Origin of the sequence: Pedobacter caeni (assembly GCF_900129215.1) — a bacterium.
GTDB lineage: Bacteria > Bacteroidota > Bacteroidia > Sphingobacteriales > Sphingobacteriaceae > Pedobacter > Pedobacter caeni.
The window spans coordinates 115,344-173,014 of record NZ_FQUQ01000005.1 but is presented as its reverse complement, the minus strand read 5'-3'; the positions used below and the strand labels follow the sequence as shown (position 1 = coordinate 173,014).

The 57,671-nt window shown below is 41.2% G+C and carries 56 protein-coding genes and 1 tRNA gene (2 of these 57 cut by a window edge); 34 read left to right on the top strand and 23 right to left on the bottom strand.

The genetic code is table 11. The annotated features are described in order from the left end of the window. The 6 genes from BUC20_RS33780 to BUC20_RS24640 form a co-directional block, all read right to left on the bottom strand. On the bottom strand, positions 1 to 37 hold the start of the coding sequence (locus BUC20_RS33780) for a lmo0937 family membrane protein (RefSeq protein WP_143166907.1). 125 nt of this gene lie to the left of the window's left edge; 37 of the gene's 162 nt are visible here — the first part of the coding sequence; its start codon is at positions 35 to 37; its stop codon lies beyond the left edge, outside the window. A gap of 201 nt (positions 38 to 238) precedes the next feature. Next, entirely contained in the window at positions 239 to 460 is a 222-nt protein-coding gene (locus BUC20_RS24660) for a DUF2795 domain-containing protein (RefSeq protein ID WP_008240955.1), read from the bottom strand. Between the two features lie 86 nt (positions 461 to 546). Then, positions 547 to 1,095 carry a cob(I)yrinic acid a,c-diamide adenosyltransferase gene (locus BUC20_RS24655; RefSeq protein WP_073234409.1) on the bottom strand — a complete coding sequence of 183 codons (549 nt, stop codon included), beginning with the start codon at positions 1,093 to 1,095 and terminating at the stop codon, positions 547 to 549. Between the two features lie 9 nt (positions 1,096 to 1,104). Beyond that, on the bottom strand, positions 1,105 to 1,863 hold the full coding sequence (locus BUC20_RS24650) for an ABC transporter ATP-binding protein (protein WP_073234406.1): 759 nt from the start codon (positions 1,861 to 1,863) through the stop codon (positions 1,105 to 1,107). Positions 1,864 to 1,926: 63 nt separating this feature from the next. Continuing rightward, complete coding sequence (gene gatC, locus BUC20_RS24645; protein WP_073234403.1) at positions 1,927 to 2,217, bottom strand: Asp-tRNA(Asn)/Glu-tRNA(Gln) amidotransferase subunit GatC; 291 nt, start codon at positions 2,215 to 2,217, stop codon at positions 1,927 to 1,929. Next, positions 2,214 to 2,948, bottom strand: a complete 735-nt coding sequence (locus BUC20_RS24640) for a lysophospholipid acyltransferase family protein (RefSeq protein ID WP_073234400.1) — start codon at positions 2,946 to 2,948, stop codon at positions 2,214 to 2,216. The genes gatC and BUC20_RS24640 overlap by 4 nt, the downstream gene beginning before the upstream one ends. 140 nt (positions 2,949 to 3,088) lie before the next feature. Here BUC20_RS24640 and trpS point away from each other — a divergent pair, with 140 nt between their 5' ends. The 10 genes from trpS (at position 3,089) to BUC20_RS24590 (ending at position 17,916) form a co-directional block, all read left to right on the top strand. Further along, on the top strand, positions 3,089 to 4,087 hold the full coding sequence (gene trpS, locus BUC20_RS24635) for a tryptophan--tRNA ligase (RefSeq protein ID WP_073234397.1): 999 nt from the start codon (positions 3,089 to 3,091) through the stop codon (positions 4,085 to 4,087). 51 nt (positions 4,088 to 4,138) lie between these two features. Next, positions 4,139 to 4,753, top strand: coding sequence for a deoxynucleoside kinase (locus tag BUC20_RS24630; protein WP_073234394.1), 615 nt, complete (start codon positions 4,139 to 4,141; stop codon positions 4,751 to 4,753). Between the two features lies 1 nt (position 4,754). Further along, positions 4,755 to 5,492 carry a 3-deoxy-manno-octulosonate cytidylyltransferase gene (kdsB, locus tag BUC20_RS24625; RefSeq protein WP_073234391.1) on the top strand — a complete coding sequence of 246 codons (738 nt, stop codon included), beginning with the start codon at positions 4,755 to 4,757 and terminating at the stop codon, positions 5,490 to 5,492. Between the two features lie 12 nt (positions 5,493 to 5,504). Then, a complete protein-coding gene (locus tag BUC20_RS24620) occupies positions 5,505 to 6,050 on the top strand; it encodes a hypothetical protein (protein ID WP_073234388.1) in 546 nt (181 codons plus the stop codon). A 336-nt stretch (positions 6,051 to 6,386) separates the two neighbouring features. Beyond that, a complete protein-coding gene (locus tag BUC20_RS24615) occupies positions 6,387 to 9,167 on the top strand; it encodes an outer membrane beta-barrel protein (RefSeq protein WP_073234385.1) in 2,781 nt (926 codons plus the stop codon). A 2-nt stretch (positions 9,168 to 9,169) separates the two neighbouring features. Then, positions 9,170 to 9,934, top strand: a complete 765-nt coding sequence (locus tag BUC20_RS24610) for a GLPGLI family protein (protein ID WP_234994594.1) — start codon at positions 9,170 to 9,172, stop codon at positions 9,932 to 9,934. A 156-nt stretch (positions 9,935 to 10,090) separates the two neighbouring features. Then, entirely contained in the window at positions 10,091 to 11,707 is a 1,617-nt protein-coding gene (locus tag BUC20_RS24605; protein ID WP_073234382.1) for a CTP synthase, read from the top strand. 20 nt (positions 11,708 to 11,727) lie between these two features. Then, positions 11,728 to 13,533, top strand: coding sequence for a membrane protein insertase YidC (gene yidC, locus BUC20_RS24600; RefSeq protein WP_073234379.1), 1,806 nt, complete (start codon positions 11,728 to 11,730; stop codon positions 13,531 to 13,533). Between the two features lie 131 nt (positions 13,534 to 13,664). Then, positions 13,665 to 16,505 carry a S9 family peptidase gene (locus BUC20_RS24595; protein WP_234994593.1) on the top strand — a complete coding sequence of 947 codons (2,841 nt, stop codon included), beginning with the start codon at positions 13,665 to 13,667 and terminating at the stop codon, positions 16,503 to 16,505. Positions 16,506 to 16,644: 139 nt separating this feature from the next. Further along, positions 16,645 to 17,916, top strand: coding sequence for a nucleoside recognition domain-containing protein (locus BUC20_RS24590; protein WP_073234376.1), 1,272 nt, complete (start codon positions 16,645 to 16,647; stop codon positions 17,914 to 17,916). A 74-nt stretch (positions 17,917 to 17,990) separates the two neighbouring features. Here BUC20_RS24590 and BUC20_RS24585 read toward each other — a convergent pair whose 3' ends face one another. From BUC20_RS24585 to BUC20_RS24575, 3 genes are all read right to left on the bottom strand, one after another. After that, a complete protein-coding gene (locus BUC20_RS24585; protein WP_073234373.1) occupies positions 17,991 to 19,424 on the bottom strand; it encodes a SusD/RagB family nutrient-binding outer membrane lipoprotein in 1,434 nt (477 codons plus the stop codon). A gap of 11 nt (positions 19,425 to 19,435) precedes the next feature. Beyond that, positions 19,436 to 22,660 (bottom strand): SusC/RagA family TonB-linked outer membrane protein, encoded by a 3,225-nt coding sequence (locus BUC20_RS24580; RefSeq protein ID WP_073234370.1) that lies wholly within the window; start codon positions 22,658 to 22,660, stop codon positions 19,436 to 19,438. 136 nt (positions 22,661 to 22,796) lie between these two features. Continuing rightward, positions 22,797 to 23,033, bottom strand: coding sequence for a hypothetical protein (locus tag BUC20_RS24575; RefSeq protein WP_073234367.1), 237 nt, complete (start codon positions 23,031 to 23,033; stop codon positions 22,797 to 22,799). Positions 23,034 to 23,208: 175 nt separating this feature from the next. Between BUC20_RS24575 and BUC20_RS24570 the strand changes: the two genes are divergently transcribed. The 6 genes from BUC20_RS24570 (at position 23,209) to BUC20_RS24545 (ending at position 27,266) form a co-directional block, all read left to right on the top strand. Next, entirely contained in the window at positions 23,209 to 23,613 is a 405-nt protein-coding gene (locus BUC20_RS24570) for an OsmC family protein (RefSeq protein WP_073234362.1), read from the top strand. 510 nt (positions 23,614 to 24,123) lie between these two features. After that, a complete protein-coding gene (locus tag BUC20_RS24565; RefSeq protein ID WP_073234359.1) occupies positions 24,124 to 24,645 on the top strand; it encodes a hypothetical protein in 522 nt (173 codons plus the stop codon). Between the two features lie 296 nt (positions 24,646 to 24,941). Beyond that, the gene (locus BUC20_RS24560; protein ID WP_234994592.1) at positions 24,942 to 25,286 is read left to right on the top strand and encodes an OsmC family protein; all 345 of its coding nucleotides are present in this window, start codon (positions 24,942 to 24,944) and stop codon (positions 25,284 to 25,286) included. 294 nt (positions 25,287 to 25,580) lie between these two features. Next, on the top strand, positions 25,581 to 26,012 hold the full coding sequence (locus BUC20_RS24555; RefSeq protein WP_073234353.1) for a hypothetical protein: 432 nt from the start codon (positions 25,581 to 25,583) through the stop codon (positions 26,010 to 26,012). A 121-nt stretch (positions 26,013 to 26,133) separates the two neighbouring features. Next, entirely contained in the window at positions 26,134 to 26,625 is a 492-nt protein-coding gene (locus BUC20_RS24550) for a hypothetical protein (protein ID WP_159441158.1), read from the top strand. 116 nt (positions 26,626 to 26,741) lie between these two features. Then, entirely contained in the window at positions 26,742 to 27,266 is a 525-nt protein-coding gene (locus BUC20_RS24545; RefSeq protein ID WP_073234347.1) for a hypothetical protein, read from the top strand. On the opposite strand, the gene BUC20_RS24540 is transcribed toward BUC20_RS24545, so the two are convergent. Both BUC20_RS24540 and BUC20_RS34465 read right to left on the bottom strand, forming a co-directional pair. Continuing rightward, positions 27,222 to 27,545 carry a hypothetical protein gene (locus tag BUC20_RS24540; RefSeq protein WP_073234345.1) on the bottom strand — a complete coding sequence of 108 codons (324 nt, stop codon included), beginning with the start codon at positions 27,543 to 27,545 and terminating at the stop codon, positions 27,222 to 27,224. The two genes, BUC20_RS24545 and BUC20_RS24540, sit on opposite strands and share 45 nt — an antisense overlap. A 186-nt stretch (positions 27,546 to 27,731) precedes the next feature. Continuing rightward, a complete protein-coding gene (locus BUC20_RS34465; RefSeq protein ID WP_394334168.1) occupies positions 27,732 to 27,848 on the bottom strand; it encodes a DUF6965 family protein in 117 nt (38 codons plus the stop codon). Positions 27,849 to 27,944: 96 nt separating this feature from the next. Here BUC20_RS34465 and BUC20_RS24535 point away from each other — a divergent pair, with 96 nt between their 5' ends. Both BUC20_RS24535 and BUC20_RS24530 read left to right on the top strand, forming a co-directional pair. Next, positions 27,945 to 28,250 carry a hypothetical protein gene (locus BUC20_RS24535; protein ID WP_073234342.1) on the top strand — a complete coding sequence of 102 codons (306 nt, stop codon included), beginning with the start codon at positions 27,945 to 27,947 and terminating at the stop codon, positions 28,248 to 28,250. A gap of 9 nt (positions 28,251 to 28,259) precedes the next feature. Further along, the gene (locus BUC20_RS24530; protein ID WP_143166906.1) at positions 28,260 to 29,111 is read left to right on the top strand and encodes a hypothetical protein; all 852 of its coding nucleotides are present in this window, start codon (positions 28,260 to 28,262) and stop codon (positions 29,109 to 29,111) included. A 320-nt stretch (positions 29,112 to 29,431) separates the two neighbouring features. On the opposite strand, the gene BUC20_RS33975 is transcribed toward BUC20_RS24530, so the two are convergent. Together BUC20_RS33975 and BUC20_RS24520 are read right to left on the bottom strand one after the other, a co-directional pair. Continuing rightward, positions 29,432 to 29,659, bottom strand: a complete 228-nt coding sequence (locus tag BUC20_RS33975; RefSeq protein WP_159441157.1) for a hypothetical protein — start codon at positions 29,657 to 29,659, stop codon at positions 29,432 to 29,434. A gap of 897 nt (positions 29,660 to 30,556) precedes the next feature. After that, positions 30,557 to 30,630, bottom strand: a tRNA-Arg gene (locus tag BUC20_RS24520). A gap of 178 nt (positions 30,631 to 30,808) precedes the next feature. Between BUC20_RS24520 and BUC20_RS24515 the strand changes: the two genes are divergently transcribed. Then, positions 30,809 to 31,279 (top strand): YciI family protein, encoded by a 471-nt coding sequence (locus tag BUC20_RS24515; RefSeq protein ID WP_073234333.1) that lies wholly within the window; start codon positions 30,809 to 30,811, stop codon positions 31,277 to 31,279. Here BUC20_RS24515 and BUC20_RS24510 read toward each other — a convergent pair. Further along, positions 31,276 to 32,646 carry an exonuclease domain-containing protein gene (locus tag BUC20_RS24510; protein ID WP_073234329.1) on the bottom strand — a complete coding sequence of 457 codons (1,371 nt, stop codon included), beginning with the start codon at positions 32,644 to 32,646 and terminating at the stop codon, positions 31,276 to 31,278. The genes BUC20_RS24515 and BUC20_RS24510 overlap by 4 nt on opposite strands. A 353-nt stretch (positions 32,647 to 32,999) precedes the next feature. Here BUC20_RS24510 and BUC20_RS24505 point away from each other — a divergent pair, with 353 nt between their 5' ends. Then, complete coding sequence (locus tag BUC20_RS24505; RefSeq protein WP_073234326.1) at positions 33,000 to 33,275, top strand: hypothetical protein; 276 nt, start codon at positions 33,000 to 33,002, stop codon at positions 33,273 to 33,275. A 62-nt stretch (positions 33,276 to 33,337) separates the two neighbouring features. Here BUC20_RS24505 and BUC20_RS24500 read toward each other — a convergent pair whose 3' ends face one another. Further along, the gene (locus BUC20_RS24500; RefSeq protein ID WP_200801010.1) at positions 33,338 to 34,444 is read right to left on the bottom strand and encodes an aldo/keto reductase; all 1,107 of its coding nucleotides are present in this window, start codon (positions 34,442 to 34,444) and stop codon (positions 33,338 to 33,340) included. Between the two features lie 103 nt (positions 34,445 to 34,547). Here BUC20_RS24500 and BUC20_RS24495 point away from each other — a divergent pair, with 103 nt between their 5' ends. Continuing rightward, positions 34,548 to 35,483: a helix-turn-helix domain-containing protein gene (locus BUC20_RS24495; RefSeq protein ID WP_234994591.1), complete on the top strand. Its 936-nt coding sequence runs from the start codon at positions 34,548 to 34,550 to the stop codon at positions 35,481 to 35,483. A gap of 60 nt (positions 35,484 to 35,543) precedes the next feature. Here the strand turns inward: BUC20_RS24495 and BUC20_RS24490 are convergent, their stop codons facing one another. After that, positions 35,544 to 36,104 (bottom strand): GNAT family N-acetyltransferase, encoded by a 561-nt coding sequence (locus BUC20_RS24490; protein WP_073234323.1) that lies wholly within the window; start codon positions 36,102 to 36,104, stop codon positions 35,544 to 35,546. A gap of 340 nt (positions 36,105 to 36,444) precedes the next feature. On the opposite strand from BUC20_RS24490, the gene BUC20_RS24485 reads away from it, so the two are divergent. The 3 genes from BUC20_RS24485 to BUC20_RS24475 all read left to right on the top strand — a co-directional run bounded on the left by BUC20_RS24485 (position 36,445) and on the right by BUC20_RS24475 (position 42,607). Beyond that, positions 36,445 to 37,944: an acyl-CoA dehydrogenase family protein gene (locus tag BUC20_RS24485; protein ID WP_073234320.1), complete on the top strand. Its 1,500-nt coding sequence runs from the start codon at positions 36,445 to 36,447 to the stop codon at positions 37,942 to 37,944. Positions 37,945 to 38,095: 151 nt separating this feature from the next. Continuing rightward, on the top strand, positions 38,096 to 42,064 hold the full coding sequence (locus BUC20_RS24480) for a Pls/PosA family non-ribosomal peptide synthetase (protein ID WP_073234317.1): 3,969 nt from the start codon (positions 38,096 to 38,098) through the stop codon (positions 42,062 to 42,064). 36 nt (positions 42,065 to 42,100) lie between these two features. Then, positions 42,101 to 42,607 (top strand): hypothetical protein, encoded by a 507-nt coding sequence (locus tag BUC20_RS24475; RefSeq protein ID WP_073234314.1) that lies wholly within the window; start codon positions 42,101 to 42,103, stop codon positions 42,605 to 42,607. A 29-nt stretch (positions 42,608 to 42,636) separates the two neighbouring features. On the opposite strand, the gene BUC20_RS24470 is transcribed toward BUC20_RS24475, so the two are convergent. Next, positions 42,637 to 43,638 (bottom strand): quinone oxidoreductase family protein, encoded by a 1,002-nt coding sequence (locus tag BUC20_RS24470; RefSeq protein WP_073234312.1) that lies wholly within the window; start codon positions 43,636 to 43,638, stop codon positions 42,637 to 42,639. A gap of 108 nt (positions 43,639 to 43,746) precedes the next feature. Here BUC20_RS24470 and BUC20_RS24465 point away from each other — a divergent pair, with 108 nt between their 5' ends. Continuing rightward, complete coding sequence (locus BUC20_RS24465; protein WP_073234309.1) at positions 43,747 to 44,085, top strand: winged helix-turn-helix transcriptional regulator; 339 nt, start codon at positions 43,747 to 43,749, stop codon at positions 44,083 to 44,085. Positions 44,086 to 44,089: 4 nt separating this feature from the next. On the opposite strand, the gene BUC20_RS24460 is transcribed toward BUC20_RS24465, so the two are convergent. The 5 genes from BUC20_RS24460 to BUC20_RS24440 form a co-directional block, all read right to left on the bottom strand. Then, entirely contained in the window at positions 44,090 to 46,504 is a 2,415-nt protein-coding gene (locus BUC20_RS24460; protein ID WP_073234306.1) for a response regulator, read from the bottom strand. 150 nt (positions 46,505 to 46,654) lie between these two features. Further along, the gene (gene dinB, locus BUC20_RS24455) at positions 46,655 to 47,704 is read right to left on the bottom strand and encodes a DNA polymerase IV (protein ID WP_234994590.1); all 1,050 of its coding nucleotides are present in this window, start codon (positions 47,702 to 47,704) and stop codon (positions 46,655 to 46,657) included. A gap of 145 nt (positions 47,705 to 47,849) precedes the next feature. Beyond that, the gene (locus BUC20_RS24450; RefSeq protein WP_069380607.1) at positions 47,850 to 48,026 is read right to left on the bottom strand and encodes a histone H1; all 177 of its coding nucleotides are present in this window, start codon (positions 48,024 to 48,026) and stop codon (positions 47,850 to 47,852) included. A 248-nt stretch (positions 48,027 to 48,274) separates the two neighbouring features. Then, complete coding sequence (locus tag BUC20_RS24445) at positions 48,275 to 49,138, bottom strand: sigma-70 family RNA polymerase sigma factor (RefSeq protein ID WP_073234300.1); 864 nt, start codon at positions 49,136 to 49,138, stop codon at positions 48,275 to 48,277. 389 nt (positions 49,139 to 49,527) lie between these two features. Continuing rightward, complete coding sequence (locus BUC20_RS24440; RefSeq protein WP_073234298.1) at positions 49,528 to 50,610, bottom strand: Gfo/Idh/MocA family protein; 1,083 nt, start codon at positions 50,608 to 50,610, stop codon at positions 49,528 to 49,530. A 146-nt stretch (positions 50,611 to 50,756) separates the two neighbouring features. Between BUC20_RS24440 and BUC20_RS24435 the strand changes: the two genes are divergently transcribed. Genes BUC20_RS24435 through BUC20_RS24425 form a run of 3 tightly spaced genes read left to right on the top strand, consistent with a single transcriptional unit; the run spans position 50,757 to position 52,682 of the window. Beyond that, positions 50,757 to 51,668 carry a DnaJ C-terminal domain-containing protein gene (locus BUC20_RS24435; protein ID WP_073234295.1) on the top strand — a complete coding sequence of 304 codons (912 nt, stop codon included), beginning with the start codon at positions 50,757 to 50,759 and terminating at the stop codon, positions 51,666 to 51,668. A 12-nt stretch (positions 51,669 to 51,680) separates the two neighbouring features. Continuing rightward, positions 51,681 to 51,968, top strand: coding sequence for a chaperone modulator CbpM (locus BUC20_RS24430; RefSeq protein WP_073234292.1), 288 nt, complete (start codon positions 51,681 to 51,683; stop codon positions 51,966 to 51,968). Positions 51,969 to 52,010: 42 nt separating this feature from the next. Continuing rightward, positions 52,011 to 52,682 (top strand): SOS response-associated peptidase, encoded by a 672-nt coding sequence (locus BUC20_RS24425; protein ID WP_073234289.1) that lies wholly within the window; start codon positions 52,011 to 52,013, stop codon positions 52,680 to 52,682. Between the two features lie 26 nt (positions 52,683 to 52,708). On the opposite strand, the gene BUC20_RS24420 is transcribed toward BUC20_RS24425, so the two are convergent. Further along, positions 52,709 to 52,939, bottom strand: a complete 231-nt coding sequence (locus tag BUC20_RS24420) for a hypothetical protein (RefSeq protein WP_143166905.1) — start codon at positions 52,937 to 52,939, stop codon at positions 52,709 to 52,711. A gap of 180 nt (positions 52,940 to 53,119) precedes the next feature. Here BUC20_RS24420 and BUC20_RS24415 point away from each other — a divergent pair, with 180 nt between their 5' ends. The 6 genes from BUC20_RS24415 to arsB all read left to right on the top strand — a co-directional run. Then, the gene (locus BUC20_RS24415) at positions 53,120 to 54,511 is read left to right on the top strand and encodes a DNA/RNA non-specific endonuclease (protein WP_234994589.1); all 1,392 of its coding nucleotides are present in this window, start codon (positions 53,120 to 53,122) and stop codon (positions 54,509 to 54,511) included. A gap of 93 nt (positions 54,512 to 54,604) precedes the next feature. Then, positions 54,605 to 56,149: a SulP family inorganic anion transporter gene (locus BUC20_RS24410; protein WP_073234279.1), complete on the top strand. Its 1,545-nt coding sequence runs from the start codon at positions 54,605 to 54,607 to the stop codon at positions 56,147 to 56,149. 88 nt (positions 56,150 to 56,237) lie between these two features. Further along, entirely contained in the window at positions 56,238 to 56,567 is a 330-nt protein-coding gene (locus BUC20_RS24405) for an ArsR/SmtB family transcription factor (RefSeq protein WP_073234276.1), read from the top strand. Between the two features lie 37 nt (positions 56,568 to 56,604). After that, positions 56,605 to 57,174: a DUF6428 family protein gene (locus BUC20_RS24400; RefSeq protein WP_073234273.1), complete on the top strand. Its 570-nt coding sequence runs from the start codon at positions 56,605 to 56,607 to the stop codon at positions 57,172 to 57,174. A gap of 15 nt (positions 57,175 to 57,189) precedes the next feature. Next, positions 57,190 to 57,606: an arsenate reductase ArsC gene (locus tag BUC20_RS24395; protein ID WP_073234270.1), complete on the top strand. Its 417-nt coding sequence runs from the start codon at positions 57,190 to 57,192 to the stop codon at positions 57,604 to 57,606. A 4-nt stretch (positions 57,607 to 57,610) separates the two neighbouring features. Next, positions 57,611 to 57,671 carry the beginning of an ACR3 family arsenite efflux transporter gene (gene arsB, locus BUC20_RS24390; RefSeq protein WP_073234268.1) on the top strand. It continues 1,037 nt past the right edge of the window, so the window shows 61 of its 1,098 coding nt (coding positions 1-61); its start codon is at positions 57,611 to 57,613; the stop codon falls past the right edge of the window.

The following is a 57,671-nucleotide window of genomic DNA, read 5'->3' as shown; positions in this document are numbered from 1 at the left end:
CCAATACTACTGCTACTAAATAAAGTAAATTTCCCATAACGTTTAATTTTTAGATATGTTTTTTAGATAAACTCATGAGGACTGTTAAAGAATCTCATGACATTACATAAACAATCTCTGTTCCAAAAAGTTCTCTGAAAAATAATTGTACAGAAAATGTTCAGCCAAAACAGGTCAAAAAAAGAAAGGCCCTGTTGTTCACAGGGCCTCTTAAAGCATTACTTAGAAATGCTAAAGATTAGTATTCGTCTTCGTTGAAGAAGAAGTCATCTTTAGTAGGATAATCCGGCCAAATCTCTTCAATGGTTTCATAAGGTTCCCCATCATCTTCCAAAGCTTGTAAATTTTCGATCACCTCTACAGGTGCGCCTGATCTTATACCGTAATCAATTAATTCGTCTTTTGTTGCAGGCCATGGAGCGTCTTCCAAATGCGATGCGAGTTCTAATGTCCAATACATATTTCTTATACTATTAAGTTATTCTAATTCGTTTCGCAAAAGTATATTAAAAAACATGAGCAAAACAAACTTTTTTTTCAACCTTTTTAGAGGCGTGGAATCCAGATGTTTTCATCTGTTTTCGCATCTAAATTCAGTTTTCGTGCCAAAACAAATAAATAATCGCTTAAACGGTTTAAATAAATAGTCATTTTTTCGTCAACAAAGCTTTCTGAGGCCAAATGTACCGTTAAACGCTCTGCACGGCGACAAATACAGCGTGCCACATGGCAAAAAGAAACGACTGTAGTTCCACCCGGCAGGACAAAATGTTTCAGTTCCGGCAATATTTCGTTCATATCGTCCATCTCCTGTTCCAACAGATTTATGTCACTTTCGTGCAAATCCGGGATTTTCATCCTTGATTTTTCCGGGTCGGCAGCCAGAGAAGCGCCCACGGTAAACAGCCGGTCCTGGATTTCTTTCAGTATTTTCTGGTGATGAGCGTCTATATCCTGACACATGATCAGCCCGATATAAGAGTTCAGTTCATCCACCGTCCCATAGCATTCTATGCGCAAATGGAATTTCGGTACACGGGTACCTCCAATCAGTGAGGTCAAACCCTTATCGCCCGTCTTGGTATATATCTTCATGAAAGAATATTAGCTTATTTTTTCAAAATCATCGCCTTTCGCTTCCAGCTTGGTCAGTCGTGGCGATACGGTTTTGATGTCTGTATTGAGGTAATCTTTTTCGATCAGCCCGTCACGCATCCGTACAATTCGGTGTGCATGTTGTGCAATGTCCTCTTCGTGCGTCACCAGGATAATCGTATTTCCTTTGCTGTGGATCTCTTCCAGCAAACCCATAATTTCTATAGAGGTTTTTGTATCCAGGTTACCTGTAGGCTCATCGGCAAGAATGATCGAAGGATTGTTGATCAATGCCCTGGCTACCGCTACCCGCTGACGCTGACCACCGGAAAGCTCATTTGGTTTATGTGTTACCCTGTTGCCCAGACCTACATTTTCCAATGCTTTCTGTGCCCTGGCGTCTCTTTCCTTTTTATTTGCTCCGGCATAGATCAGCGGAAGTGCCACATTATCCAAAGAAGTAGAACGGGGTAACAGGTTAAAAGTCTGGAAAACAAAGCCGATTTCCTTGTTGCGGACCTCTGCAAGCTCATTGTCTGTCATCTGACTTACATTGATGCCATTCAGGACATAATCCCCCTTGCTTGGGGTATCCAGACAACCGAGAATGTTCATCAGCGTAGATTTACCGGATCCTGAGGGCCCCATTAAGGCCACAAACTCCCCTTTATGTATGTCCAATGAAACTGATTTTAGCGCATGGATGACTTCCGACCCTATCACGTATTTACGACCTATATCTTTGATGTTGATTAACGCTTTTTCCATTGACATTTTTTTATTCCTGTTTCGTTTTAGACGGTCATCTATCCTCAGATGTTACATCTGTCTTTATTTTTCTATGATCTTTGGAACCATAAAGAAGTTTTCATTGTGTCTGGCGGCATTCTTCAGGCCCTCTTCTACTGTGATCTCCTGCTTCACCTGGTCTTCACGCCATACATTTTCTTCTGCATTCATGTAAACAAGTGGTGCGACACCAGTTGTATCCAGCTCATTCAGCTTCTCCATAAATGTAAGGATCTTATTCATATCAGCCATCAATGTATCGACTTCTTTATCTTCGATCGCGATTCTCGCCAGGTTTGCAACTTTATCTATGGTTTGTTTATCGATGGTCATGCTTTAGTGAGTTTACTGTTTATTAAATCAAAGATGCGTTCTTTTAAAAGGTCAGCATCTGCAGTTGTTAAATCTGTTGTCACCACAGGTTTATGGATGTAAATATCACAAATTCCCGGCGTACTACCATATTTAGATCCGTCATCCCACATTTTTTTCCAAACATCCGTCAGACTGACCGCTACTACAGGAATATTTTTCTCTATCGCCAGGCGGAACGGCCCGTTTTTAAAAGGATGCAATATCGGAGGGTAATGCGTACTGTCAATCTTTCCTTCAGGAAAAATAATGAGGCTCCAGCCCTTCTCCAGCGTCTCACCGGCTCTTTTGAATGCACGAAATGCAGAAATCTTACTCTCCCGGTTTACAGAAATGTCTATTGTATTGAAGAAAATTTTCAGGACCGGATTGCTCCGGAGTTCGTCTTTCCCCATAAAATGAAATTTCCCTTTTGCCAGGATGCAAAAAAGCATGATGTCCAGGTTGGAAGCGTGGTTGGCACAATAAATATAGGTTTGGTTTTTATCCAGAGACTCTTCATAAGTGAAACTGAAAAATATACCAGTCAGCCAGCTGCTAAGAATGCTTTTTAGTTTTCTCAGTTTATTTAAGGTGCCATATCTTTTTGGAGATTGTGCCGCCAGGTAATAAAACGGGTAAAAAACTGCCGATAGCACTAAAATAACAAAGACCGAATAGAGGCGATGGGTGTGCTTAAGCAGGCGGATCATTGCACCAAAACTACAAAAATTACCCTATAAGCGTTAAAAAACGTTCATCCAAATGTAAATTAGGGACAATCCCTATTTATAAAGCATAAAAATAAAATTATAGGCAGACCTAATACCTGTTTTTTATTAATTTCGTCCCTATGAAAGAAACGGTAGTTAGCGGGATTCGTCCTACAGGAAATTTACACCTGGGAAATTATTTTGGTGCAGTAAAGAACTTTGTAAAGATGCAGTATGATTTTAATTGCTTCTTTTTTATTGCCGACCTTCACTCTCTGACCACGCATCCGACACCTGGTGACCTTCATGGCTATGTAAAACACGTTTTAGTAGAATACCTGGCTTGCGGAATCAATCCGGAAGAAACCACCATTTATATCCAGTCTGACGTGCCTGAGGTTACAGAATTATATTTATACCTGAACATGAATGCCTATATGGGCGAACTGGAGCGCAGTGCTTCATTTAAAGATAAAGTACGTACTCAGCCAGACAACGTGAATGCAGGTCTGTTAACTTACCCAACCCTGATGGCTGCAGATATCCTGATCCATAAAGCGGTTAAAGTTCCGGTAGGGAAAGACCAGGAACAACATTTAGAGATGACACGTACCTTTGGAAACCGTTTCAACAGGTTGTACAACCATGAAATGTTCCCGGAAGTACAGGCCTTTAACTTCGATGAGAACCTGGTAAAAGTTCCTGGTCTGGACGGAAAAGGAAAGATGAGTAAATCTTCTGGTGATGGCAGCTGCATTTATTTAGCTGACAGCCCGGAGATCATCCGTAAGAAAGTTTCCCGCGCGGTAACTGATGGTGGACCAACTGAAGACAACCAGCCTAAGCCGGAAGCCATTCAGAATTTATTTGACCTGATGAAAATCGTTTCTCCGGCAGATACCATGAAACATTTCGACGACCTTTACAATACCCAGGCCATCCGTTACGGAGATTTTAAAAAGCAACTGGCCGAAGATATGATCGTATTCAATACACCCATCCGTGAAAAGATTGAAGAGATCTCAAAAGACACTTCTTACCTGCGTCAGGTGGCCAAACATGGTGCATTGAAAGCAAGAGAAAGCGCACAAAAAACAATTAAAGAAGCAAGGGAACTGATCGGATTTAAATCCTTTTAACCTTATAGTATAAATCATATAGCTACAATAGCTACCTTAAAAGAAAAATATATGCACATAGCTATAGTTGGAAATATTGGCGCCGGTAAAACCACATTGACAGGATTACTGGCCAAACATTATGGCTGGGAAGCTTTATATGAAGCGGTAGAGGACAATCCCTATCTGGAAGATTTTTACAGCGACATGAAAAGATGGAGCTTTAACCTGCAGATTTACTTTTTGAACAGCCGTTTTCAGCAGATTGTAGATATTGAAAGTAATAAACGAAATGTCATTCAGGACAGGACGATTTATGAGGATGCACACATCTTTGCAGAAAACTTACATGAGATGGGCTTGATGACCACCAGGGATCACCACAATTACCGGGCGATCTTTGAGAACATCACTTCTTTCATTAAACCTCCTGATGTATTGGTCTACCTGCGTGCTTCTGTACCTACCCTGGTGAACAATATCCAACGCCGGGGCCGTGAGTACGAAGCCAGTATCCGTATCGATTATTTGTCCAAGCTAAATGAAAAATATGAAGCCTGGATCAAAGATTACAGTCTGGGTAAATTACTGATCCTGGATAAGGATAAACTGGATTTCACCAATAATCCTGAGGACCTGGGAAGTATCATCCAATCTATTGATGCAGAAATAAACGGCTTATTCTAAGATGAAAGTATTAGGTATCATCCCTGCCCGCTACGCTTCTACCCGTTTTCCGGGGAAACCACTGATAGACATTCAGGGGAAAAGCATGATCCGCAGGGTCTATGAACAAGCGGCTAAAGCCTCCGGAATCGACAAGGTTCTGGTGGCCACCGACGACGACAGGATCGCTGCGGAGGTGAAAAATTTTGGCGGGGAATTCATCATGACCGGCAGTACGCACCAAAGTGGGACCGACCGCTGCGCAGAAGTAACCGGACAGGTTCCGGGATTCGATGTGGTGGTGAATATCCAGGGAGATGAACCTTTTATTGACCCTGCACAGATCGACCTGCTGATCTCCTGCTTTACTGATCCGAAGGTACAACTGGCCACTTTAATTAAGGAAATTCATACTTCTGAAGAACTGTTCAACCACAACCTTCCTAAAGTGATCCTGAACGGTAAAAAAGAAGCCATATACTTTAGCAGGCAAACCATCCCTTATATCCGGAATGCAGAAAAAGAAAACTGGCTAAAGGCACATCAATTCTATAAACATATCGGCATTTATGGGTATACTGTTCCGGTCTTACTGGAAATCACAAAGCTCCCTCCTTCTTCGCTGGAGATTGCTGAGAGCCTGGAGCAATTGCGCTGGGTAGAAAATGGATATGCCATTCAAACCAGGGTAACAACCATAGAAACCATTGCCATCGATACCCCCGAAGACCTGAATAAAATCAACAGCTCAGCTACCTAAATTTACCTGCTCATGAAAAACGCTTGCACCTGTATCTTTCTTTTCCTGGGGCTTCTGGCCTCATGTACCGGTAATAAAGCCGAGAAGGCCAGATTATTGAAGGCGAATGCAGAAGGGCATACCCTGTTGAAGCCTTTCAGTGATTCGGTAAAAGTGGATACGTTTAAAGTTGTACTAAAAGGGGAAGCACTGAAAGACATGGTCATGAGCTTTAGCATTACCGCACACAACGGAGCAAAGATCTATCAGAAAGATTTTAAGGCAACAGACCTCATCAAAAATTATGAGTCCACGCTGGACCTTGATAAGGAATCGAAACAAAAAGAATTTATTCAGCAGGAATTGAAACTGTTCTTCGAGGATGAAAACTTTTTAGAACCCGCAGTGACAGAAAATGAGAATCCTGACGCCAATACGCCCGACAAAGCACTCTTTAATGAGCTCAAACTATCCGGCTTAAATGGCTTCAAATACAGGATCTCCAATGAGCAGAAATTTTACATTGCCTGGTCTGAAAAGGAGCAAAAAGTGCTTCCTTATTACAGTTGCTGCAAGTAACATTTATAAAACATGAGTCTTTAAATGTCCCTAAAAAGGCTCCAGAGCAATAAAACAGCATATTTTCGTTCGGTTTTTGAAAAAAGTTGAAAATTATATTGTGATTAAAATATATTTTGCATTATATTTAGATAATCAAAAGGAAAAAAAACTAAAACGTAAACAACCAAAACCTGCATATTCTAACCAAATATAATTTAAAGAGTGCCCGATTTTTTTCGGGCATTTTTTTTATGCTTAGATTATCGCTCAAAAACCAAGAATATTCCTGAAAATTAATACGAACTACAAAATAGTTATTAGATTTAGGAACCTTCTATGAGTTACCGGTAATTTATGCTGAAAAAATTTTTTATTTATATAATTTTCACTTTATTTTCTTTTACCGTTTTAGCACAAAAAGCAAGTATCAAAGGGATAGTTGCAGATACATTGGAGAAAAAGGTTTTGGAAAACAGCTCGGTGCTCCTGCTCCGTTCTACGGATTCTATATTGGTCAAAACGCTGCGTACGGATAAAAACGGTCGTTTTGAATGGAACAACATCCCTAAAGGGGATTATAAATTACTCATCAGCTATCCCAAAATGGCAGATTATATCAGTAATTTAAGAATATCAGAAAATACAAATCTGGATCTGGGCACGATCAATATGGAGTTAAAGTCCAAACTGCTCAGTGAAGTGGTGATTGCGGCCAAAAAAAGTGCCGTCAGGATGCGTGGGGATACCCTCGTTTTTCAGGCAGACAGCTTCGCGGTACGTACCAATGCCAATGTCCAGGAACTCCTGAAAAGGTTACCCGGATTTGAAGTCGACAAAAACGGATTGATCAAAGCACAGGGAAAAGAAGTCAAGACTGTCCTCGTAGATGGGGATGAATTCTTTGGCGATGATCCCCTGCTGGCTACAAAATACCTCAAAGCAAACGCAGTGGAAGAAGTACAGGTATACGACAGAAAAAGTAAAACTGCAGATTTAACAGGAATTGATGATGGGGTTAAAAACAAAACCATCAATATAAAACTCAAGGAAAATGCGAAGAACGGATACCTGTCTACACTGGATGCCAATATCGGAAGTTCCACTTTTCAGGATTATGGGGGCATGGTCGGGATCTTTAAGAACAAGCTGAAAACCGCTATTTTCGGCACCTACTCCACCCTGGACAACGAATCAAAGATCAACAATTCTATGAGGAAACTGAAGGGCGAAGAGTACGACCAGATTGAGGTGGGCGATGATGGCAGCTCGATCATGTACTCTTCGGGAGGAGATGACGATGATGATAATTATGTTTCTGCAGGTGGATTACCCAATAACCTGAACCTCGGTGCCCATTACTCGGATAAGTTCGACAATAACAAAATGGGTTTAAAGTTAAATTTCAAAGTCTTTGACAATAAAAACACCAATATTAAAACCAATAGTTCTCAGGAACTCCTTCCGGATGGAAAGCTTTTTTTTAGCAGGGGAAGAACAGAAGACCATTCCAAAGTTACCGGAGAGAACATCCGTGGCACCTATAACTACCACATAGATTCTTTATCTACCCTTAAAATCTCCTTTGGCCTGAAAAAGAACCGGAACTATACAGAATCCACCACTTTAAATAACAGCAGAAGCGAAACGGAACAAATCATCAGCGAAAACAACCAGTCCAATTTTGGAAATGGTTCTGCCGATGCCTTCAACGGAAACATCAACTGGTCCAGAAGGTTTAAGAAAAAAGGAAGGGTATTGTCCATTGATATCCAACCAGAAAACCAAAGTAACAAAGGGCTGGAACGAAGTCTCAACCATACCGAATATTTCGACAACGACGGAAACTGGAACCGCAGTGAAGACATCAACCTGATCAAAGACAATGCAGGTACACAAAATTCCCTGGGCACCAGGGTCAGTTATGCAGAAACACTGACTAAACACTGGTCTATGGAGGCTGGATATACCTTTAAAACCATTTCTTCCAGCAGCAACAGAATCGTGTATGATTATGTAACCGGGATCAAAAGCAAAATTGACTCCCTGAGTAATAACTTTAAATTCATTAATTTTTCAAATATCGGAAAACTGATCTTTCAGTATAAAGCAAAGAACTTCTCCATTTCCAGCGGATTGGAAGCAACGATCACCACCTTTGAGCTGAAGAATATTGACCTGAGCAGTAATTTTCAGCGGAAATACCTGAACCTTTCTCCACGGACCAACCTATTTTACAAACTTAGCAACAATACGAGTCTGGCATTAAACTATAATGGTTTTACCCAGCAACCGAATATCGAACAGATCCAGCCGGTAAGACAAATCAACAACCCTTTGTTTCAGGTCATAGGAAATGCTTTATTGAGGCCTTCATTTACCAATAACTTCGGTATTTCTTACAATAGTTTCTTAATGAATTCCGATCAGTACATCTCTGGTTACCTGAATTATGGCTTTACCAATAATGCCATTGTGAACTCAGAAAACGTAGATGAGTTTAACAAAAGGACTTCCAGCTTTGTCAATTTAGATGGCAACAATTCCTTAAGTGGAAATGTATATTATTCAAAAGGCTTCTCCAAACTTCATTTCCGGATGGGACTCGACCTGAGTTTCTACAGATCCAACAATATCGCGATCATCAATGAGGTAAAAAACAGAACTGCCAACACCCAATATAACATCAAAGGTTCTTTTAATTATTACACCTCAAAAGTAGACCTCAGTTATTCTCCTTCAGCTACGGTGATGTATGGCAAATCTTCTATCGGCGGGATCAATGATGGAAAGAGCATCACCCATAACCATGAGTTTTCGGGTACAGTACAGCTGCCTTACCGCACAGAATTCAACAGTACCGTTTTCATTTCCTTAAGGCCGGCAAACGCCTCCTTCGGTCAGGATCTGAATGTGGTGATCTGGAACAGTTATCTTGCAGCCAAAATGGGGAAAAGTGAAGCCCTTGAACTTAAGCTCACTGTAACCGATATTCTGAATCAAAAAATCGGATACAATAGATTTGTTGGGGGAAATGTGATTTCTGAAAACACATTTAGCTATATTCCACGTTATGTATTATTCGGCTTAAGCTGGAATTTAAGTGGTAACTTTACCAAAGCTGTAGTTAACAAATAAAAATGATGAAAAGGCTGGCCTCCTGCATACTTTTAATTGCGACCTGTACAGGCGGACTGAAGGCCCAGCAGCTTTTTATTCCCCATGGCAAGATCAACTTTGAGAAAAAGGTAAACCTGCAGCGGAGCCTCGCAGAATGGGACATTCCCGATGAAGCAAAAGAAAAATTAAAAAAGTACAAGATCACAAATTGGGAATTGTATTTCGACCGGACAAAATCCATCTTTAAACCCGTAAAAAAGGAACCTGAGGAAAACAACAACCTGTTTTTTGATTTTGAGGGCGACGCGGAGAATCAATTGTATGCCGATTATCAAAAACAGAGCAGGGTATTAAAAAAGAGGATCATGGGAGAAGATTACCTCCTGAATGATACCATACCAAAAGTAGACTGGAAAATTATGCATGAGGTCCGTAACATCGCGGGTTATGAATGCAGGAAAGCAATTGGCAGGATCAATGACACAGTGTATGTAGTTGCATTTTATAGTGATGAGATTTTGCTGAGGGGTGGTCCGGAGGGATTCAGCGGTTTACCGGGAATGATCCTCGGCCTTGCCATTCCCCGTTATTTCACCACCTGGTTTGCCACTGAAGTAAATGCATTTGCCAATGCAACAGCGAATATCTTACCTCCCTCAAAAGGAAAAAAAACAGAAACAGAGAAAGATTTCAAGAAACTCCTGGAAATATATACCCGATATGATGAACAAAAAAAAGAAAAACCTGAACAGGTAAAAAAGCGGCTCTACGGTTTCGTCCTGTAACTTTTTCAGCTATAAGCGCTTACCTCCTCTTTTCCATGCGGAATATTATTTCCAAATTTAGCCCTTTAGCTTCCGTTTTATTTGCTAACTTTGTATCCCGTACAAAAACAATAAAAGTAGCATAAAAGCTGCTTTTATATCAGAAACTCACAAAGCATGACTAAGTATATTTTTGTTACGGGCGGTGTTACTTCCTCATTAGGTAAGGGCATCATCTCCGCTTCATTAGCCAAATTATTACAAGCAAGAGGTTACAGTGTAGCCATTCAAAAATTTGACCCGTATATCAACATCGATCCGGGAACATTAAATCCGTATGAACATGGGGAATGCTATGTTACTGAAGACGGTGCTGAAACAGATCTTGACCTTGGTCACTATGAGCGTTTCCTGAACGTTCCTACGTCTCAGGCAAACAACATCACTACCGGAAGGATTTATCAGAATGTGATCAACAAAGAGAGACAGGGAGAATATCTTGGAAAAACAGTTCAGGTTGTTCCTCACATCACTGATGAGATCAAACGCAACATGCGCATTTTAGGTGATAGCGGCAAATATGATATTGTCATCACTGAATTGGGCGGAACAGTTGGTGATATCGAATCTTTACCATTTATCGAAGCAGTACGTCAGTTCAAATGGGAAGAAGGCGCAAACAATGCGATCGTGATCCACCTGACCCTGATTCCTTTCCTTGCTGCAGCTGGTGAGTTAAAGACAAAACCTACACAACACTCTGTAAAAGCATTATTGGAATATGGTATTCAACCGGATATCCTGGTATGCCGTACAGAACACCACATCAACGCAGATATCCGTAAGAAAATTGCCTTGTTCTGTAATGTAAATATCAATGCTGTAGTAGAATCAATCGACGCTTCTACCATTTATGATGTTCCATTGCTGATGATGAAGGAGCAACTGGATAAAACTGTATTGAGCAAATTGAAACTTGCACAAAAGAACGAGCCGGATATGGAAAGCTGGAAAGACTTCCTTGGCCGTTTAAAAAATCCTACTGCCGAAGTGAAGATCGGTCTTGTTGGTAAATATGTAGAACTTCCTGATGCTTATAAATCAATCATTGAATCTTTTGTACATGCAGGGGCGAAAAATGAATGTAAAGTAAAAGTAGAATATATCCATTCTGAGAGCATCTATCCTGACAATGCAAAAGAACGTTTGATGCATCTGGACGGAGTATTGGTAGCTCCGGGTTTTGGAAGCCGTGGAATTGAAGGAAAGATTGATGCCATTAAATATGTACGTGAAAACGATGTTCCATTCTTTGGAATCTGTTTGGGTATGCAATGTGCAGTGATCGAGTATGGCAGAAACGTATTGGGTTTAAAAGATGCCAATACGACTGAAATTGAGGAGAACACTGCAAATCCGGTGATCAATATGATGGAAGATCAGAAAGCAGTAACAAATAAAGGCGGAACCATGCGTTTAGGATCTTATCCTTGTGATCTTAAAAAAGGGACTAAAGCTTATTCTGCTTATGGAAAAACCCACATCACTGAACGTCACAGACATCGTTATGAATTTAATAATGATTACCTGGCTCAATATGAAGCTGCTGGAATGATTGCTTCAGGGTTGAATCCTGACAGTAATTTAGTGGAGATTGTAGAGTTAAAAAACCACCCTTTCTTCGTTGGCGGACAATTTCATCCGGAATTAAAATCAACAGTTGCTAATCCTCACCCACTTTTTGTTAAATTTGTCGCCGCCGCGATGGAATTTGCGAAGAAGAAAATAAAATAATACGAGTTTAAATAACAATAATGGATAGAAATACGTTTACAGGCCTGTTCCTGATCATGATCGTTTTGGCCGGTTCTTTTTACTTTTTTGGTCCCAGTGAGACTGAAATCAAAAAAGAAAAGGAAAGAATTGCTGCAGATTCTTTAAAGAAAGTTGCCGCGGCTACAAAAACTACTGCTCCTGCAACTCCTGCAGCAGCAACGCCAGCTGTGGATTCAGCAACATTATCAGGCCCTTTTGGTGGTAGCATCGCAGGTACTGCTCAGACTACTGTTCTTGAAAATGAGAAACTGAAGTTAACGCTGACCAATAAAGGTGGTAAAATCTTATCTGTAGAGGTAAAAGATCAGAAAACCTATGAAGGAAAGCCGGTCATCTTGTTCGATGGAAATCAGAATAAGTTTGGCCTGAAAATGAATATTGCCGGTAAAGAAGTAAATACCAACGACCTTTATTTTACTGCAACAAAAGCAGGTAGCCTGGTGAGCATGCGTGCCAATTACCTTGGTGATAAATACATTGAGTATACTTACGATCTGAAGCCTAAAAGCAATAACGTAGCCTTCAACATCAATTTGAACGGTTTAAATCAGGTAATCCAAACGGATTCTATCGCCCTGAACTGGGAAACTACGTTGTTAGAACAGGAAAAATCTGGTAAAAAAGAAAAAGAGCATGCTGCTCCTTTCTATAAATATGTAAATGAAACGCCTGATCATTTGAGCATCGCTAAAGATGAAACTGAAGATTTGAAAAAAGGAAAGATTGAATGGTTCTCCTTCAAACAACAGTTCTTCTCTGCAGTACTGATTCCTAAAGTAGCTTTTGAAAGTGGAAAATTAGGTGTGACCATATTGACACAACCAGGAGAGATCAAACGTTATTCGGCAGACATGAAAATGCATTTCGGACAACTTGCTGTTCAAAACTATGCAATGGACTTCTACTTCGGTACGAACAAATTTGATGTCTTAAAAGCACAGGGTCACGAAATCGAGAAACAGGTAGATATGGGCTACTGGCCATTGAAATACATCAACAGGTTTATCGTATTGCCGGTATTTAAGTTCCTGGAAGGTTTCGGATGGAACTACGGTCTGATCATTCTGATCCTGACCATCTTGCTGAAAGTAGCGATGTCTCCATTGACATATAAATCATATATCTCTATGGCTAAGATGAGAATTCTTAAACCGGAGATGGATGAGATCAAAGCCAAAGTTGGTGATGATAACCCTACCCTATTGCAACAGGAATACCTGAAACTATACAAACAGGTGGGTGTAAATCCTCTGGGAGGCTGTTTACCAATGCTCCTTCAGCTTCCTTTCGTAATGGCCTTCTTCTTCTTTTTCCCGAACTTATTTGAGTTAAGGGGAGAAAGCTTCCTATGGATGAAAGATCTCTCCACCTATGATGATTTCATCAAATTTGGATTCACGATTCCATTCATCGGAGATCACCTGAGTCTGATGTGTGTATTGATGACGATTTCTACGTTGATCTACACGTATTTCAACAACCAGATCTCTGGCGCTACAGGACAAATGAAATACATCGGATACATCATGCCGGTTGTTTTCTTAGGTGTACTGAACAGCTATCCTTCAGGATTAAACTACTATTATTTCCTGGCGAATATGCTGACCTTTGCACAGCAGTTCCTGATCAAATCTATGGTTGACGATGGAAAGATTCACCGCACTTTACAGGAGAATAAAACAAAACCTGTAGAGACGAAAAAGAAATCTAAGTTTCAAACAAGATTAGACGATTACATGCGTCAGCAACAACAAACGCAGATCCAGTCTAAAAAAAATAAATAGTCTTTTATAGCCGATAAAAAAGCACCTTTCGGGGTGCTTTTTTGGTTTAAGGCCCTTTTTTATTGTAAAAATTTGGTTTGTAATGAGGATATGTCTTAAAAAATCGCAATTTTTAACAAAAATAGCTTTTTATGATGCACAAAAAACTTACTCTGATTTTTCTATTGTATGGCAGCGTTGCGTTCGCGCAGAAAAAACCGCTGGATCATAGCGTTTATGATTCCTGGGAATCTGTTGGAGCAAAACAACTCTCCAACAACGGCCAATGGGCGATGTACGGAATTAATCCACAGGAAGGAGATGCGAATTTATACCTGAGTAACCTGATCAACAATTCAAAGATAAAAGTACATAGGGCAACAAATGCCCAATTCAGTGCAGACTCAAAATATGCCGTATTTGCCATCAAAGCACTTCAGAAAGACATCCGCCAGGCTAAGATCAAAAAGAAAAAGGCCGATGACATGCCTAAAGACAGCTTAGGAATCGCCAACTTAACCAGCCTGGGCATTGTAAAGGTGGCGCGGGTAAAGTCCTTTAAAATGCCGGAAAAAGCCGGAGGACTATTGGCCTATCAATTGGAAAAACCTGTCGATACGACAAAAAAAGCCGCTGCAGCCAGCCCTGATAAAAAGGATAGCGAAGATTTCTTTGCAGATGATGAACCTGCAAATGGCGCAAAACAGGAAGGAACAGACCTGATCTTCAAAAACCTGTTGACCGGACAGGAACGTACGTTTAAATATGTGAGCGAGTATGCCTTCAGCAAAAACGGAAAACAACTTGTTTTTGCCTGTACTGCTGCCAAGAAAGACAAGACTGCGCCAGTAGGTGTTTTTGTATTAAACATTGAAAAAGGAACACTGAAAACCCTGGTTAAGGGAAAAGGCAATTTCAAAAACTTCGCCTTTGCAGAAGATGGAGAATACCTTGCTTTTGTCGGAGAACAAAGTCCGGAGAAAACAGAAATTAAAACCTATAACGTATATTATAATTCCCTTTCCCTGGATACCGCACAAATTCTGGTAGACAATGAAATTCCGGGAATGCCTGCAAAATGGGCAGTGAGCGGAGATGGAAAAGTGAATTTTAGTAAAGATGGAACGAAGTTGTTTTTCGGCATAGCCCCGGTAAGAAAAGCAAAAGACACCACACTGGTTGATTTTGAAAACGCCAAACTTGATGTTTGGGGATACAAAGATGACTACCTGCAACCGATGCAATTGAAAAATGCAGATCGGGACTCAAAGAAATCTTACCTGACCGCCATTGAGATCTTCAACAGCGATCCTAAAATCATTCCTTTAACAGACCTTAAACTACCTGAGGCGACCATTATCAATGAAGGAAATGCTCCTTTTGCATTGGCTTCCACTGATTTTGGAAACAGGGTTCAGCAACAATGGACAGCAAACTCGATCAGAGACTATTACCTGGTTGATGTAAAAACAGGTACCAGAAAGAAAATCATTGAAGCGTTGAATGGCAATGCTTTTGCCTCTCCAAACGGGAAATATGTTATTTATTTCGACCAGACCAAATCCAGCTGGTATACTTATGCGATTGCTACCGGAAAAGTGACCCATTTAAACAATGGCATGAACGTAAAACTCGTAGATGAAGAAAATGATGTTCCTGATGATCCTTCTGCTTATGGAATTGCTGCCTGGACAGAAGAAGATAAAACCGTATTGATCTACGACAGGTACGACATCTGGGAATTCTCTCCTGAAGGAAAAAATCCGCCAAAAAACATGACCAACGGATTCGGCAGACAAAACAGCCTGACCTTCCGTTACCAGAAATTAGATCCGGAAAGCCGTTTCTTAGAAAAGAAACAAACGATCATTATGGATGCGCTAAACAACCTTACTAAAGAGAATGGTTTCTATAAAACCAATGTTGGCGACACTAAAAATCCGGAATTGATCGTGATGGCCAAATTCAAATACTCAAACCTGGTCAAAGCGAAAGATGCAGAGGAATACATCTACGACAAAGGAAATTACAGTATCTCTCCTGATGTTTATGTATCCAAAGACCTGAAAACAGAAATCAAACTGAGCAATACCAATCCACAACAACAAAACTACAACTGGGGAACAGCTGAACTCGTGAAATGGGAAACCCCGAAAGGATATAAATCCAATGGAATCCTATACAAACCGGAGAACTTTGACCCGGCAAAAAAATACCCGATGATCGTTTATTTCTATGAAAGACTTTCTGACGGATTGTATAGTTATCAGGCACCAGCCCCTACCCCATCCCGTTTAAACATTCCCTTCTTTGTAAGTAACGGTTACCTGGTTTTCGCACCGGATATCAGCTATGAAAAAGGATATCCAGGGAAATCTGCTGAAGAATTCATCAATTCCGGTGTAGAATCTTTAAAGAAAAACGCATGGGTTGACGGCACGAAGATCGGTATCCAGGGACAAAGCTGGGGTGGTTATCAGGTGGCCCACCTGATCACACGTACCAATATGTACGCTGCCGCCTGGTCGGGTGCTCCTGTGGTAAACATGACTTCTGCTTATGGCGGAATGCGTTGGGAAAGTGGAATGAACAGACAATTCCAATACGAAAAAACACAAAGCAGAATCGGGGCAACCTTATGGGAGAAGCCGGAACTGTATATCGAAAACTCTCCTTTATTCTCCCTGCCTAAGGTAACTACCCCGGTAGTGATCATGGCAAACGATGCCGATGGTGCAGTGCCATGGTACCAGGGAATAGAGATGTTTACCGGCTTAAGACGCTTAGGGAAACCAGTCTGGATGTTAAATTACAACAACGAAGCACACAACCTGGTGCAACGTCAAAACAGAAAAGACATTCAGATCAGGGAACAACAGTTCTTTGATTATTACCTTAAAGGAGCAAAAGCACCTGCATGGATGACCTCCGGCATTCCTGCCACAGAAAAAGGAAGAACCTGGGGATTTGAACTGACAGACGAAAAACCATAATCATTTAAAAGGTCCTGCATCAATTGCAGGACCTTTTGCTTTTCCTTCTTTTTTATGTATTTCGCATTTTTATTCTGTTTTAAAAACGGATTATTAGAATCAAAACTATAAATTTAACGACTCAACTAATTTTATTTTAATGGCTTTAAGTAGAATCTGGTCCGCATTCATCATCATTGCGATTGTGGTTGCCAGCATAAAGTGTTTCTTTTTAGGCGAAACCGAAATCTTCAACCTGATGATCATTGGTAAAGCCAGTGATCCGGCTAATGTATTAAAATTAGACGGTGTGATTGAAACCTGTTGGACGGCAGTTAACATTTGCTTAAAACTGATTGGGATCATGGCCCTATTTATGGGCTTTATGGCCATAGCCGAGAAAGCCGGAGGCATCCGTTTATTGTCCAGAATCATTGGACCATTCTTTTCTAAACTGTTCCCGGACATCCCAAAAGGACATCCTGCAACAGGACATATGGTGATGAATTTTTCGGCCAATTTATTGGGGCTGGATAATGCAGCTACCCCTTTCGGTCTAAAAACCATGGAGAGCTTACAGGAGTTGAACCCAAGTAAAGATACCGCCTCCAATGCACAGATCATGTTTCTTTGTCTACATGCCTCAGGTTTAACATTGATTCCGGTGAGCATCATTGCCGTACGCGCCTCCTTAAATTCTGCCAATCCTACAGACATTTTTATCCCTTGCATGATTGCTACTTTTGTCGCCACCATGGCTGCAATGTTCATTGTTTCCTTTAAACAAAAGATCAATGTTTTTCAGCCGGTGATTCTGGCCTGGGTATTAGGTCTTTCTTCTGTAATTGCATTATTGGTTTTATACCTTACCAGTCTGACCACTGTCGGCCTCCAGCAGTTTTCCGGAATTCTGAGCAACGGTTTGTTGTTGTTGATATTTCTTCTGATTGTTTTGGGTGGACTCTATAAAAAGATCAATGTATATGATGCCTTTGTGGAAGGTGCCAAGGGCGGTTTCGATACCGCAATCAGGATCATCCCCTACCTGGTAGGAATGTTGATTGCCATTAGTTTATTACGCACCAGCGGTACTTTTGATATGGTCATTAACGGACTGAAACATGTTTGTACACTATTAGGTGCAGACTCCCGTTTTATAGACGGAATTCCTACTGCATTGATCAGGCCATTGAGCGGAAGTGGTGCCAGAGGAATGATGATTGACACCATGAAAACACATGGACCAGACTCCTTTGCAGGAAGGTTATCCAGCGTTTTACAAGGGTCTTCGGATACCACCTTTTATGTAATTGCAGTCTATTTTGGTTCGGTAAGTATCACCAATACACGCTATGCAATTGGCGCGATGTTACTGGCCGATTTAGTAGGTGTTTGTACTGCGATCGGTTTATGTTATATGTTCTTTGGATAGTCTTGCTATTCTATTAAAAGCGATCTTATTAAAAAAGGCAGGTATTTAAAAAAATACCTGCCTTTTTTGTGCGGTTATGGTTTGTCCCACCATACCCGGGCATTCAGATCGTCAGCTCCCCCATAAGGAAAGGCGGCCACTGCTGCATCATAATTTGCTCCATTAATTGAAATTTCCTGGGTAGGATATCCTTCTCTTCGTGGAATTGCAAGGTTGTTGTTGTTTGGTGCAGGGCTTAGCAAAGGATACCCCGTTCTTCTCCACTCTGCCCATCCTTCATAACCATGCATAAAGAGATGGATCCAGCGCTGTTCGGCGATCTGACGAATTCCTGTGGCCGGATTATAGATGATTTCTGGTTTTGCCATAAAGGCCGCCAGCCCCGCAGAACTGTTCGTCCATTGAAGGATGGATTGTTCTATCGCTTTATCATAATTGATTTTTGCATCTGCGTCACCTCCCGGAATCCAACCTAGTTTGGCTGCTTCTGCTTTTGCAAATAAAGCCTGAGCATAGGTCACCAGATAAACAGGTGAATTTTGCTGACGGAGCGCTGAGCCCAATAAAGAAATGTTGTTGATCACCACAGTTACCGAGCCCGGAAGCCCATATTCCAATCCTACATAATTACCCGCTACGTTTTTATCTGCAAAGACAGGTAAACGCGGGTCATTCAATGGCTGCATATAATCGACAACAGGTTTACTTACGGCAAACCATTTTCTGCCTTTTCTGGTAAACGAAGTATACCAAAAGTTCTCATTGACTTCGTCTACCAGATGAACATAGGTAAAGTTATCCTCGTTCTTTTCCATGATTCCGTTTGCCACCGCTTTATTAAACTCTTCTGCTCCCTTAACTGGGTTTACCTTTGAAAGACGCAGGGCCATTAACATGTGAATGGTATTGCCTAATTTTTTCCATTTCGCCATGTCCCCGCTATAGATAATATCATTTTTGATGATACCACCCGCAATAAAAGCAGCATTGGCTTCGTCAAGGGATTTAAAAAGGCCATCATAGATCTGTTGTTGCGAATCGTACTTAGGGGTAAAATTACCTCTTCCCTGAAATGCTTCAGTATAAGGGACAGCTCCCCAACGGTCGGTCACATGCCAGAGGTAATAAGCCTTTAGCACAGTTGCAACCGCTATCTGATTCGGGATTGGTCCTTCATTTGGGTTATTAGCTAACCTGATCGCCTCTGTCAGATCCATCAATGGCCCTGCATAGATTGGGTAAAAATTAAAATTCACCGTGTTGTAGCGGCTGTTCTCCGTAAAAGAAGTACCTGAAATGTACTGGGGATAATGTATACCATAAGGAGAGGCATTTTTATCGAATGCCGAACCAAGATTAGATAAAGATTGCTGGGCACTGGCAATCAGTTGCGTGGCGGAAGCCTTTTCCGGATTATTGGGATTTATATTGATATCGTCATCAAATTTATTGCAGCCTGTTGCTGTTAAAGCAAAAATAGCGACCAGGCCTATATATAGTTGTTTCATGTGAGTAAAGATTAAAATGTCAGATTCAGGTTTATACCATAAGAGCGTACTGTTTGAAATTCTCCTTTTTCCAGCCAGCTGATAGAGGCACTTCCGGTAGACAATTCTGAAGGATCAAGTCCTTTTGGTGCTTTTTGCCAGATCATCCAGGGATTTCTGGCGATTACAGACAACTTAGCTGTTTTAAAGGGAGTTTTTTTCATAAAGTCACCAGTGAAATTATAGCCCAGACTAACTTCTCTCAATTTGATATAAGAAGCGCTGTACAACCACTCTTCATAAATTTTGGTACCAATAGAATTTCTGAAATAGGATCTTGCATCTACATATCCGTCAAACTCCTGTCCACTGACATCTACTCCTGCAATTTTAGTTCCCGGACCATAAATCCCGTTCAGTCTCACTCCCCCATTACTGGTCAGCGGGTCACGTACATTTGCTCCCCGGTCATTCATAACTGCCGTTTCCGCCCCTTGTCCGGATTTTGTAGCCAGCATTTTGGTCCAGCTGAAAAACTTACCGCCACTTTGGAAATCGATCATTGCTGAAAGGTCGAATTTCCCGATTTTAAAGCTATTCAGGAAACCTCCTGTAAATTCAGGCAACACACTTCCAAAATCATGGATAGTTTCTACCAATGGTAAATTGTCCGATCCAAGAAGAATCTTCCCAGACTGTGGATCACGCGCATAAGCTTGTCCTACCAGGCTTCCAAAAGCCTTGTTCACCGTTGCATTCAGGTACATATTTACACTGGAATAGGTATTGATATCCAGCTGATAAACTGTCTTATCCTCGTATAGCTCCTTGATTACACTTTTATTACGGTTAAAATTCAGGGTGGCATCCCAGCTGAACAGCTTGGAACGAATCGGTGTTCCTGTTAGTGAAAATTCTATTCCCTGGTTTTGAATCATCCCTGCATTCACCACATCTAACAAATTCCCACTCGTTCCGGATACAGGTAGTTCGATGATCTGATCTTTATTTTTCTGTTGATAATAACTAAACTCAAAACCTATCCTGTTGTCCAGAAATTTCAGGTCGGTTCCTATTTCAAAAGAATTTGCAAAAGCAGGTTTCAGGCCAGGGTTATTTAGTTTATCCGGAACAGATAAGGTGTTAATATTAACATTGGTATTCTTATACACACTCCCCGAAGAATAGTAAGGGTTTACCTGATAAGGTTTAACATCAGATCCTGCCACCGCATAACTCGCTCTGAGTTTACCAAAAGAAAGCGGTTCCCATTTCAGTAGCTGACTAAATATAAAGCTACCTGAAACAGAGTAATACCAATAGGAATTATTGTTCTTCGGCAATGTCGACGAATTATCGTTTCTAAGAGAGGCATCAAGGAAATAAGTATCCTTATAGCCTATAGAGGCCATGGCATAAGCACTTCGGACTTCTTTTTTACGGATATAAGAGGTACTTTCCGGACGATCCACTGAAGCCGCCATACTGTAAAAATCCGGGCTTGATAAACCACCAACGGTGGCTTGAAACGTTTGTGTAAACTTCTCCGTATATAAATTGGCACCTAAGTTTCCTGTTAAGGAGATATCGCCAATCTGCTTGTTATACTGGCCTAAGAACTCGTAATTATTGTCGATTCCCTGATATTTCCCAACAGAGTAGGCATCATTCAGACGACCACCAAATGCTTCTTTATGGGAGATATTCTGGGTATAACGGTCTGAACGCACAAAGGCACTTAATTTCAGTTCGGGTAAGACCTGATAGTTCAGGTTTACATCCCCGAATAAGCGGTCACGATCATCATTGTTTAAACTCCTGTAAGCATCAAAGAATGGATTGTTCCAGTCGCTGGGTCTGTTATTTGCAGCAGTAATCATCCCAGTTGCGGTGTTCGGGTTCACATTCCAGTTCATGATCGTACCATCTGCATATTGGTAATTGCGTAACCTGTTGATATCGATATTACGCTGGAACCATTGTGTTGCTCCAGAGAAGGAGCCCTGGTACCCTTGTTCCGGTCGTTGCCCGTTATTATTGGCATAATTTGCATTTACACCAACAGTCAGTTTATCGGTCAGTTTCAGGTCAGAGCTCAAGCTCAAATTGTTTCTCTTCAGCCAGGTATTTGGGATTGTTCCATTGATATAGGCATTGTTATAGCTCAAACGATAAGAAGAGTTCTCATTTCCACCTGTTACTGATATACTGTTATTGATGTTTTTTCCCGTTTCATAAAAGTCACGGATGTTATTTGGTTGAGGGGAAAAAGGGGTTAGTTTTCCAAATTCAGGATCCTGTGGATAAAAGCTATAATACATCCTTACCGGGGTACCATCCATTTTCGGGCCCCAGCTTTCGTCGTTTCCATTAATGTATTTTTCGCCATTTGCCAGGGTAAGAAAAGTCTGGTTGTTTCCTACCCCATAGAGGTTTTGCAAAGGCAAAAAATTGGCAACTTTTTCAATAGAGAACCCGGAATTGAAACGTACATCTACTTTTTTAGCACCTTTACTTCCCTTTCGGGTTGTGATCATGATCACCCCGTTTTGTCCGCGGATTCCATAGAGTGCAGAGGCTGTTGGCCCCTTCAGGACGTTGAGTGATTCAATATCTTCCGGATTGATGTCCTGAGAAATGTTTCCCAGATCCACCCCATTTCCGCTATCGGTACTGAAATTGGCATCAGACACAGGTGTACCATCTACAACGATTAAAGGAGAACTGTTGCCACTTAAGGAGTTCACCCCTCTGATTTTGATTTTCTGCGTTCCTCCCATGCTCGCTCCCGAAGATCCGACGACCTGTACACCGGCAACCTTTCCAGATAAGGAACCCAATACGTTTTGTTCTTTGGTCATCGTCAGGTTATCCCCTTTGACCGTTTGTGTGGCGTAACCGATAGATTTTTCGCTCCGCTTGATGCCTAAGGCAGTCACCACTACTTCCGTTAAGGAGGTTTCGTCCTGTGCTAAACTAATGTTGATCACCGTTCGGCTATTGATCGGGACCTCCTGAGTTAAAAAGCCAAGGTACTTTACAACCAGTGTCGTTGCATTTTCCGGTAATGTGATACTATAAGTACCATCCGGTTGAGTTGAAGTTCCGGTACTGCTGCCTTTAACAAGGACACTTGCACCTGGAATACCTGCTCCATTACCCGCATCACTAACTTTTCCCCGAACAATTTGCTGGGCAAAACCACTAAATGCGAATAAAATAAAACAGGAACAAATAAGGGTAAATCTTTTGTTCATTTGGTTAGTATTTAGGTTTCGATAAAGGAAAATACTAAAAAAAATGACACCAATCATCAATAATCTGGAGACTACCAGTCAAATTGATACAAGAATACCTCTTTAAAGGCTAATGATTTGAAAAAAAAAGAAATGGTTAAGCCAGTTTACTTAACGACAGGCGATTGATAATTTGTTCCAGAACACCTGGTTCTACACTGGTGTATTTCGAGGACCTCCAGGTACTGGAAGAATCCAGCCATACGCAAAAGGAATGATAGCCATCCAATACTACGGCATATGTTTCATGAAAATCATCCTGAATCCTCATGCAAAACCCTTTCACAGGTTTCCCCTGAACATCAAACTGAAAGTTGAGATAATTACTTAGCATATTTATATGAGGTTAGGTATTGACAACAAATCTATCGTTGAAATGTTTAGGTAATCTTAAGTAAATAATATTTAATTGTGAACTGAGCAAACGTTTTGTACATCTTGTTGTTCCAATATTTACATCAGTTTAATTATTCATTTTTTCCACTTAACAATTCAACTACTCAACGCATATGTCAGACACACAAATCACCGCAATCACAGAACTGGACAGGTCAAACTATAAGACAAAAGTGTACTCCGATGGACACTTTATTTACGCCGACGAGCCTGAAGACCTGGGTGGTACGAATGAAGGAATGGCACCCGGTGCCCTCTTGCTTGCCAGTCTGGGAACCTGTACCGCAATCACCATAAGGATGTATGCAGACCGGAAGGAGTTTAAGCTGGAATTTATCAGGATAGAGCTCGCGATTTGTAAGGAAAAAGATATGAATGAGGCTACGGTCATCACCCGAAAAATAGAATTGACCGGGGAACTGACCGGGGAGCAACATGATCGACTGATGCAAATCGCGGATAAATGCCCTATTCACAAAATTTTGAGTAATCCGATCAAAATTAATAATAAAGCTTAAAATTCCGGGGACAACATCTGACATTTCTATTCAATTTTCTTCTACCTCCATTTGATTTTCTATTGATCTTCGATAAGGAGTTGACTGATCTACAGGGTCTGTTAAGTGGCTATTTCAGATCATTCGGATTTCAACTTTTCTTAACAATAGCTACTGCAAATCCAATGGTGGTTACACGACAGAACAATCCCTGAAAATGATCGGATTTAAAATCACGATTAGTCTTATCATGTACGTATTAATTTTAACCTTTATCATAAAACAGTTTCCACGCTTCTGTATTTCCCCTCCCTTAAAAACCACAGGTATTCGGATAAATTCAAATCACTTTTATCATACTCAGTATTATTTTCCTTTTAGGAGCGACAGCTTTCTCTCTCTAAAAACAACAACACATAATAACGTAATTAAAATAAAACAATAAATAAAATTACACAAATAAAACAATTAAACATAGCTACAATAGAATAATTATTGCTATTTTTATCATATAAAGATAAATAATAAGCTATGAGAGAGAAATTAAAAAACTATTTCGCAGGAGGATTATTCCTTTGCGCATTAACTATTGCTACACCCGGCAAATCAAAGGAAGTAAAGTCATCGGATCCAATCCTACTAGAAAAACGATTGAGTCAGATCTGTATGAAACTTCAGGAATTCTATCCCCATGATGGCATAATGTATAGGTATACTGAAGATGGAGCTATATACATAAATATGTTTGGACAAGCCCGTCACATCCAAGATGCCAATACTTTATACGGGGTATTCATAAAAAATGTAAAAATTATTAATGTAAGTCTATGGCCAAGGGAACCGTTCCAACTTCCACTAGGAGCTCCTCTAACCCACAACACAAGAATAGTTTACGATACCACAGATGGTAAAACATACTTACAAATGGAAAATTTTTTAGTATACATATCATCTCCTGCTGCAGCTCAACGGTATAAATTTGATCTTAAAAAAGCTCAAAATATTAATGGCACTTCCGGTTACAGAATAGGAGGCCAATTTTCTGGATGGTAAGACACCGCGCGTGTAAAATGAGGTTAAACTTATTGAAAAAGCACCTATTATATAAATTAATTACTTTATAAAAAAAGGACCTCATGAATACATACTTCATGAGGCTTTTGCCGATTTCACTGACCTATTCTCTCAAGGCACCAACTTCTATCTGAATAAAGAATATATGAATTTATTTAACAAATAAACCGTCATTCTACACTTTAACGATTACATCAGCAGACTACTCAACGCATATATCAGACACACAAATCACCGCAATCACCGAACTGGACAGGTCAAACTATAAGACAAAAGTGTACTCCGATAGACACTTTATTTACGCCGACGAGCCTGAAGACCTGGGTGGTACGAATGAAGGAATGGCACCTGGCGCCCTCTTGCTTGCCAGTCTGGGAACCTGTACCGCAATCACCATAAGGATGTATGCAGACCGGAAGGAGTTTAACCTGGAATTTATCAGGATAGAGCTCGCGATTTGTAAGGAAAAAGATATGAATGAGGCTACGGTCATCACCCGAAAAATAGAATTGACCGGGGAACTGACCGGGGAGCAACATGATCGACTGATGCAAATCGCGGATAAATGCCCTATTCACAAAATTTTGAGTAATCCGATCAAAATTAACAATAAAGCTTAAAAACCTGATACTTATACCTGGAAATGCTCAGGAAATGTTTCGTGCTGCAATTAAACTCCCTATTTGCAGTGTAAATTTATAGAAATACAAGAGATAATATTTAACTTTAGCCTATTGCCCAATTTTAACTATCTGAACATAGAGGAGTTTTCTGATACTTCTATTTTAAAAATTCACGTAATCCCTAGTTACACCTGGAACATCTAGGAAACTCCTTCTATGATCAGAACGATAACACGCACTTCAGGCTCCTGCTGAGAACGAATATTCCAAACTTTTGTACCTTTATAATCTATGTCAATATTAACAGCGCTTTTACTTGGAATAATTATCAGTACCACATTAATAACATTCGTTTCAGGCTACTATGAGGTCATTTGGTTTCATATAAAAAAAGGATTTAAAGCTATTAACAAGAGAAAGACATTTTGGATCCCATACCCTGAAAACCTGACTACTGACGAAGAAATAGCTAATTACATAAAATCAAATCGGATTAGCTTTCCAGAACCCGAAGAGTGGGATTTACTATTGAGCAGCATGATTAAAGAGATGATCGTGGCTGGTTGGAATACAAAAATTCCAATATACACTAAATTAAAACAAGGTAATTATGAGCTGCATGTAATCACAGAGGATAACATTCTTTGCAATAGATTGTATGCTATTATCCATAAGTATGAGGAAAAATACGACTTCCCGGATAGTTCCTACGACGATGAATGATTTCCTAAACAAAGATTATTATATTGTTCATTTAAAATGAACTACTATAATAGCTCATCTGTTAATTACAATATACTGAACAACTGTTTATAATTTAAGTATGGGGCAAGATTTAAAATATATGATAACCTGGGACGACCTGGAAGTTCCTATAAACATTGTACATTTCAAAGAGGGTAATGCACTTGTTTTTCCATTTCTAATGGAAGATAGCGACTATGAGAGAATGTCTGAGTTGGCAAAAGATTCAGATGAAACTATTTACGATTTTTTAGATTCCGTTATGTGTGGGGGACACTTGTGTGCTATAGAATATCCAACTAAAAATCTGTTTCTTTTCATTCAAGACGCTAATTTAGAATCACTGGAAATCATAGCATACAGAGAAATTTTAGAAATCCCATATGATTTGGGAGGCCCTATTCTATTTGTTGATGGCAAGATTGTTAGTAGCAAGGACATAGAAATAGTTGTAGTCCAGGCACAAATTAGTGATGAAATTCCATTGAACTTCATTACCCATGATGAACAGAAATACTGGAGCTACGAAGGTGCTGAATACTATTATTTAATGGCTTTAAAAAATAGTATTCCTAATCAGGATAAAGTGTAGCGAACTGTTTTCTTTTTTGCCTTGCAGTTAACATTATAATAGTTAACAACGACATGCCATTTTAGGTTTTATGCTATATTTGTTGTTAATTTATTCCGGTTAACCGATAAAAACGCATGAAAAAAACATTAACGCTTGCACTACTTTCAATACTCGCGCTCACTTCCTGTTCAAATGAAGACAAGGCTAAAGCTACAGTGAAGACATATCTTTCCAAAACTATGCATGACTTTAAAAGCTATGAACCAGTAGAATTCGGGAAATTGGATTCAGCCCTTTCGATATTTGAACTAACCCCTTACTACACAGAAAGGTATCAAGCAGTTATGAAAATATTAGCAAGGAATAAAGCTTTAGATGAAGAGTATGAGCGTCTGGCAATTTCTCGAAATTCATATGATCCGGAACTGGTGAAAAATGTTGCAATCAGGGGATCACTTGTTGACTCTGGAAAGAAAATAGTAGCAGATCTTGAAATCAAAAAAAAGGGTTTCAAACAGACATTTGCCGGTTACGCCTTACCACATACATATCGTGGAAAGAATGCACATGGCGCTGTCGTTATAAATACAGATACGTTTTATTTAGATAAAGATTTAAAGTCGGTAGAAAGGGTTAATAACATAAAATGGAAGAATTGATAGATTAGCATCTGAAGCAGCTCTTCCATAATCTGAAGCAGCTTGAGTCGCCCTGGCTTTTACTTCGTCATTAATGGAGGCCACTACATCCTGAGAACCTTTTCTTTGATCAGGCGTCGCCTTTTCAGCTTTTTTACGCTCTTTCTGCTCCATATTTAAAGCGGAGGAAATATCCTTCGCTAACTGATCATTAGTTTGTTTCTGCAGTTTAGCAACATTTTCCAGAAACCTCTTGAGCTCACTCTCATCACCTGTTATTTTGAAGTTCAATTCCGACATGTTTCAAAATTACCGGACAATAACCAAGGGCAATAGCAGCAGTTTTGACAACTGGGAGCATTGTCAAGGATTTGATTGGAGAGCTTCTGAAAAATGTAAATAAACAAAAAAAAGGCCTTATTACTCATAATCAGGCCGCACCGGAGCATCAATCTTCTCATTACCAGCATTCCGGATCCTGATTATCTAAGCCTCAATAAAACCATGAACATAGATTATTACCTCCCCAGTAGTTAAATTGATTGGACCTACAGGTAGGTCTATTCCTTTAAAACAAGCTTCAAATTCCTCTGCTGTTAGCATGATGCAAATTACAATTTATTTGTAAACAAATACCACTATTAGATAAAAATGGTATAAATAAGATATATTTACAACTTAAACATAAAAGAAACACTAATGAAAAGAAATTTGAAAATTTATTTTACCAAAGCGCTAATAATGTGCGCTTTAACGATTACAGTAGCAAGCTGTGCTAAAGATAAGGAGCTACCCGCCCCGACTCAAGTCGAAAAAGAAATGGATGTTAAGAAATTCGAACGGATTCAGAAGTTTATATCTATTGCTTTTGGCATCCCGGTAAATGAACAAAAGTATGATAAAGTGAAAGAAGAATATACTATCTATACTTCTAAAATGAGTAGGGCTGAAATGGAAAAGCTATATGATGGGGCAAATGAATACAAGTTTAAGCACGAAAACTAAAAGAAAATCATGAAAAGAATATTTTATATACTACTACTATTTTCCTTGTATTCAATCAGTGCAAATGCTACTGCAACTTTAACTCGGTCCAATATTGAAGGGAAATCACCATATACCGATGGTACGTTGACGGTTACTCCAGGCTCAGCAACCAACTTTAGAGTACAATTTTCATTAACCAGAGATAACAGTGGAAATTTTGACTACTACAGCCTACAGGTAGTACATATCAACAATGCAACTGTGACGGTACTGAAAGACGTAACAAATCTGGATTACGGTTGGGGTACGAATAGTTTTTCTATAGATGGCATTATTGCCGTTGTATTACCTGCTGACAAGCAAACAGGTGAAATTCGTGTAAGATTTAATGCCTATAATGGCCAGCAAAACCTAGGCAACTATATCAATTCAAATTACAAATATACATTAATTGGTGGTGGCGTAGGTCCGGTTGATCCGGTTGATCCGATTGATCCGGTAGATCCAGGTGTTTGGACGGTAGCAGAAGGGAACTTTACGAGGAATACATATGACAACAACAAAGTTTACATTGGGATGAACGGAAAGTACCGTCATATTGAAGACGCAAATACATTGTATGGTATATTCAAAAAAAATATACGTATCGTTGATTCATGGGATGGGTTCCTTGCAAAGCACGGTCCTCTTGGAGCTCCAATTGGACCAAACACCAGACTTGTAGAAGATACCAATACCGGCATGGTTTATTACCAAGAAAACGGTGTATTAAGATATATAAATAGTCCAGAGGCTGCAAACAAATATAGCTTTGATCTCAAAAAAGCTCAAAAGATACAGGGAACCGCTGGCTATACCTTCGGGCCTACTTTCTATTAGACTCAGTTAACACTACAATAAATTCATACCCCATGGCGATTGTCATGGGGTTTCTTTTTTTGCAAAATTTCATAAATGATATTTCCTGAAATAATTACTCCGAATATCCATCAGTATTGATAATAAATAACTAAGGCGATTCTTCGGAATTCCTTTTTTCGATTAAAAAGGCGGCACCCAAGAATTTCACTTGAAGGGCAGCTGTCGGAAATGAAGGTTAGATGGCACTTGGAATTTCTCTAAATCCTTTTCAATAGGCTGAGTAGAATAGTTTGCAACAATGCTCCTCACTGTTTTTTTCTTTTGGGCAGTTTGCCCCATTATTCCCAATAGAATTCGGGCACCTGCATATCCTGGGAACCTGTACCGCAATTACCATAAGGATTTATGCAGACTGAAAGGAACTTAAGCTGGAATTTATCAGGATAGAGCTCGCGATTTGTAAGGAAAAAGACATGAATGAGGCTACGGTCATCACCCGAAAAATAGAACTGACCGGGGAGCAACATGATAGACTGATGCAAATCGCAGATAAATGCTCTATCCATAAAATTTTAAGCAACCCGATAAAGATTGAAAACAAGTCTTAAAAAACCAACACTCTTATCTGTAAAAATTGCGCTAAACATAAATAAAACAAATTCATTATTTGTTTCAATAAACGATTATCATTTAATAAAAATAATTTCACTATTTTAGAGAAAGGATTAGCCTAAACCAAGCATGAAGTTTTAAACTTTATGCCGCTCAAATGACCTATGCGTAAAAAGGTCGTGTAACTTAAAAATTAATAAGATGAAAAAAACGTCTCTTAGCAAAGAAGAAATGAAAAAAATCACTGGTGGTGATGTAGCCAGACATGGCGAGAAATGTAAAACACATAATAACTGCCCTCCAGGACACGTTTGCGTTCGTACCTCACTTGACAGTATATGCTGTACAAGTGATGATTTGCATGGAACAGGGCCCAATCCACACCCAGGTTGCCTAATGTAACGAATTAGGTCCCCTTGTCAGATATCCCAGACAAGGGTGACTGTAATCGTAATAAGTGCAGATATCAAAACCATGTTCTCAGACAAAACACGTAAGGAGGTAGTGTACCCCATTTTGACCACAATACTTTTTGGTTTTAGTTTACCTGTCACGTTTGTATGCAACTTCTTTTATTTAGGGACACCCGAGCAATTCAACGAATTCATTACAGAGCATCCCATAGATTACGCATTCGCACGATTGGTTGTATTCTTATTCGTAATTGCGCTCTTCTCTTTATTTCTTTTTATTATTGGCAAGGTGTGAAAGGTTAAGCCGACTGCAATGTATGTTTAGGTTTTAACTTTTATTGGATATGGAATCAGTTTAATCTGATCTGAAAAACCCTTTAAACAAAAAAAGACGAAGTCTGGAGCAACTTCGCCTTAATTTAAGAGATAAATCCCTTGTACACCCAATAGGATTCGAACCTATGACCTACGGTTTAGAAAACCGTTGCTCTATCCAGCTGAGCTATGGATGCGTTTCCCTTTCTTGGAGCGCCAAAGGTAGAAGTAAAAATGAATAATAACAAATCTATTTTACAATTTTATTTACCATTAACACGTATTTCACTGCTTTTAAGCACGATAGGATGCAAAAAAAAATGTAATTTAGGAATACAGAAATACTACCCGGAATTCACCTCAATTTAACATCAAATGAAAAAACGCTACCTGACAACCGCATTAATGATTTGTTTAACAGCTTTTTACGGAGGCCTTAAAGCACAGGAAAACAACAAAAACTACGATGAAAAGCTGGCAAAGGAACTTAATGCCGATGAATATGGAATGAAGGTTTATGTGCTCGCTATTTTAAAAACAGGGATCGAAAAAAGTTTTTCGAAAGCAAAACAAGACAGTGTTTTTAAAGGACACATGACAAATATCGGAAAACTGGTGACAGACGGAAAGCTCGTAGTTGCAGGTCCTCTGGGTAAAAACGACAAAAATTACAGAGGGATCTTTATCCTTGATGTGCCTACTATTGAAGAAGCAAAGAAACTTGTAGATACAGATCCTGCCATCCAATCGAAATTGCTGGACGTAGACCTGATCATATGGTACGGCTCCGCAGCTTTAAAAGAAACACTGAAGATCCACAGTAAAATCGAAAAACGGAGCCATTAGACAGCGATTCGCTTTTGCGGATATTGCTCAGTGTGTGTCAGAATCAGGTGCATGATGTAGTCATTCGAAGGGTAAGCTTTTAAGGCGGATTTAAGGAGCTCAGGCTCCTTAACATCTGAGTGCTGGGAAATATACCCCATTCCATATAATTTGCCCTGTTCCACCAAAATACAGCTCTGTTCATCCTCTGTTCTTCCTGCATCTATAATGGCAAAACTAGGAAGCATGGATTTCAGCTGCTCAATCGCATATTTCACCCTTACATTATAGGCAGGCGCAGATTCCTTACCTACACACGCCCCACTGCAACTTCCTTCCTCATGACCGGTACAGGCGATCCTGTTTTTCTGGATATAACACAGCTTCTCACAAAGAAAATGATCTTTTATCAAAATCTTTAAGAGGTGATGCCCTTCGAGGATCGTATTGAAACTATACAATACCGGCATGTTCTTTTTAAAGGTATCAATACCTAACCTGAGGTAGCCCTTCTGATCTTCAAAAGCGTACAATGCATACTTTTGTTCATACCGCTTTAATGCCCGGTTATTTTCCGGCCATAACCTCTTGATCTCGGTCGCCTCCAGAATAAAAGCCATCAATTCTGTTCCGCAAACTTCAAAGTCCACACTATAAATGTTCTTCAGGAAGTCCTGACGTTGCTTACCTGCATTATTTCCGCTGAAATGGGAACAAACCCTTTTCTTTAAGCTTTTCGCTTTCCCGATATAAATAACCTTTCCTTTTTGGTCTTTAAAATAATAGACACCGGGATTCAATGGAAGCCGGTCTACCTGAGCTTTCGGCAGGTTAGGAGGCAAAGCCTGTTCTTTGGAAGTGATTTTAAGGGATTGATGGATGATGCCTTCCGCATCATTCTGAAGCAGCATACTCAGCAATTCTGCCGTCGCTTTCGCATCTCCCCCAGCCCGGTGATGGTTATTTAGTGAAATCTTTAAGGCAGCACACAGTTTACCCAGGCTATAAGATTTATGTCCAGGCAATATTTTACGGCTTAACCTTACTGTACACAGTTTATTGCATTGCAGATCATAACCAGCTTCCGTAAGGTTATGTTTAAGGAAGGAAAAATCGAAATTCACATTATGGGCTACAAAAATCTTGTCATGTAACAGCTCATAGATCTCCGAAGCCACATCGGCAAATACCGGTGCATTTCTGACCATATCATTGCTGATCCCTGTAAGGGCTTCAATATGATCCGGAATATATTGTTTCGGGTTAATCAGTGTTTCAAATGAATTCAGCACTGATACCCCATCATGAATCAGAATGGCAACTTCCGTAATTCCATTTCCCGAGGCATAACCACCAGTGGTTTCTATATCTACAACAGCGTACAGCATGATTTCTTATAAAAAGCGTGATTTTAGGCTGTAAATATGCTAATAAATTTAGTATAATTAAGGTTTATTAAAATAATATAATTGCCTGGCCAATCTGATTATTGCTGTAATTTACTAAATAAATTACAGCAATTCATTCGTTTTATCCTCGGGATCTCTTTAAATCTTTGATTAAAACACGCTGATAAGGTTTCATTTAAAATACATTTCATTACCAAGGCAATACAATTTCCAAAAAGCAGCTCAAACTCCATTAAACACTTGCGAAACAGTCTGATGGTAGTCATAAACAGGAGTTTAGTCGCAGGACCATTTTATTATCCGTATCTTTGTCAATTAAAGTAAAATGTAATATGATGGATTATAGTGAATTGATTAATAACGACAAAAGTTCTGGCAGAATAAAAGATCTTGAAGACGCTTTAAATGGTGTTGAAGTAACTTATTCCCGCTGGTTGTTAAGTCGCGAAAATATCCATACCGGAGAGAAACCAGACAGATTAGGCAATTACTTCCGTTATTTCTATGATGAAAACGGAATTCAGTTCTATGTAAAAGACGGACTTCCTACCGATATAAAAAACGCATGCTGGTCGGCTTTTAAAGGCGTTTTTGTAAACAAAAAGTAGTTTCAGGCTGATCATTATCAGCCGAAGGCACGATCATTAACAGGCAAAGGTAGCTGCAGAATTTAATAAACATCATCAAGGTCTTCCGGCAATAAATCCGGAACTACAGAACTCCTGTTGTTAATGTTTGCACCTGCCTGGGCCATATGCCTTGCCCCATCCCGGAGAAATGGAATGGGAAAACTTAATACAGGTTCAGTAAGACGATCTAAGGAAGCCACATCTTCCGTATTCAGGACTACAGATAGTGCCTGAAGATTTTGGTTCAGTTGTCCCATCGTTCTCGCCCCTACTATCGTTGATGTTACCCCGGCCCTACCCATTACCCATGCCAATGCTATGGCAGCGGGACTGGATTCCTTTGCTTCAGCCAGCACATGGAGCTGATCAATGATGCCATAGGTGTGATCGGAAAGCTCAAGGTTAAGCCGGGAACCATTTCTGCCACTTTGCGCCTCTCCCTGATTACTTCTGGTATACTTCCCACTTAAAATACCTTCTTTTAATGGCGACCAGGGCATTACGCCTAACCCCAATTCCTCTGCCATAGGCAGCAACTCACCTTCTATTGTCCTTTCTAACAAGGAATATTCCAGCTGAAGGCCGATAAATGAAGGCCAGCCTCTAAATTCAGTGATCATTTGGGCTTGTGCTACTTTCCATGCCGGCGTATCCGACACCCCGATGTACCGGACCTTTCCTGAGCGTACCACATCATTTAAAGCCGACATGGTCTCTTCAATTGGCGTAAAAGGATCAAAAGCATGCATCCAGTAAACATCAATATAATCCGTTTGTAATCGCCTCAATGAATTTTCCAGCGATTCAATGATCGCCTTCCTGCTCGTCCCACCCGCATTCGGATCCCCCGGATACATATTGCAAAAGAACTTACTGGAAATCACCAGACTGTCTCTTCTCAGTGCAGTCTTTTTCAGATGCTCTCCTATAATTTTTTCCGAATGCCCTTTGGTATACACATTAGCTGTGTCGATTGCATTCCCTCCAAGCTCCGTATACCTTGAGATCAGTGCCGACGCAGTTTCAGGACTTGACCCCCAGCCCCAGTCTTCTCCAAAAGTCATCGTTCCCAGACTCAGGGGACTCACCCTCAATCCTGATTTCCCCAATGTCTTATAATCCGTCAGTTTCATTCCTTCTTTTTTCATGCTCCAAAAGTAATGGCGATCACAAAGCCCTTTACGACGCAAAAGAAACAATCCGCGTCAAAAATCAAACAAAAAGACAATCTGTAACTTTATCATTCAGATAATGATTAAAATTGAGGCGATGAACAGCAATAGTTTAGAAGAATTTTATCAGGATAAGTTGAACCGGATTCCGGAAAACCTGAACGATGAGATCGGACATTTCAACGTTTTTAAGATAGGTGATTTTACGGGACACAAGGCATTTCCAACAACTTTCAGCAGGAAAAACTTTTATAAGATCAAGCTCATCATTGGCAAAAACAGGTGTTATTATGCCGATAAGACAATTGAAATTAAGGAAAGTGCCATGTTGTTTGCCAACCCTCTGATCCCCTACCACCTGGAAAATCTGGAAGGCCCGCAAACAGAATACTTCTGCATATTCACCGAAGCTTTTTTCCATCAGTTCGGACAGCTTAAAACCTATCCCATATTTAGCCCCGAAGACCATCCCATTTATTTTCTCAACGAGAAAGAGCAGCAGGAAATCATTCTCATTTATGAAAAGATGGAAGAAGAAATCAAATCAGATTACGCCTATAAATATGACGTATTGCGAAACCTGGTTTATGAACTCGTTCACAAAGTCATGAAAATGAAACCCGCAGCAATGATCCGGGAAAAAGGTTCAGGAGCCAATATCAGAATCGCCAGCCTGTTTACAGAGTTGCTGGACCTTCAGTTCCCTTTAGCAGACCTGCAGCAGGAAATGAAACTGAGAAGAGCACAGGATTTTGCCACACATTTATCGGTACATGTAAACCACCTGAACAGAGCGGTTAAAATGACTACCGGAAAAACCACCACCCAATGCATCTCAGAACGGATTATTCAGGAAGCTAAAATTCTTTTAAGACATAGCGGACGGAGCGTTTCTGAAATTGCCTACGGCCTGCGCTTTGATGCACCAACCCATTTTATCAGTTTTTTCAGGAAACATACGGATCAGACTCCTGCAAAGTTTCGGGAACTCAAAAACCAGATCGCAGATTCATAACCATTTACAGATTCATAAACCAGGTCAGAACCTCATTGCAAACCAGGAAACATGCTGCAACTAAGCCTTAGCGGTTTTGAATTTCAGCCAGTTCTCCGGGGTCAGTTCCCATACTTCACATTCCTTAAGGAGTGGATCTACAAATCCTGCCTCTCTAATGCCAATTAGCTGAGCGCCCGTTTTCTCTTTAATTCTCCTGGAGCCAATATTCCCAACTGCATTGGCAAACAGCAAACGTTCAAAACCAAGCGCTCCGAAAGCATAGTCAAGCACAGAAACATTTGCTTCCGTCATGATTCCTTTACCCCAAAACGGCTTCCCCAACCAGAAACCCCGGTGTTCAGGCTTCCCTTCTCTCCTCAGGTCTACTGTACCGATCAGTTCATCCGGCTGTTCTTTCAAGAAAATTCCCCATACCCAATGTCCATCTCCCTGTTGAGGTAAAACCACCTTTTCAAGGTGATCTTTCACCCCGTTTTCAGGATATGGCCATGGCACTTCATCGGATAAATACCGAACCACATCGTAGTCCACAAAATACTTCGTATAAGATGCTACATCAGCGATGCTTACTCCTTTCAGGATAAGCCGTTCGGTGTTTAATGTCGGAATTGCCTGCATAATTGTAAAGATAAGAAATTGCTAAAGGCCAAAAAAATCGCAGATTCTTACCATTCTTTTGATTTAAACCGTATATTTCCATACTCTCTTTAGCGAGCTTAAGAAGGAATACCCTTCTCATAACAGCTAATGGCAGGATTAAATAGCTGTGTAATAAGGAATAGGGACCTGCTTCATCATACTAAATCAGAGCAATGTGACCGCGATCATTTTATAGTTCGCCCCATTGTCATTATTTTGAATTTGATATTCAGCAAAAATTGTTTATTATTTATAAAGATTCTAGATAAATATTCACTTATTTGCGAGACGATCTTATTAAAATATTTGTATTCTATATATGACATTAACCGACATCAAGTTTTCTGATTACATCAAAGACTTCGAGCAAACTTTAAAAAATCTATTCCATGTGCAGTCTGACATTGATAAACTTAGTCTGGAAAGAGGTCTACCTCCTGAAATATTGAAGGGTATCATGGACCAGCAACCCCTTTCGGTTGCTATTCCCACTCAATTTGGAGGACGTGGAAGTATCGTTAAAGAATGTCTGGGCGTTTTAGCCGCTGCATCATACGAATCTCTTCCGTTATCACTCACTTTTGGAATCAACATTGCCCTCTTCTTAGAGCCGGTTTCCAAGTATGCAGATGAATCAGTAAAATCCGGGATCTTCAGCAACTTCCTTGAGAAAGGACAGATGGGGGGACTCATGATCACAGAACCTGATTACGGAAGTGATGCCCTGAACATGAAAACAACTTCTAAAGAGGTGGAAAATGGCTATCAGATCAAAGGAACCAAACACTGGCAGGGACTTACAGGGATGGCAGATTACTGGATCATCGCTGCAAGAAATGCAAATGAAAATGGCGATCTGGGCAGGGATATTGATTTCTTTTTATGTGACATCACTCAGCCAAAACAACACATTGTGGTAGAGGAATACTTTGATAATCCCGGTCTTTACATGATCCCTTACGGATTAAATAAGCTCGATCTTGTTGTGCCAAAGAATTTCAGATTGAACCCGGAAACTACCGGGATTAAAATGATGCTGGATATCCTTCACCGAAGCAGAATGCAGTTCCCTGGAATGGGAATGGGCTTCATCAAGAGAATGCTGGACGAAGCCATGCAACATTGCCATAGCCGTATCGTAGGTGCCGGTAATTTAATGGCCATAGACAATGTACAGTTCCAGATTTCAAGAATACAATCAGCTTATACCATTTGCTCAGCGATGTGTGCACACAGCAGTGAGATCAGCGGAATTCAACACAATTTAGCCACTGAAGGCCTGGAAGCAAACACCATGAAAGCGGTGGTGACCGACCTGATGCAGGAATCTGCTCAATTGCTGGTTCAGCTTTCAGGAGCTAACGGATACAGAACAACCCATATTGGCGGCCGTGGGATTATGGACAGCAGGCCTTTCCAGATCTTTGAAGGTTCCAATGAAATGTTGTACAACCAAACCGCAGAGATGATCACCAGAACCATGAAGAAACAGAAACAATCAAACCTTTTTGATTTCTTAAATGTATTCCAGCTAACTGCCGAAGCTTGTCAGCATTTCAAAAAAGACCTTTCTTTTTCACTTGCAGACAACCTTTCACAGCGTAAAATGGTAGACCTGGGTAAGGTATTAACCCGGGTTATTTGCATCGGTTACGTGCTGGACTTACAGAAAAAAGGATTCAGAAAAGACCTGGTTGAAAACTGCATCATTATGGTTAAACAGGAAGTCGCTGCTTTAATTGCTTCCTTCCAGTTTGACAATAGCGTCAAGGTAATCGACGATTATTCAGCAGACAGCTCATGGTTAAATTTCGCATAAACAACTAAACATCAACTCTTTTATATCAGCATTCATCCGAAAAGGTGGGTGCTTTTCTTTTATACACCATGCCCTCTTTTTTAACATTTAATTTTAATTGTTTTACCAAATATTTTCGGTTATTTCGATGAATTAATTTTAATGACGCTTAATGGATTCCAAGAGCATTGTCATCGGCAAAGTACATCCGGAATTTATCCGTGAAGAAACAATAGGTGATATTTTCAGGTCGGCTGCAGCCAGCTATTCTCAGAAAACAGCCTTAATATTTAATGAACAGTCATTAACCTACCAGCAGCTGGACCAGTGGAGTGATGCCGTTGCCGCTTTTCTTCAATCCAAAGGGATTGGAAGAGGGCAATCTGTGGGACTTTGGTGGCCCAGGAGCATGGAATTACAGGTGGCCATTCTTGGTATCGCAAAATCAGGCGCGGCCTATGTCCCCCTGGACCGTGAAATGCCCGAAGAACGGGTACACATAGTGATGAAAGAAGTGGGGGCATCTGCCTGTTTCAGCGATGCACTGAAAACAGACTCCTGCCCTGTCTTTGACATCCCTGCCTTTCCCACCGAAATACAGCCTTTTTCGATAGCCGCCTTACCTGATGACCGTGCTTATGTATTGTATACTTCAGGAAGTACAGGAAAACCGAAAGGAATTCCCATCAGTCACCGTCAGATCTGCCACCTGATCCGTTCAGAACAAAGTGTGCTTCAGATCATGGCCGAAGACCGGGTCTATCAGGGTTTCTCTGTATCATTTGACATGTGGTGTGAAGAAACATGGATCAGCCTCTCTGCCGGTGCCACCATTTGGGTTGCAGATGCCACTACCGCCAAATCTATTGATGAACTGAGTGATGTTTTACGTGAACAAAAAATAAGTATACTCCATGCAGTGCCCAGCCTGCTCGCCGTAATTGACGATGACATCCCAAGCCTCCGCTTAATTAATGCCGGTGGGGAAGCCTGTACCAGTCAGGTGCTGAACCGGTGGAGCAAGCCCGGATACAATGTATTTTATAACAGTTACGGGCCAACAGAAACAACCGTAACCTCAACCATGATTCCTTTAAGGCCAGGTGATGCCATTACCATTGGAAATCCCCTGCCCAATTATAACCTTGCAGTGGTAGACGATCAGTTTCGGCTCCTTCCTTTTGGGGAACAGGGACAGCTGATCATTTCCGGGCCAGGTGTGTGCAACGGATATGTGAACCGCCCGGACCTGACCGCAGAAAAGTTCCTGGATAAACCGGAATCCCTTCAGGAAGTTCCCGGCGACAGGATTTATCTGAGCGGAGATGCCGTTGTCATGCATGCTGATGGAAGTGTTGATTTCCGTGGCCGCCTGGACGATCAGGTGAAACTTCGCGGTTACCGCATAGAGCTCGGAGAAATAGAAGTTAAGCTCAACGAGCTGGAAGGTGTTTCTGCTGCGGCAGTGGCGCTAAAGAAAGATGCCAACCAACAGGAACAACTGGTGGGCTATGTTTCCCTCAAAGCAAATGCCCTCTTTGATGAGCACCAGTCCAGAATTGAACTGGCAAAAGTGCTGCCTCCTTATATGGTGCCATTGGTCATTGTCGCAATGGAAAAGATGCCACGTCTTCCGAGTGGTAAAATCAACAGGAAAGAACTACCTGTTCCTGAGGTATTGATGCAGGTAAAAGCTGAAGAAAGCATTGTGATCCATCCGGACGATCCATTGGACAAAAGGGTGATGGCCGGATTGACGCATCTCTTCCCCGGAAGAACCATTAACCCTGAAGACGATTTCTTTATGGATCTTGGCGGGCATTCCCTCCTTGCGGCTTCACTTTCCTCCTGGCTAAGAAAAGAAGGCGGTGTTCATCAGGCCTCACTGAAAGACATTTACACCAACAGGCCGATCAGCAAGCTGATTCATACCTGGGAACTGGGGGCCGAAAAAGCGGAAAACGAATTACAAAAAGAGAAGGAACCTTTTCATAAGATCAGCTCCCTGCGTTACTGGATCTGCGGCATTGCACAAGGCTTTTCTTTACTGGTGATCTATGGTCTTTTTGCCGCCCAGATTTTCGTTCCCTATCTGGGTTATTACTATGAAGTTGCGAAAAGCGAAACTGATAAAGGAGATACCTTCTGGGCAATCCTTACTGCGCTGCTGCTCTTCTGCTTCATTGCCCCCCTATTTTCGTTATTGAGCATTGTGTTCAAATGGATTTTACTGGGCAAAACAAAAGAAGGGGATTATCCGCTTTGGGGAAGTTATTACTTCCGCTACTGGCTGGTCAAATCCATGCAGCGGCTCGTTCCTCTTCAGTTTATGAACGGCACCCCATTGTATCCTTTTTACCTGAGGATGATGGGCATGAAAATGTCGCCTGACGCGCAAATCAGCTCCATTACCGTTGGTGCGGAAGATTTAATAGAAATAGGAAGTGATGCGAGCATCAGTTCCGGAGTAGTTCTCAATAATGCAATCGTAGAAAACGGATTATTGAAATTAAGAAAGATCAGAATTGCCGACCATGCTTATATCGGAAGCGGGGCAGTGATTTCCGGAGGCACCACGATTGAGGCATGGGGAGAACTTCAGGACCTCAGTCACCTGCAAAGCGGACAAACCATTGCTCCCGGAGAAGTCTGGAAAGGAAGTCCTGCAGAGCGGGTTGACCATAAATCACCGGAAGAACTTCCGCAGCCATTATATGTTTCCGGCTTCAAAAGGAAGTGTTATGGCTTTCTTTATAGTGTTTTACTAGTCCTCTTCCCTATAGTGATCTTATTGCCCTTAATCCCGGTGATAGAGATTTTAAACTACATGGATACACAGGCACCGGATTACAATTTCAATTACTTCATTCACATTCCCCTGCTGACGATCTTATACCTGTCGCTTTACACCCTGGAAACGGTCGTACTTTCCAGGTTATTATTGTACAACATGAAACCGGGAACCTATCCTGTTTATGGCTGGATCTATGTCCGAAAATGGTTGTCAGATCAATTGATCTCTACCTCTCTGATCGTTCTTCACCCGCTGTATGCAACGGTTTACATCTCTTCTTTTTTCAGAATGCTGGGTGCAAAAATCGGTAAAAATACAGAGATTTCTACGGCGAGCAACGTGACACATACCATGCTGGAAATCGGAGATGAATCATTTATTGCAGATGCAGTGACCTTAGGAGAAGAAGACATCCGCGGCCAACAACTGATCCTCGAAAGAACCAGGGTTGGAAACCGAAGTTTTGTTGGAAACAGTGCCTTAATCCCACAGGGCTATGAACTGGGAGATGACATGCTGATCGGTGTTTTATCCATTCCACCCACTGCAGAACAGCTAACCCAAACCCAGGCAAAAGACTGGTTTGGCTCTCCGGCAATCTCCCTTCCTAAAAGACAAGACAGTGGAGATTACCCCTCCTCACTGACCACAAACCCATCTATGGGTAGAAAAACTGCCCGTTTCCTTATTGAAGGAATCCGCATCATTCTGCCCGAAACCGTAATCATCTGCTGCAGTGTTTTGTTTATCGCCTATTGTCATGACCTGGTGAAAGACCGCAACATCATGCAGATCCTCGCAGAAACACCAAAACTCCCATTTTACTATTTGTTCTATATGGGCGGGCCTTCTTTACTCGTTACCCTCCTGCTCAAATGGATCTCCATAGGAAAATTTAAAGCAGAACAACATCCGATGTGGACCCATAAAGTATGGCGCAGCGAAGCCAATACCACAACCTATGAAGCACTGGCAGTTCCATTCCTTCTGGATTTCATGAAAGGAACCCCGTTTTTACCTATGGTGCTAAGCCTTTTTGGCGTAAAGTTTGGAAAAAGGGTATGGCTGAACACGACTGACATCACGGAGCACGACATGGTCAGCATTGGCGATGACAGTGCATTAAATGAAGATTGCGGCCCTCAAACCCATCTTTTCGAAGACCGGGTAATGAAAGTCGGAACCGTAAAAATCGGAGCAAGATGCAGTATAGGCTCCAGATCCATCATCCTTTACGATAGCGAAATAGGCGATGATGTGAAGCTGGAACCACTTTCTTTGGTAATGAAAGGGGAAAAGCTGGCCAATGGAACAGCATGGACCGGAAGTCCGATCAGATTGTTATAAACCACCTGAAATTTTAGAGATAATGATTAACAGTATATGAGCACAGAACAAAATTTAATAAAAGAACTCATCACCCTTTTGGCAAATAAAAGGTTGGATCAGGAGGAGATCAGCAGAATTACTGAGGTAGTAACCAGGGCTTACCATGATCCGGAAGGATATATTTATTCCGAAGAAGATGGAGATATGAGCTGGTTACTGGAAACAGATCCGGAAGGAATTACAACCTGGGCAATTTATAGCGAGTTGATTGCCTTTTTCATCATCTCTGATAAAATAGATGAGTTCCATGAGCAGGTTCAGGAACCATTCGAAGGAGGGCCCATTCCGGATTTCCCCTACGGACAGTTCCCTTCTACAGATGAGTATTTCGTCTGGATCAACAAGTTATTAAAGGCGATGCCACAAGGCTATCAGCTCATTTCATTTGGCGACAGCTATGGTGACAATTTACAGGGCATCATCGTCGACCGTGCAGATACCCACAAAATCATGGCATTGTGTCAAACACTGAATGTTAAATCAAGCGAGTCATTTTATTAAAAATGACCCGTTTGCCAAGGCATTATTGTCTAATCCACGGTCATCACAATTTTTCTGCCCTGCCCTTGATTATTTTCCATAAGCAGATGGGCCTCCTGAACCGTTTTCAAACTTAATGTGCCTACCACATGAACTGCTGGTGCACTGATCTTTTCCGCATCGATCAACTTCACCACCTGATGAAGCGCCTCTCCATAATAAGCCATATTGTTTCCCAGTGAATGTGCATAATTGGAGATATTTATCACCATACAGCCTTTATCAAAGAGTAATCCCCTTGTCCGTTCTGTAGCTAAAAAGGTCACATCCAGATAAGTTCCATATACCTTCAATACTTCAGCTGCGATTTCTGAGCTCTCCCCTCCAACGATCTCTACCACAACATCAAACAACGCTCCTTCATTCGCAGCAATCAGCTGTGCTGCTACATCTTTGGTTTTGTAATTGATCACCTGATTTTCTTCCAGACCAAGGGCATATAAAGCATCCGTACTTTTCTGACTTCCGGCAATACTAAAAATCTGATGAATCCCATGTTGTTTCAGAATCCGGATCAGGAAGCTTCCAACAGCTCCGGATCCTCCGCTGATGAACACCTTTTGTCCGGCTTGTATATTCATTCTTTTAAAACATTGCCATGCAGTTAATCCTGCGGAAGGAATTGCTGCAGCTTCCTCAAAACTGATATTTGCTGGTTTATGTGCCATTACCAGGGGAGTTACCGCCATGTATTCTGCATAACTTCCGTTCGAGCCTTTACTTCCCGATGCTGCGATCACTTCATCACCGGGCGCAAAACCGGTTACCTGATCACCTATGCCAACGACTATACCAGACAGCTCCCTTCCCAGGATGGCTGAAGTCATGAGTTGTTTCTCCCTGCGGCCCTGTCTCATTTGATAATCTATGGGATTAAATCCCGCTGCTTTAATCTTTACCAATACTTCTTCCGCTTTCGGAACGGGGATTTCTATTTCAGCAAGACGGAAATGATCTACATCTCCGAAGCCTTCTAATGCGATTGCTTTCATGTTAATTTTGGTCTTATATTTGCACTTACACAAACCTACGGCACAAAAAAAGAATTATCCATCACTCCTTAATTTGGGAGTAACTCATAAAAAAGTGAGTACTCAGCTATGATCAAAGAAACCTCATCAAATGCCCTCAATAAGGCATTTTTATTAAAATCGTGCAGAATTAATACGGCTCTGGATACCATTTCGGGAAGATGGAAGGCGCTGATTCTGATTCATATCTCTGAAGAGACAAACCGGTTCAGTTTATTAAAAAGTGCTTTAGGCGGGATATCAGACCAGACCCTTGGCAAGTGCCTGAAAGAACTGGAAAGAGATGGCTTGCTTTGGAAAGAAATCATAGCGGAAGTTCCCGTACGGGTGGATTATCATCTGTCTGAGAAAGGAAAAGCCCTATTGCCGATCCTGGTCAGCCTTTCCGAATGGAGCGATATGAAATAGCCGTTCAGGACTTATTATTAATCACCTCCAGCAGCAGCTGATGCATTTCATCGGGATTAAAAGGTTTGGACAGTACATACAAAATTCCCATTTCCGCTAGCCTCATCCGCACTTCTTCCAGAATATCTGCGGTAAAAATGATCACTTTTGTTTGCGGATAATCTACCTGAACCTTTCTCGCCAGCTGGTACCCATCCATTCCAGGCATGTGCAAATCGATTAAAATGATATCGAAATTCATGGTATTCAACATCGCTAATGCAGTATAACCATTATCTGCCTGTTCGGCCTCAATTCCAAAATTTCCAAGCTGACGTTTTGCCACCAACAAATTCACAGGATGATCATCCACAATCAACAACTTCAATTCAGGTAAAATACGACGGCTATGTGCTTCCCCTTTCAGTACTTTACGTAATTCAGTTTTTTTGACGATCATAAACTCGATTTCGAATTCAAATACCGTTCCTTCATTTACCTTGCTGCTCAGAAAGATCTCGCTGTTGAACAGGCTCACCAGTCCTTTGGTAATGCTTAAGCCAAGGCCCGTCCCCTGTTGTTGCCTGTGACTGGCCTGCTGAACCTGATGAAATTTATCAAAGACCAGGTTGTGGAGGTGTTCCGGAATTCCAATCCCTGTATCCTTCACTTTGAAGCGCACCTTCACCCTTTCTTCATTGAACGCTGTCGCTTTCAGCTCTACCACAACCTCCCCTTTTTCGGTAAATTTAATGGCGTTTCCAATGAGGTTATTCAGGATTCTTCCCAGACGGAGTTCATCAAAGACAATAGTTCCCGGAATGTGCTGATCGGTATGAAACTTCAGCTCCAGGCCTTTCAGTTCTGCCATAGACTGGAACTGCTTCACGATATTCCCCACCAGAAAGCTAAGATCCCCTTCCGTTTCATGGAGTTCCACCTTTTTATTTTCGATCTTTTCCAGGTCCAGAATGTCATTCACGAGGTTCAGCAAATGGTTGGAGGAGAAGCTCAGGTGATCCACATATTCTTTGACCTGAAGGTCAGGAAAATCAGTCTGACTGAGCAGGTTACAAATGCCAATAATTCCATTTAAAGGGGTACGTATTTCGTGGCTCATGATCGATAGAATTTCCGTTCTCTTTCTCGCCACCTGTTCTGCCAGGTTTTTTGCAGCAATAAGTTCTTCCTGACTCTTTTTATTGTGTGTGATGTCTTTTAAAATCCCACGGAAAGATTGAACAGTCCCATTTTCCAATACCGGAACTCCTGCAATTCTGACCCATTTCTTATTTTTAATTGCAGAAGTCAGCTCCAGCTCCAGATCAAAGGGCTGCGATTCTTTAAAAGCTTCATTCAGGGTATTCAACAAGATCAGCTTATTGTCGTGATCAAAATAATCAAGAATAGATTTATAGTTGAGTACAAATTCATGGTTCAGGTCTTTAATGTCGTTGATTTGCCTGGTCACAAAAAGCTCCCTGCTGTACAAATGGTATTCCCAACCGCCCATTTTAGAAATATCAAGCCCGATATCGAGCAGGTTATTGATCCTTTTCAGTTCTACCGTATTTTGTTGTAGCTGGTCGCTCATCAACTTTTTGGCGGTAATGTCTTCAATTACACAGATGACCCTGATCTCTTCTTCATCTTTCCCTGCATCAATCTTTTGAAATTTCGCACAATACCACAGGTCTTTGTTGATGTCGAAGTCCGGATAGACACACTCTTGCCGCTCTCCGGTAATCAGCAGTTCCTGAATACATTCGATAAATACATAGGCAAAACCTCCCATTACTTCGGTCAGGCTTTTATCGATAAAAAGCTCTGGCGGCATAAAGAGCTTGGTTTTATCTTTTACCCATACCTTTTTAATGACAGTATTTTCATCCAGTTCCAGAATAATATCATCAAGGGATTCGATCAGGGCCTGCAAACTGGCCGTTCTTTTCAACTGCATATTCAGCTCCGGGACCATCTTTCCCGAGAGGTTCATATAAGCCAGTATTCCACTCAACACAGGTATAGCGGACTTTATAAGTCCATAACTTTCAGCAGTAAAAGGCGGTCCTGAGCGAATGAAGTAAAGCAGACCTACCACCCCCTCTCCATCCCTGATGCTACAGATCAGCATGCTTTGCTCGCCTATTTTTTTGATCTGATACTCTTTTGTGGGGATATTGCCCGTCTTTTTTAAAGTCGCATGCAGTAGGCCAACCTGGCCATTATTAACGAAAACATCCCCTAACCTGTTGTTATTATTGATTAAACCCGCAGAATTGCTCTGCGTGACTTCACATAACTCGGACAACAATTGCTCTAACACCTCATCCTTATGCAATGTGGAATAATAAGCACTCTGAAACTGCAATAGCTTATTAAAAAAAGCCAGGTCTGGCGCAGTCAGATAATTATTAGAAAAATCTGCAAAGGATTGCATAGGATATCATTAGTCTTTAGATGCTGTGCTCAATTTACATAAATAACCTATAAACAAATCCTCTTATTACAGATTTCTGACCTAAGTTAAATACCAGGCAACATTATTTAGAGAAAAGCATTCTCCCCTATGAATCTGGAAATCATAATGCTATGGAAAGAGCCTGGGCTGATAAGCTGTTCCATGATCTGGTGCCGCTGCAAAGTTCGAAACGGAAATTCCCAAAAGCCTGACTTTCCTTCCTTCCAGTCCTGCCGAAGCCAGTAAAGATCTGGAGACTTCATTGATCATCGCTATCGTGGTAATTTCCTCGGTAAAAGATTTGCTCCTGGTAATCTGTTTAAAATCACTAAACTTGATTTTCACCGTCAATGTCCTTCCATACAGCTTATAGAGGCTCATTCGTTGAAATACGATCAGGGCAATTCTGTCCAGCTCAGGGTTCATTTCGGACAATTCCCCGAGGTCGTAAGAAAAGGTATCTTCTGCACCGATCGATTTTGTCTCCTGATTGGGTTCTACCTGGCGGTGATCGATACCTCTTACAATTTTATAAAAGAAACGGCCACTTTTCCCGAAAAGGTGTACCAGCTCTGCTTCGGTCAGTTGCTTCAGATCAGCCCCTGTATGTAAGCCCCTGATTTTCATCTTTTCGGCAGTCACTTTCCCCACCCCATGGAATTTTTCTACCGGAAGCTGCGCAATAAAAGCTTCCACTTTTGAGGGTCCGATAAAGGTCAGCCCATCCGGTTTATTCATATTGGAAGCCACTTTTGCCACAAACTTATTCACTGAAACACCGGCAGAGGCGGTCAGGTTTAATTCTTCTTTAATTGCAGTTTTGATGGCTTTGGCAATATCAATAGCCGATCCGATCCCCAGTTTATCATCACTGACATCAAGATAGGCCTCATCTAATGACAAAGGTTCAATCAGGTCTGTATACCGGCTAAAGATCTCCCGGATTTTCCTGGAAACGTCTTTATAGACTGCAAATCTCGGATAAACGAATATCAGATGAGGACAGAGTTGCTGTGCCCTTTTAGAGGACATTGCGGAATGCACTCCAAATGCCCGGGCTTCGTAACTGGCAGTAGCCACCACCCCTCCACGGCCTTCGGGTCCGCCACCAACAGCTACAGGCTTCCCTCTGAGGGAAGGATCGTCTCTCTGCTCTACAGAAGCATAAAACGAATCCATATCAATATGTATAATCTTGCGTTGGGGCTGTTGCGCTAAAGGACTCATAAGGCTGAAGCCTTAAAATTAGAAAATAAAATCCTGAATAGCTATAAACAGGAAAGGCCTGCGAATTGCAGGCCTTTCTTCTGACATTCAAAGTAGATTACTTCGTGTTTTTTTTCTCAGTTACTTCAGTACGGATCTCCTGAGCAAGGCCTTTTAGATCTTGCATTGCTTTACGTACTCTTGTACCAGCAGCACCGTTTCCTGAATTATAAAATTTGTCTGCATCAGCTTCAACGCCTGCAATAAGTTCTTTAAGTTTCGAGAATTTTTCCATGTTTTTCTTTCGTTTAAGATTTTAAATATATGATATAACGCTTTAAAGTTAATAATTATTGGATTTCCACCAAATGAATATTTATCGATAGGACTCTTTTTTTATTCATAAAGCCTATTTTTCCATAAAAACCGCCCTTAAAGGGCTATTTCGTTTAGATAAAACAGTAAAATATATAAACAAAACAGCCTAAAAAAAAATAAAAAAAATACGCTGGAGGCCCGAAATAAGGCATGATCGGGGTGTTTTTAGCACAGATACTCTCTGAGCAGCTCCGATTTTGTGCTAGTTCTTAAGGTCTTTAACGCCTGATCCTTGAGCTGACGGATCCTTTCTTTACTCAGTTTAAAGATATACACCATGTCATCAAGTGTAACTACCGGATGTTCATACAAGCCATAATAATAGAACATAATTTTCTGCTCTCTTTTGGAGAGGATATTCAGAAGCCTCCTCAAATCGATCAAAAAGGATTCCTCCTGTAATCTATGATCAGCCCTTGGTGCATTTTCGTTGGGGATCATATCCTTTACCGTCATCTCACTGTCCTCACTGATTAAAGCATCCAATGAAGTTGCCAGTGGGGAATTTATAACATATTCCAGGACCCTTTCTTCCGGGATATCCATCCACTCCGCAACCTCGCTGACACTGGGTGTGCGTTCCAATTGCTGTACCAGCTTATCTATTGCTTTTCGCGCCCTGGTAACCCCCAGAATCTGATTACCTGGCAAACGCACCGTACGCTTTTGATAGGCAATGGCTGCGATGATAGACTGGCGGATCCACCAGACCGCAAAAGAAATGAATTTAAAACCTTTGGTTACATCGAATCGTGATGCCGCCTTGATCAGTCCCTTATTCCCCTCACTAATCACATCAGAAAGTCTTAAGCCATGGTCCTGATAATTTTTAGCAACAGAAACGACAAAACGCAGGTTTGCCCTGATCAGTTTGTTAAATGCTTCCACATCTCCCTCACGGGCTCTCATCGCTACTGTAACTTCTTCCTCTGAACTGAGTAGTTCAATTTTTCCAATTTCATTTAAATACCGTTCCAGTGAATCGACCTTCCTGTTGGTAATGGATTGTGATATCCTTAAATGTCTCATAAATGGTTTGTTATAGTTTAATAATTGATTAAATCAAAATCCGCGATATCAGCTACAAAGGCTTCCTTTTAAAAACTCAGATATATTAATTTTAAGAGCGTAAGACATCATGAACTACCATCGCAAATAAAAGTTGTTAAAGACCTAATCTGTAGCTCCTTCAACACCTTCTGAAACAAACATATAAAAAAATAAATACACTAAGTCGAAATTAAAAAAATATTTTTTAGTGAATAAAACCTCAACAAAAGCACTTTTTAATCACAAAATAAAAACATAAAACAAAAATTTAATACACTAAGTAAAAATTTGACAGAACATGAATTTATGTGACAAACAAAAAGCCAGCGCTGAGGCTGGCTTTTTGTTGTATTCCAATGGACTTTCTGTTATTTAATCCTGACCACTGCACCTGTTTTCACAGACTCATCACTGGCAAAGGCTACATTGAGACTATTCAATGCATCCTGCGTCGGTTCCGTCAGATCCAGATCCTCCAGAATCGCCCGGAGAAAATGCCTTTGCTCCCTGCTGCAAAGCTCCTGATGGTCCGGTTCATCCCTCAGGTCAATCCATTCATCTTTTCGCGAAAACACCCCCTTCTCATCCAGATCAGCATAATGAACCTTAATGGATTCTGTTTTGGTATGCGCATCAATCAGGTCAGACTTTCCTGCTGCAGCCGCTTCTTTTGCAACAATAGAAACTGCCCCTTTTGGCCCGATCACATCTTTCACAAAAAATGCAGTATCACTCATCATCGGGCCCCAACCCGATTCATACCAACCCACAGAACCATCTTCAAACCGGATCTGCAATTGTCCATAATTATAATTGTCTTCAGGAATATCATCTGTTAAACGTGCACCAATAGCCGTGACCTGCACTGGTTTCGATTGCGTCATCTGACACATCACATCAATATAATGCACCCCGCAATCTACAATGGGGCTCAGGCTTTTCATCAGATTCTGATGCACCATCCACTTGGATCCCTGACTTTGCTGATTCAAATTCATCCGCATCACCAATGGCTTTCCCATTCCCTGCGAAAGCTCAATAAACTTTTTCCAGGATGGATGATACCTTAATATATAACCGACCAGCAACTTCTTATTGTACTTCTTCGCTGCGTCAGCAACCCGCTGTGCCCCTTCCATGCTATCTGCCAGCGGCTTCTCTATAAATACATGGCAACCCTGCTCCATCGCCCTTACGGCATAGACCTCATGGGTATCCGGATACGTAGAAATGCAGACCGCATCAGGTTTAGTGCTTTCCAAAGCTTCCTCATAATCATTAAACAAAGCGTAAGCTCCACCCAGTTTCTCATTTAACAAAGTCTTACTGTCTCCTCTGGACACCAATCCGCAAATCTCAAAGCCTTCCAGTTCGTGATAAGCAGCAGCATGGGATACCCCCATGTTTCCACAACCCACCACCAATACCCTAATTTTCTTTTCTTCTGCCATATTTGATTACATATCATTTAGTATCTCAAATTTATTATAATAACTTAAAAAACCAGTGTACTCAACACACGATGTTAAATCATTCGGCTGCTTTTTGATAAAGCAAGAAAATAATACCTTAAATTTGAGAACAGATCAATTATGACATGGCATTCATAGACTATTATAAAATTCTGGGTATTGACAAAAAGGCTTCTCAGGACGATATAAAAAAAGCCTACAGAAAATTGGCAAGGAAATATCATCCGGACCTCAACCCCAACGACAAGGAAGCGAACAAGAAGTTTCAGGAAATCAATGAAGCAAATGAAGCGCTTAGTGACCCCGATAAACGAAAAAAATACGATGAATACGGCGCTAACTGGAAGAACTCTGAACAGTTTGAGCAGGCGCAGCGATCGCAATCCAGAGGACGCAGTCAAAACCCATTCTCCGGCGGTTCAGGAGGATATGACGGTTCAGATTTTGGTGCAGGAGGAGATTTCTCTGATTTCTTTGAATCCATGTTTGGCGGAGGAAGTGGAAGATCGGGAAGAAGCAGCATAAAATATAAAGGCCAGGATTATCAGGCTTCGCTAAAACTGAAACTCCGGGATGCCTATAAAACCCATAAACAAACCTTAACGGTCAACAGAAAGAACATCAGGATTACCATACCGGCAGGTATTGCAGATGAACAGGTGATTAAATTAAACGGGCATGGTGGCCCAGGTGTAAACAACGGCCCGGCCGGCGACCTTTACATCACCATCAATATTGAAGAAGATGCCATGTTTAAAAGACTGAATAACGACCTTTATATCCAGCAGGAGATTGACCTCTATACTGCAATTCTTGGTGGCGAGGTAACCATAGAAACCCTGGACGGAAAGGTGAAACTGAAAGTCCCTGCCGGAACACAGAACGGAACAAAAGTGAGGCTGAAAAACAAAGGATTTCCTGTATATAAAAAGGAAGGAGAATTTGGAAACATGTTCATCACCTATACCATCCGCATCCCTGCAGACCTGAGCGACAAGCAAAAAGAACTGTTTAAAGAACTACAAAATCTGAGTTAAACACCAGCAGCTATGGAAACAGAATTCATCACCATCACTGAATATTGCGTCAATTACGACATAGAGCCCTCTTTTATCGTCTCGCTGGAGGAGTCAGGCATCATTATATTCACCATTATCGGAGAAGAAAAGTATATCCATCAGGAACAATTCAGTGAATTGGATAAATACATCCATTTACATTACGACCTGCACATCAATATTGAGGGCATAGATGCAATCCGGCATTTATTGCTGAAAGTAAATCAAATGCAGGAGGAAATCAGGGAACTCCATAAAAAACTCCACCTGCACGAATAGCTTTTTTTGTGCTGGTTTTATAAAAAATTATTAAATTCACGGATGGCTTCATCTTATTCTCTGGCCGAAGAGCTTTCTACCATTCAACACTACTATCCTTACGAATTGGAGGAGGCCTATACCCCTATTTATAATATCGGACTTTCCAGCCCCGGAATGGTCATTACTGCAGACCAGCCTGAGCTCATCAAAAAGATGCACTTCTCCATGGTCCCTTTTTTCTTTAAAGGGCGAAAATCTTCCATGTGCAATGCCAAAAGCTCCCAGATCCTGGTTAAACAGGTATTTAAACAACTCATGATTACGCATAAACGTTGTCTGATACTGGCGGATGGTTTCTATATATGGCAAAGGTTTGGAGAAGAAAAATACCCTTTCAGGTTTAGCTTAAAAGACCGTCAGGTATTCTCAATGGCAGGATTATGGTCTGCCTGGACCGACCCGGAAACAAAAGAAAGGTATGAGTCTTTTTGTATCGTCACCGTTCCGGCAAACCCATTGGTAAGAGAGATCAGAAAATCAATGCCCCTGATCCTGACACCGGAAACTGAAAAACTCTGGCTCAGTAAAAACACTACAGAAGAAGAACAGCTGGAATTGTGTACTGCCTATCCGGAAGATCAGATGATCCGTTTTCTAGTTTCCAGGGGGATTGCAGACAGAACCATCAACGACCTCAGCCTGATCAAACCCCTAAACTACGTACCGGCTTAACCTCAATACACACACCTCTATTAGCCTCAGCTCTTTTTAAAACGGGTAATTAAGGCAGTCAGCTCCGACTCGGCAATCAGCCGGGGATCTGTAAATTGTTTTTTCAATAAATTTCGGGGAACCTTTACCAGACCGGTGGTGGTCTGCAAAATCACTTCTTTTTCCAACAGGGTATGCGAAAAATAATCTCCTACATTAGGGTTCAGCTCAGACAACCTGATCAACAGCTCATAAAATACAAAAACGGGAATACTCACCTTCCAAAGGTAAAACAAGCCGCTTTTAATATGGAATTATCATTACATTAACAAAGAACGATGATTTAACATAGGTTTAACCCCGTAGGAACCTGATTGTTAAAAAAAATTATCCACATTTGAATAATTTAACATTGTAGTAATATTTAAACTCATTATTTTGTACGAAACATCAAAACTATGAGAATAAAACATTTACTTATCTACACTGGTCTGACTATGCTCACCTTAGCTGGTTGTTCCAAAAAAAAGGAGGACAATCCTGTCCCTCTCACCTACAAAATCACAGAGGATTTCGAAAATGGCCGTAAGGCGGCTTATGCAGCCAAAAACGATACACTAATTACCGGGATATGGAATCTTGATGATGCATTAGCAGGCAATACCGATCCCGATTTGAAAAACGGACTAAGAAGCATCAGGTTAAGAACAGGAAAAATCACCATGAACTTCGATGTAAGTGGAATAAAGACTTTATACATCAGTCATGGTAAATATGGAAAAGATGCCAATTCTACCTGGCAATTATCAATGTCAACAGATGGAGGTACCACCTTTAATCCCGTTGGAGCGGCAATTCAGGAAAGCAATACCACTTTAGTGACAGACTCCTTCCAGATTGACGTGACAGGAAAAGTGCGTTTCCAGATCAGCAAAACCGGGAAGGACAGGGTAAATATAGACGACATTACCTTTAAAGGAATAGGCGAATCAGGAATTATCCTGGGAAAACCCATTAAGGATCCGGGTGACGATGGCCCTACACCAACCCTGCCTTCAAGAGGTCTTGTGGTTGGCGCAGACGCACAACCTTTAACTGGGGACGACAGCAATATGCTTTTTGGAAATCCTTCCGGTGCAACAGCACTTACCCCGGAAAACTACTTCCTGGATATGCGCTATTATACCCAATCTTATAGCAGCAGCAGAGGCACTCCAAACTGGGTGAGCTGGCATATCGACACAAAAAGCATTACTAAAAAAACGGAAAGATTAGATAATTTTGCAGGCTACAGCGGCTTACCTACCGGTTTCTACCAGGTATTAAACAGCAGCTACTCCGGTTCTGGTTTTGACAGAGGTCATAACTGTCCTTCTGCCGACCGCCTCAGCTCCGTTGAAGCGAATGGCGCAACCTTTCTGATGACCAATATGATCCCGCAAGCACCAAACAACAATCAAAAAACATGGGAAGGACTGGAAAGTTACCTCCGTGCACAGGTCACTTCAGGAAATGAAGTATACATCATTATGGGTAGCTATGGAGCAGGTGGAATAGGAAGCACAGGAACATTAAGCAACACCATTAACAATGGAAAAGTAACGGTACCAAGTCAAGTATGGAAAGTGGCAGTGATCATCCCTAACGGAGATGGAGACGCGCAGAGAGTAAGTACTGCGACAAGAGTGATCGCTATAAATACGCCGAACGTCAATACGACCGATCCGGATTGGAAAAAATACATTGTAACGGTAAGAGATATTGAAAAAGCAACCGGATACGACCTGCTTTCTAACCTGTCTAAAGAAATACAGGATGTGGTAGAAACGAGAAAAGATGCTGGTAATTAACTCGGGATTCAAATAAAAAAAACGGCTGTTCAAATTGGACAGCCGTTTTTTTATGTCAGAAAAACTGAGTCCATACCTTATCTTTGTCCTTACATGAAACCCTACCTCCGACTTTTCGACTTCTCTCAGAAAATCAACTATAAAATTGAAATCCTGGCCGGCCTGACCGTTGCCATGACCATGATGCCCGAATCCCTTTCCTTTGCGATCCTGGCAGGCTTTCCTCCTCTTGTAGGATTATACGCTGCATTCATCATGGGACTGGTGACTGCCATTTTTGGGGGCAGACCAGGACTGATCTCCGGAGGTGCAGGCGCTACAGTGATCGTTTTAATTGCCCTGATGAAATCACATGGACTGGATTATGTCTTTGCCGCAGTAGTCCTGGCAGGAGTTTTCCAGATCAGCATCGGTTTGTTTAAACTTGGCAAATTTGTACGCCTCGTTCCTCAACCTGTGATGTTTGGCTTCGTAAACGGCCTGGCCATCGTCATCTTTATGGCGCAACTGGAGCAGTTCAAAGTAAATGTAAACGGAGAAATGCATTGGTTAAGTGGTAGTGCGCTCTACCTCATGCTGGGACTCGTTGCCTTAACCATCGCCATTGTGGTATTCCTGCCTAAGATCACCAAAGCCATTCCCGCCTCTCTCGCTGCCATCATTGTGGTGTTTTTATTGGTTTTAGGTTTTAATATTGATACCAAAACCGTCAAAGACATTGCTTCTGTAAGCGGAGGCTTCCCTCCTTTCCATATTCCCGAAGTGCCCTTCAATTTACAAACCTTACAGGTCATCTTTCCTTATGCCCTGATTATGGCGGCTGTAGGCTTAACCGAAGGTTTACTTACCCTGAACCTGGTTGATGAAATTACAGAAAGCAAAGGAAACAGCAACCGGGAATGTATTGCACAGGGATCTGCAAATATGCTCAACGGCTTTTTCTTTGGCATGGGCGGATGCCCGATGATCGCCCAGACCCTGGTGAACCTTTCTGCAGGGGCAAGAGCCCGTTTATCCGGAATTGTTGCTGCCCTGACCATCCTGATGATCATTCTCTTTGGCGCACCAATCATAGAAAAAGTACCCATGGCTGCGTTAACCGGAGTAATGATCATGGTGGCCATCGGAACCTTCGAATGGATGAGCTTCAGAATCATTAACAAAATGCCAGGTAAGGATATATTTGTAGGGATACTCGTAGCCGGAATTACCGTCTGGCTCCATAACCTGGCCCTGGCCGTGCTGATCGGCGTCATTGTCTCTGCATTGGTATTTGCCTGGGAAAGCGCCAAAAGAATCAGGGCTAAAAAATACACCGACGAAAACGGAGTAAGGCATTATGAAATCTATGGACCTTTATTTTTTGGTTCCGTAACCGCATTTAACGAAAAATTCGACATCAGCAATGATCCTGCTGAAGTGATCATCGACTTTAAGGACAGCCGGATTGCAGACATGTCTGGCATTGATGCCCTCAACAAACTTACCGAACGCTATTATAAAGCAGGAAAAAAGCTCCACATCACCCACCTGAGCGAAGATTGCAGAGGATTGCTGAAAGATGCCGAAGCAGTGATTGTCGTAAATATCCTGGAAGATCCTACTTACAGAATCGCCACAGAACAGCGTTCATCCTAAACGCAGCCCCTTTTTTCAAATAAAACCTAAAAATGACTTTGATATATATTTATTAATCGTATTATTGCAATGTATTAATCAAAACAAAATGGGACTTACCAAATCAGAGATCTTTACCGACGAACAAAACCAGTTGTCACAGCTTCTGAAAGCCATGGCACATCCTGCCAGGATCGCCATTTTACAAAGAATCCTCATCTCCAATACCTGTATCTGCGGAGATCTGGTAGAAGAGCTTGGCCTGGCACAGGCCACCATATCCCAACATTTAAAAGAACTCAAAACAGCAGGAATCATCCAGGGAACAATAGAAGGCGTAAGCGTATGCTACTGCATCAACCCTGTTACCTGGAAAATGATGGAACATCAACTGGGTGCCTTTTTCTCTTCTTATAAAGGCGAAGTGAAATGCTGCTAAAAAAAATTGTCTATATCAATCGTAAAATTGCAATATTATGAACACAACCACATTAATGAACTGGCAAAGCTTTAAAACAAAGCTTCAGGAACATCCGGAACTGACCCTGCAATTTCAATATGCAGCAGATAAATGGGTAGATGCTTCCTATCACATCACAGAAATTAAACAGGCACCTATCGTATCTGTAGATTGCGGTGGCGTCATGAACTCCTGGACAGAAATCATCGTTCAGCTTTGGGAACCTGCTCAGAAAGACAGTGAAAGAGCCATGCAGGTGAATAAAGCACTTTCTATTGTGCAACTTGTAGAGAAATCACTTCCACTGAACCCATTGGGCATTGTAAAGATTGAATTCGGAAACTCTCAGTTTGACACCAGACAAATGTATCCTGGAACCTTAAACATTGAAGGAGAAAACCTGATCGTCAACCTGATCCCTGATGAAACACAATGCAAAGCCATTAACCGTGGAGGCAGCTGTGGCACTACAGAGAGCGGAGAAGAATGCTGTACCCCTGCAGCGGAAACTGCAAAACCTAAAATTCAACTGATTAACCTTGCTTCAGACGGGCCGGTATGCAGCCCTGATTCCGGATGTTGCTAATTTATTAAAGATGATATGAAAAAAGTATTGGTATTGTGTACCGGAAACAGTTGCCGCAGTCAGCTGGCAGAAGGTTATTTAAGACATTTTGCAGGCAATAAAGCGCTGATTTATAGTGCAGGCATAGAAACCCATGGCGTAAACCCAAGGGCCATAGAAACGATGAAAGCGGATGGAATCGACATTTCCGGCCATACCTCTAACAATGTGGAGGAATACATGGACATCAATTTCGATTTTGTGATCACCGTATGTGACAACGCAAAAGAAAGCTGTCCCTACTTCCCTACCCAGGCTGTTAAATTCCATTATAACTTTCCTGATCCCGCTAAAGCAAAGGGAACAGAAGAAGAGATCAGGACACAATTTGCAGAGGTCCGGGACCTCATTAAAAGCTATACTCAGAATTTTGTAAACGAAAACCTCCATTAACCACATGTCTGCAAACCACTGTTTCCCGGCAAGCGAAAGAAAGAAACTTAGTTTTTTAGACCGCT

Bases quoted from the DNA above. Each gene is read 5' to 3' on its own strand.
- BUC20_RS24660 (WP_008240955.1), bottom strand. From the start codon at position 460: ATGTATTGGACATTAGAACTCGCATCGCATTTGGAAGACGCTCCATGG.
- BUC20_RS24655 (WP_073234409.1), bottom strand. From the start codon at position 1,095: ATGAAGATATATACCAAGACGGGCGATAAGGGTTTGACCTCACTGATT.
- BUC20_RS24650 (WP_073234406.1), bottom strand. From the start codon at position 1,863: ATGGAAAAAGCGTTAATCAACATCAAAGATATAGGTCGTAAATACGTG.
- gatC (WP_073234403.1), bottom strand. From the start codon at position 2,217: ATGACCATCGATAAACAAACCATAGATAAAGTTGCAAACCTGGCGAGA.
- BUC20_RS24640 (WP_073234400.1), bottom strand. From the start codon at position 2,948: ATGATCCGCCTGCTTAAGCACACCCATCGCCTCTATTCGGTCTTTGTT.
- trpS (WP_073234397.1), top strand. From the start codon at position 3,089: ATGAAAGAAACGGTAGTTAGCGGGATTCGTCCTACAGGAAATTTACAC.
- BUC20_RS24630 (WP_073234394.1), top strand. From the start codon at position 4,139: ATGCACATAGCTATAGTTGGAAATATTGGCGCCGGTAAAACCACATTG.
- kdsB (WP_073234391.1), top strand. From the start codon at position 4,755: ATGAAAGTATTAGGTATCATCCCTGCCCGCTACGCTTCTACCCGTTTT.
- BUC20_RS24620 (WP_073234388.1), top strand. From the start codon at position 5,505: ATGAAAAACGCTTGCACCTGTATCTTTCTTTTCCTGGGGCTTCTGGCC.
- BUC20_RS24615 (WP_073234385.1), top strand. From the start codon at position 6,387: ATGCTGAAAAAATTTTTTATTTATATAATTTTCACTTTATTTTCTTTT.
- BUC20_RS24610 (WP_234994594.1), top strand. From the start codon at position 9,170: ATGATGAAAAGGCTGGCCTCCTGCATACTTTTAATTGCGACCTGTACA.
- BUC20_RS24605 (WP_073234382.1), top strand. From the start codon at position 10,091: ATGACTAAGTATATTTTTGTTACGGGCGGTGTTACTTCCTCATTAGGT.
- yidC (WP_073234379.1), top strand. From the start codon at position 11,728: ATGGATAGAAATACGTTTACAGGCCTGTTCCTGATCATGATCGTTTTG.
- BUC20_RS24595 (WP_234994593.1), top strand. From the start codon at position 13,665: ATGATGCACAAAAAACTTACTCTGATTTTTCTATTGTATGGCAGCGTT.
- BUC20_RS24590 (WP_073234376.1), top strand. From the start codon at position 16,645: ATGGCTTTAAGTAGAATCTGGTCCGCATTCATCATCATTGCGATTGTG.
- BUC20_RS24585 (WP_073234373.1), bottom strand. From the start codon at position 19,424: ATGAAACAACTATATATAGGCCTGGTCGCTATTTTTGCTTTAACAGCA.
- BUC20_RS24580 (WP_073234370.1), bottom strand. From the start codon at position 22,660: ATGAACAAAAGATTTACCCTTATTTGTTCCTGTTTTATTTTATTCGCA.
- BUC20_RS24575 (WP_073234367.1), bottom strand. From the start codon at position 23,033: ATGCTAAGTAATTATCTCAACTTTCAGTTTGATGTTCAGGGGAAACCT.
- BUC20_RS24570 (WP_073234362.1), top strand. From the start codon at position 23,209: ATGTCAGACACACAAATCACCGCAATCACAGAACTGGACAGGTCAAAC.
- BUC20_RS24565 (WP_073234359.1), top strand. From the start codon at position 24,124: ATGAGAGAGAAATTAAAAAACTATTTCGCAGGAGGATTATTCCTTTGC.
- BUC20_RS24555 (WP_073234353.1), top strand. From the start codon at position 25,581: ATGTCAATATTAACAGCGCTTTTACTTGGAATAATTATCAGTACCACA.
- BUC20_RS24550 (WP_159441158.1), top strand. From the start codon at position 26,134: ATGATAACCTGGGACGACCTGGAAGTTCCTATAAACATTGTACATTTC.
- BUC20_RS24545 (WP_073234347.1), top strand. From the start codon at position 26,742: ATGAAAAAAACATTAACGCTTGCACTACTTTCAATACTCGCGCTCACT.
- BUC20_RS24540 (WP_073234345.1), bottom strand. From the start codon at position 27,545: ATGTCGGAATTGAACTTCAAAATAACAGGTGATGAGAGTGAGCTCAAG.
- BUC20_RS34465 (WP_394334168.1), bottom strand. From the start codon at position 27,848: ATGCTAACAGCAGAGGAATTTGAAGCTTGTTTTAAAGGAATAGACCTA.
- BUC20_RS24535 (WP_073234342.1), top strand. From the start codon at position 27,945: ATGAAAAGAAATTTGAAAATTTATTTTACCAAAGCGCTAATAATGTGC.
- BUC20_RS24530 (WP_143166906.1), top strand. From the start codon at position 28,260: ATGAAAAGAATATTTTATATACTACTACTATTTTCCTTGTATTCAATC.
- BUC20_RS33975 (WP_159441157.1), bottom strand. From the start codon at position 29,659: ATGGATAGAGCATTTATCTGCGATTTGCATCAGTCTATCATGTTGCTC.
- BUC20_RS24515 (WP_073234333.1), top strand. From the start codon at position 30,809: ATGAAAAAACGCTACCTGACAACCGCATTAATGATTTGTTTAACAGCT.
- BUC20_RS24510 (WP_073234329.1), bottom strand. From the start codon at position 32,646: ATGCTGTACGCTGTTGTAGATATAGAAACCACTGGTGGTTATGCCTCG.
- BUC20_RS24505 (WP_073234326.1), top strand. From the start codon at position 33,000: ATGATGGATTATAGTGAATTGATTAATAACGACAAAAGTTCTGGCAGA.
- BUC20_RS24500 (WP_200801010.1), bottom strand. From the start codon at position 34,444: ATGAAAAAAGAAGGAATGAAACTGACGGATTATAAGACATTGGGGAAA.
- BUC20_RS24495 (WP_234994591.1), top strand. From the start codon at position 34,548: ATGATTAAAATTGAGGCGATGAACAGCAATAGTTTAGAAGAATTTTAT.
- BUC20_RS24490 (WP_073234323.1), bottom strand. From the start codon at position 36,104: ATGCAGGCAATTCCGACATTAAACACCGAACGGCTTATCCTGAAAGGA.
- BUC20_RS24485 (WP_073234320.1), top strand. From the start codon at position 36,445: ATGACATTAACCGACATCAAGTTTTCTGATTACATCAAAGACTTCGAG.
- BUC20_RS24480 (WP_073234317.1), top strand. From the start codon at position 38,096: ATGGATTCCAAGAGCATTGTCATCGGCAAAGTACATCCGGAATTTATC.
- BUC20_RS24475 (WP_073234314.1), top strand. From the start codon at position 42,101: ATGAGCACAGAACAAAATTTAATAAAAGAACTCATCACCCTTTTGGCA.
- BUC20_RS24470 (WP_073234312.1), bottom strand. From the start codon at position 43,638: ATGAAAGCAATCGCATTAGAAGGCTTCGGAGATGTAGATCATTTCCGT.
- BUC20_RS24465 (WP_073234309.1), top strand. From the start codon at position 43,747: ATGATCAAAGAAACCTCATCAAATGCCCTCAATAAGGCATTTTTATTA.
- BUC20_RS24460 (WP_073234306.1), bottom strand. From the start codon at position 46,504: ATGCAATCCTTTGCAGATTTTTCTAATAATTATCTGACTGCGCCAGAC.
- dinB (WP_234994590.1), bottom strand. From the start codon at position 47,704: ATGGATTCGTTTTATGCTTCTGTAGAGCAGAGAGACGATCCTTCCCTC.
- BUC20_RS24450 (WP_069380607.1), bottom strand. From the start codon at position 48,026: ATGGAAAAATTCTCGAAACTTAAAGAACTTATTGCAGGCGTTGAAGCT.
- BUC20_RS24445 (WP_073234300.1), bottom strand. From the start codon at position 49,138: ATGAGACATTTAAGGATATCACAATCCATTACCAACAGGAAGGTCGAT.
- BUC20_RS24440 (WP_073234298.1), bottom strand. From the start codon at position 50,610: ATGGCAGAAGAAAAGAAAATTAGGGTATTGGTGGTGGGTTGTGGAAAC.
- BUC20_RS24435 (WP_073234295.1), top strand. From the start codon at position 50,757: ATGGCATTCATAGACTATTATAAAATTCTGGGTATTGACAAAAAGGCT.
- BUC20_RS24430 (WP_073234292.1), top strand. From the start codon at position 51,681: ATGGAAACAGAATTCATCACCATCACTGAATATTGCGTCAATTACGAC.
- BUC20_RS24425 (WP_073234289.1), top strand. From the start codon at position 52,011: ATGGCTTCATCTTATTCTCTGGCCGAAGAGCTTTCTACCATTCAACAC.
- BUC20_RS24415 (WP_234994589.1), top strand. From the start codon at position 53,120: ATGAGAATAAAACATTTACTTATCTACACTGGTCTGACTATGCTCACC.
- BUC20_RS24410 (WP_073234279.1), top strand. From the start codon at position 54,605: ATGAAACCCTACCTCCGACTTTTCGACTTCTCTCAGAAAATCAACTAT.
- BUC20_RS24405 (WP_073234276.1), top strand. From the start codon at position 56,238: ATGGGACTTACCAAATCAGAGATCTTTACCGACGAACAAAACCAGTTG.
- BUC20_RS24400 (WP_073234273.1), top strand. From the start codon at position 56,605: ATGAACACAACCACATTAATGAACTGGCAAAGCTTTAAAACAAAGCTT.
- BUC20_RS24395 (WP_073234270.1), top strand. From the start codon at position 57,190: ATGAAAAAAGTATTGGTATTGTGTACCGGAAACAGTTGCCGCAGTCAG.